Source organism: Streptomyces sp. NPDC048473 (genome assembly GCF_043200155.1).
Taxonomy (GTDB): Bacteria; Actinomycetota; Actinomycetes; order Streptomycetales; family Streptomycetaceae; genus Streptomyces.
Map to the genome: position 1 here is coordinate 1 of NZ_JBICXE010000003.1, position 57,671 is coordinate 57,671.

Here is a 57,671-nt window from a genome sequence, read left to right on the forward strand (position 1 = left end):
AGCAAGGCCTCTGATGAACCTGCCAGCCGGCGCCGATCGGCCGTCACCATCGCCCTGAACCACAGATGGCAGTAGCCCCAAAAGCAACGGCATTGGCCTGAAGGGCATGGGGGGGACCCCCTCGACGGGCTTGGTTTTCTGGCCCGTCCGGGGTGGGGGGCTCGTTGGGGTGCCCGGCAAACCGGCAACGGTTCCGTCCTCGAACGCCGGACGGGCTGGGGGTGTCCGGGGCGGGCTGATAGTGGCTGCGCGGTCTGGAAGTGGCCGGGCGAGCTGGGGGTGGCCGGGCGAGCTGGGGGTGGCCGGGCGAGCTGGAGTTGACCATTCGGGCGGGCAATCCCTGACGGGACGGTCCTTTTCGGTTGTCGAACGTGCGTACTTTAGGACAGCGTTGTCCTGAATTGTCGACGGGCTTGTAACAGGGGTTAGTGCCACGACCGCATGCGGGATACCCCGGAGCATGACCCAGAACACCCCGCTCTCCCCCTGTCACCTCCGCATCACCGGCGAGGTCCGTCAACGTGTGCTGTCCGCAGCACAGTTGAGGACGCACGGCGTGTCCGCCACGGAGGCCGCCGCGCAGTGCAGCACCGGTGGGCCGTGGCAGCAGCCGCTGCCCGGCGTGTATGTCCTGCACCCGGGACCGCCCACCGGCGAGGAACGGCTGCGTTCCGCCCTGCTGTACGCGGGCCGGCCACCGGCCTCCGGCCGCCGGGGCGTGCCCGCGCAGCCGGGGCCGGACACGGAGTCCGGGTACGGCGAGGCCATGGTCACCGGACTTGCCGCGCTCGCCCTGTACGGGTTCACGGCCGCGCCGCCGACCGCGTCGTCGGACAGGATCGATGTGCTGGTGCCACGCACCCGGCGAATGCGCTCGGTCCGGTACGTACATCTGGTGCGGGCCTCCGAGCCGCCCCGCCCCGAGCAGGTGCACGGCCTGCCCGTGGCCCCGGTGGAGCGGGCGCTCACGGACGCGGTCGCCGGGCTCGGGGACGCCTCGGCCGTACGCCGCCTGCTCACCGAGGCGGTCCGCGGCGGGCACTGCGAGCCGGCCGCCGTCGTACGCGAGTTGAGCCGGGCCAAGCTGCTGGGCCGCCCCCATGTGGTGAACGCCGTCGACTCGCTGCTCGCCGAGGGCCGGGCGCTGGCGGAGGGCCGGCTGTACGACCTGGTGCGGACGTACGGCCTGCCGGAGCCGCTGTGGAACGTGGACCTGCGGCTGCCCGGCGGCCCGCATCTCGGCGGGGTGGACGCCTACTGGCCCGAGGAGGCGGTCGCCGTGGTGCTCGACACCAGGGCGCCGCGGCACAGCAGGCTCGACGACGACCGGCGCCAGGAGGAGCACGACGCGCAGTGGTCCGCGTACGCCGCCAAGCGGGAGCATCTGGAGCGGCTCGGCGTCACCGTCGTCCATCTCTCGCCGAAGAAGCTCCGCGACGCGCGGGAGCAGCAGGCGGTCGTGGTGCGTACGGCGCTGATGGCGGCGGCTGACCGTGAACCGGCCGCGTATGTGATGATCCTGCCTCGTTGAAGACGGGCCACAGAGGCCACTTATTCACCGTTTCGCCCCTGATGGCGCATCAGCCCCATTGGCGGAAGTCCGCCATGTCCACATCTCGACCACCTCAACTCTCCACAAACCCCTGTCATTTACGAAAGGGTGAGCGGTCATCCGGTACCGAATTCCGGACTCTCTCTTTCACTTCAGGGATGCTGATGACCTCCGAGTCCCCCAGTTCCATACCCGGGGCGAGACGCGCGGCCCGAGTCGCGGCTGCCGCCGGTCTGGTGGCCGCGCTGGCCGCCACCGGCGCCGCCCCGGTCTTCGCCGCCGATGACCCCGCCCCCGCTCCCGTCAAGTCCGCCGCCAACGGCGCCACGGCCGACAAGCTCGGCGCGACCGATGCCGATGTTCTGGCCAAGGCCGAGGCCAAGGGCGAGAAGAACGTCACGATGATGGTCGCCACCGCTCCGGGTGCGACCGAGCAGGTCACCAAGCAGCTGGACGCCGTCAAGGGGTCCGTGCTGGGACGTGCGTACGACAAGCTCGGCTACGTACGGGCCACCGTGCCCACCGCGTCCGCCGAGGCGACCATCAAGGCGGCCTCCAAGCTGTCGTCCGTCCACGGCATCGATCTCAAGCAGGAGATCAAGCTGGACGACCCGACACCCACGGCCGACCGGGCCGCCGGGACCACGGCGAAGACGAAGTCCACGGGCACCTACCCGGCGCCCGGCAGGAAGACGCTGGCGAAGAACCCGTACAACCCGTCCTTCGAGACGGGCGCGGTCGACTTCGTCAAACAGCACCCGAAGGCCGACGGCCGGGGCGTGACCATCGGCATCCTGGACTCGGGTGTCGACCTCGGTCACCCGGCGCTCCAGAAGACCACCACCGGCGAGCGCAAGATCGTCGACTGGGTGACGGCCACCGACCCGGTCAGCGACGGCGACGGTACCTGGCTGCGGATGACGGCCTCGGTGACCGGCCCGACCTTCACCATCGGCGGCCGCACCTACTCGGCGCCGGCCGGCTCGTACAAGATCCAGCTCTTCTCCGAGGCCGTCACCAAGGGTGGCGACATGGCCGGAGACCTGAACCGGGACGGTGACACCACCGACGTCTGGGCCGTGCTCTACGACCCGGTCACCGGCACCACCCGCGTCGACCTGAACAACGACGCCAACTTCTCCAACGACGCCGTCATGAAGCCGTACAAGGAGAAGCACCAGGTCTCCTACTTCGGCACGGACGACCCGCGGACCGAGGTCGTCGAGCGCATCCCATTCGTCGTCGAGACGCGCAAGGACGTCGTGTACAACGCGGCCGGCGACAAGGCCGACTACGTGAACATCGGTGTCATCGAGAGCGAGCACGGCACCCACGTCGCCGGCATCACCTCCGCCAACGGGCTCTTCGGCGGCAAGATGAACGGCGCCGCGCCCGGCGCGAAGATCGTCTCCTCGCGCGCCTGCACCTGGTCCGGCGGCTGCACCAACATCGCGCTCACCGAGGGCATGACCGACCTCGTCGTGAACCGCGGTGTCGATGTCGTCAACATGTCGATCGGCGGTCTGCCGCCGCTCAACGACGGCAACAACGCCCGCGCGGAGATCTACAAGCGGCTCATCGACATCTACGGCGTCCAGCTGGTCATCTCGGCCGGCAACGACGGCCCGGGTGTGAACACCATCGGTGACCCCGGCCTCGCCGACCACGTCATCTCCGTCGGTGCGTCCATCTCCAAGGAGACGTGGGCCGCCAACTACGGCTCGAACGTCACCAAGAAGTACGACATGCTGCCCTTCTCCTCGCGCGGTCCGCGTGAGGACGGCGGCTTCGCGCCGATCCTGACGGCCCCGGGTGCGTCCATCAACACCACCCAGACCTGGCTGCCCGGCAGCCCGGTCAAGGAGGCGGGCTACAGCCTGCCCGCCGGTTACTCCATGCTGCAGGGCACCTCGATGGCCTCGCCGCAGGCCGCCGGTGCGACCGCGCTGCTGCTGTCGGCCGCGAAGCAGAAGCACATCGAGCTGCCGCCGGCCGATCTGCGTACCGTGCTGACCAGCACCGCCACCCACATCAAGGGGGTGCCCGCGCACGCCCAGGGCTCCGGTCTGATCAACATCGTCGGTGCCTGGAAGCAGATCGAGAAGCAGGGCGCCCCGGCGCACGAGTACTCGGTGAAGGCCCCGGTCGACACCGCGATCGACTCCGCGCTGAAGACCCCCGGCTTCGGTACCGGTCTGTACGACCGCGAGGGCGGCCTGAAGGCCGGCCAGAAGAAGTCGTACGACGTCACGATCACCCGCACCACGGGTCCGGACAAGGCCGTCAAGCACCGGCTGTCGTGGAAGAACAACGACGGCACGTTCAAGCTGACCGGTCCGAGCACGGTCTCCCTGCCGCTCGGCGAGCCGGTCACCGTCAAGGTCCAGGCGAAGCCGGGCAGCGCGGGCGTGCACAGCGCGATCCTGCAGGTGAACGACAGCAAGACCGTCGGCGTGGACCAGCAGATCCTCTCCACGGTCGTCGTCTCCGCGCCGCTCGTGAAGCCCGCCTACGCGTTCAAGGCGTCCGGCTCGGTGCAGCGCAACGGCACCACGTCGTACTTCGTGACCGTGCCGGAGGGCGCCAAGACCCTTGAGGTCGCGATGAGCGCGCTGCGCTCGGGCAGCCAGACCCGCTTCATCTCCATCCACCCGTACGGTGTGGCGGTGGAGGACAGCGGGACGCCGTTCTGCTACCCGAACTACGAGAACCCGGCCAACACCTGCCGCCCGGACGTGCGCTCCTACAAGGACCCGCAGGCGGGTGTCTGGGAGATCGAGGTCGAGGCACGGCGTACGTCGCCGCTGCTGGACAACCCGTACAAGTTGGATGTCTCGCTGCTCGGTGCGACCTTCGACCCGGCGGTGCAGACCATCGCCGAGGCGAAGGTCGGCACGCCGGCCGCGGTGAACTGGACGGCCACCAACAACGCCGGCGACCTGGAGGGCACGCTCAAGGGCGGCTCGCTGGGCTCGGCCAAGGTCGCCACACCGTCGATCAAGACGGGTGACGAGCAGGAGTACACGGTCACCATCGGTGAGGGCGTCGAGAAGCTGGACGTCGCCATCGGCGGTACGTCGGACGCCAACGCCGACCTCGACCTGTACGTCTACCAGGGCACCACCGAGGTCGGCACCTCCACCACGGCCGGGTCCGAGGAGTCGGTCAGCCTGGTGAAGCCCGCCGCCGGTACGTACACCGTCGTGATCGACGGCTACGACGTCCCGTCCGGCACGACCACGTACAACTACCGCGATGTGTACTACGCACCGTCGCTCGGCACGATCAAGGTCGACGAGTCGAAGGCCGTGAACCTGGCCAACGGCGCCTCGGCCCAGATCGGTGCCGAGGTCTCGGTCGCCGGGGCGGCCCCCGAGGGCCGGCAGTTCTTCGGCGAGGTCCACCTGGTGAACAGCCGCGGGACCGCGGCGGGCACCGGCAGCGTCGTGATCGAGAAGGTCACGCCGTAGCGGTGACCGCGGTCGCCGTGTGATCCGTACGACAGTGGGGCGGGCGCTCTGTGGAGCTCCCGCCCCACTGCTCTGTGCCCGGCCGGGCGGGCGCTGTCCGCAGCGCGGACAATGGATTGGACAAGGAAGCCGTGGACATACGCATCATGGAGCGGCAACCGTGCCAGTTCGTACGTTTGAAGGAGTCCCTGTGAAGGTCGGAATCGTCGGCGCCACCGGTCAGGTCGGCACAGTCATGCGCAGGATCCTGGCCGAGCGGAAGTTCCCGGCCGACGAGCTGCGGCTGTTCGCCTCCGCGCGCTCCGCGGGCTCCACCATCGAGTGGGAAGGCCGGGAGATCACCGTCGAGGACGCCTCGACGGCCGATTACTCCGGGCTGGACATCGTGCTGTTCTCGGCCGGTGGCGCGACGTCGAAGGCGCTCGCCGAGAAGGTCGCCTCGCAGGGCGCCGTCGTGATCGACAACTCCTCCGCCTGGCGCAAGGACCCCGAGGTCCCGCTGGTCGTCTCCGAGGTCAACGCGCACGCGATCGCGAACCGGCCCAAGGGCATCATCGCCAACCCGAACTGCACCACGATGGCCGCCATGCCCGTGCTGCGCCCGCTGCACGACGAGGCCGGCCTCCGGACGCTGACCGTCGCCACCTACCAGGCGGTGTCCGGCTCCGGCGTGGCCGGTGTCGCCGAGCTGCACGGCCAGGCGTCCAAGGTCGTCGCCGATGCCGACAAGCTCACCCACGACGGCGAGGCCGTCGACTTCCCGGAACCGGGCGTCTACAAGCGTCCGATCGCCTTCAATGTGCTGCCGCTGGCCGGCTCGATCGTCGATGACGGCTCCTTCGAGACCGACGAGGAGCAGAAGCTCCGCAACGAGTCCCGCAAGATCCTGGAGATCCCGGAGCTGAAGGTGTCCGGCACCTGCGTCCGGGTGCCGGTCTTCTCCGGCCACTCGCTCCAGGTCAACGCACGCTTCGCCCGTCCGATCAGCGTCGAGCGCGCATACGAGCTGCTGAAGGACGCCCCGGGCGTCGAGATCTCCGAGATCCCCACCCCGCTGCAGGCGGCCGGCAAGGACGCCTCGTTCGTCGGCCGGATCCGGGTCGACGAGACCGCGGACAACGGCCTCGCGCTCTTCGTCTCCAACGACAACCTGCGCAAGGGCGCGGCGCTGAACGCGGTACAGATCGCGGAGCTGGTGGCGGCGGAGCTGAACGGCTGACCTCTGTCCGACGGATACGAAAGGGCGGCCACCGGTGCTCGGTGGCCGCCCTTTCGCGTCCGTTCGTATCCATTCGTATCCGTTCGTCTCCGTCAGAGGGCGAGGTGCCGTCGCAGGGCGGCGTCGATCTCGGCCATGCGCTGGCGGGGGACGGTACCGATCCGCTTCAGGACGCGGTCCGGTGCGACCGCCCGGACCTGCTCGCACTGGACCTTGGAGTCCCTCGGCAGGCGGCTCTCGTCAGCCCTGAGAAGGACCTGGAACGTGAGAACACGGGCAGTGTTCGACGTCAGAGGCACCACGGTGATCACACCTCTGCCGCTGAGCTCGACCGACTGGTTGGCGGCATTGTTGGAGACGATCACGGCCGGCCTGACCTTGTTGGCCTCGCTGCCCCTGGCCGGCTCCAGATCGATCAGATGGATGTCGCCTCTACGCATCGGCGATTCCGTCCCCGACCGTACGGTCCCAGAACGTGGCGTCCTCGCTCGCGTCCCACTCCTCGAACGCCTCCGTGTACTCCGCCTCCAGACCGGCGACACGCAGCAGCTCAATGGCGGCATGTATCACCGCGGACCGGGAATCGGCCTCCGTCTTCATGGCGTACTCGTCGACGAAGGCGACATCCTCCTGCGGCAAGCTGACACTGATCTTCATACCATCGATGCTACCGCAGTGGCACACCCATAGCCACTCCATTCGGGCATGCGACATGGAAGGATGACCGGAAACATCACATACCAAGGAGATGACCGCGTGCCTGGCACCAATCTGACCCGCGAAGAGGCACAGGAGCGGGCGCGCCTGCTGACCGTGGACGCGTACGAGATCGATCTCGACCTCTCCGGAGCGCAGGAGGGCGGCACCTACCGGTCCGTGACCACCGTGCGCTTCGACTCCGCCGAGGCCGGTGCGGAGACCTTCATCGACCTGGTCGCCCCGGCCGTGCACGAGGTCGAGCTGAACGGCAAGGCGCTGGATGTCGCGGCCGTGTTCCGCGACTCGCGCATCACGCTTCCGCACCTGGTCGCGGGCTCCAACGAGCTGAAGGTCGTCGCCGACTGCTCGTACACCAACACGGGCGAGGGCCTGCACCGCTTCGTCGACCCGGTCGACCAGCAGGCGTACCTCTACACCCAGTTCGAGGTTCCGGACGCACGCCGCGTCTTCGCGAGCTTCGAACAGCCCGACCTGAAGGCGACGTTCCAGTTCACGGTGAAGGCGCCCCAGGGCTGGACGGTCGTCTCCAACTCGCCGACGCCCGAGCCGCAGGACGACGTCTGGTCCTTCGAGCCGACGCCGCGCATCTCGACGTACATCACGGCCCTGATCGTCGGCCCGTACCACTCGGTGCACAGCAGCTACGAGAAGGACGGCCAGTCCGTTCCGCTCGGCATCTACTGCCGCCCGTCGCTGGCCGAGTTCCTCGACGCGGACGCGATCTTCGACGTGACGCGGCAGGGCTTCGACTGGTTCCAGGAGAAGTTCGACTACGACTACCCGTTCGCCAAGTACGACCAGCTGTTCGTCCCGGAGTTCAACGCGGGCGCGATGGAGAACGCGGGCGCGGTCACCATCCGCGACCAGTACGTGTTCCGTTCGAAGGTGACGGACGCGGCGTACGAGACGCGGGCCGAGACGATCCTGCACGAGCTGGCCCACATGTGGTTCGGCGACCTCGTCACCATGGAGTGGTGGAACGACCTGTGGCTGAACGAGTCGTTCGCCACGTACACGTCGATCGCCTGCCTGGCGTACGCGGAGGGCTCGCAGTGGCCGCACTCCTGGACCACGTTCGCCAACTCCATGAAGACATGGGCGTACCGCCAGGACCAGCTGCCCTCCACGCACCCGATCATGGCGGACATCCGTGACCTGGACGATGTGCTGGTCAACTTCGACGGGATCACGTACGCCAAGGGCGCCTCGGTCCTGAAGCAGCTGGTGGCGTACGTCGGCATGGACGAGTTCTTCAAGGGCGTCCAGGCCTACTTCAAGGCGCACGCGTTCGGCAACACCCGTCTGTCCGACCTGCTGGGTGCGCTGGAGGAGACCTCCGGCCGCGACCTGAAGACCTGGTCGAAGGCGTGGCTGGAGACGGCGGGCATCAACATCCTGCGCCCCGAGGTCGCCACGGACGAGAACGGCCACGTCACGTCCTTCACGGTCCTCCAGGAGGCCCCGGCCCTCCCCGCCGGCGCGAAGGGCGAGCCGACGCTGCGGCCGCACCGCATCGCGATCGGCTGCTACGACCTCGACGACTCCGGCAAGCTGGTCCGTACGAACCGGATCGAGCTGGACGTCGACGGCGCGCGCACGACCGTGCCGTTCCCGGCCGGTACCGCCCGCCCCGCCGTGATCCTGCTGAACGACGACGACCTCTCGTACGCGAAGGTCCGTCTCGACGAGGAGTCGCTGCGCGTCGTCACCGAACACCTCGGCGACTTCTCCGAGTCCCTCCCCCGCGCCCTGTGCTGGGCCTCCGCCTGGGACATGACGCGCGACGGCGAGCTGGCGACCCGTGACTACCTCTCCCTGGTGCTCTCGGGCATCGGCAAGGAGTCGGACATCGGCGTCGTCCAGTCGCTGCACCGCCAGGTGAAGCTGGCGCTGGACCTGTACGCGGCGCCGGAGTGGCGCGAGGCCGGGCTGACGCAGTGGACCGAGGCCACGCTGGCGCACCTGCGCGCGGCGGAGCCGAGCAGCGACCACCAGCTGGCCTGGGCCCGCGCCTTCGCGGCGACGGCCCGCAACCCGCAGCAGCTGGACCTGCTGCAGTCGCTGCTCGACGGCAAGGAGACGGTCGAGGGCCTGGCCGTCGACACGGAGCTGCGCTGGGCGTTCGTCGAGCGGCTCGCCGCGACCGGTCTGCTCGAAGAGGACGAGATCGCCGGCGAGTACGAGCGCGACAAGACGGCGGCGGGCGAGCGCCACGCGGCGACCGCCCGTGCGGCACGCCCCACCGAGGAGGCGAAGGCGGAGGCGTGGGCCTCGGTCGTCGAGTCCGACAAGCTGCCGAACTCCCTCCAGGAGGCGGTCATCGCCGGCTTCGTCCAGACCGACCAGCGCGAACTGCTGGCCCCGTACACGGAGAAGTTCTTCGCAGCGGTCAAGGACGTCTGGGAGTCGCGCAGCCACGAGATGGCGCAGCAGATCGCCGTCGGCCTGTACCCGGCCCTCCAGGTCTCGCAGGCCACCCTGGACACCACGGACGCCTGGCTGTCCTCGGCGGAGCCGAACGCGGCCCTGCGCCGTCTGATGTCGGAGTCGCGTTCGGGCGTGGAGCGCGCACTGAAGGCCCAGGCCGCGGACGCGGCGACTTCCGCGTAGGGCGGTTCCGGGTTGCCGGGGCGGGTACGGTGCATGGTCCTGCGGGACTGCGCACCGTGCCCGCCCTTTCGGCGTTGTGCGGTCTGCTTTCGACCAGGCAACGGCGAGGAGTGCTGTGGGCCGGGTGCCGGGACGAGCCCGCCTTGACTACGAGGTGACTGCGGGCGGGCGCGTCCGTTACCTCGTGGACGAGGCAAGCCGCACCGTGCACCTCGCGTATGCCTCCGCTCGGCACCCCAAGGACACGGACATCCAGGCCCTGCACGCACATGGAAACCGCCCGTCGGGCGGGCGCCATCGCGCAGCCGTCCGACGGGCGGGAGCAGGGGGTCACAGGGACAAGGGGGTGGTTACGCGCCCGACTCCTCGTAGCGCCGGGCCAGTTCGGTCGCGCCCGACTCCGTCAGGCTGCCGTGCAGGCGCATGCGGGCGACTCCGCCGTCGGGGAAGGCGTCGAGGCGTACGTGGGTGACGATCGCCCGGGCGCGGAGGGGGAAGCGGTGGAGGGTGTCGGGCTGGAGCCTGGTGCGGGGGATGATCTCGAACCATTCGCCCGTCTCGCCGTTGCGGCCCTGGAGGGCGATCCAGCCGGCCGCGTTGCCCTTGAGGTAGGCCGTGTCGATCTCGACCGCGCGGACCGCCCCCTGGGCGGGGAGACGGAAGCGGACCCAGTCGTTCGTGTCGCGGACCCGGCGGCGACGGTTCTCCCAGCCGTCGTCCATCTTGCGGGAGGTGCCGGGCAGGATGATCTGGGTCGGTGAGGAGTAGAAGCGGTCGGAGGCCTCCTCGTAACTGCCGCCATTCAGGACCGAGATCAGGTCGAACGTACCGAGCGTGGCGAGCCAGGACGGGTCGGGGAGGACCTCGCCGTGGACGCGGAGGCGGGCGATGCCGCCGTCGGGGTGCTGGCACAGGCGGACGTGGGTGTAGCGGCGGCCTCCGGTGATCTCGAAGCCGTTGGCGGCGTGGCCGCGTACGGGGGTCGGCGGGACGATCTCCTCCCACTTCACGTCGTCGGCGAGTAGTTCGGCGGGGCCGGGCGAGCCCTCGACCGCCGTCGCCTGGACCGAGACGCGCTGCGGGTAGTTGCCGCGGAAGTGGGCCGTGTCGACGACGATGCCGCGGATGATGCCGGGTGCGCCGAGGCGGATCAGTGCCCAGTCGTGCTCCTCGGGGGCCGGGAACGGGTGGGCCGCGTCCGCGCCGCGTCGGCGGCGGGTCTCCCAGCCGTCCATGATCTTGCCCTTGTGGCCGAAGTGCTCGGGGTCGAAGGCCGCGCGCTCCCGGACCAGGAGGTTCTCGCGCTGGGCGAAGAACTCGTCGTTGGCGGCGATCACGCCCGCGCCGAGGCGGCGGTCGGCGAGGTCGACGAGTTCGGTGAAGGGGAGGTCGGTGGTGCGGTAGTCGGCGTACGGGTCGCCACCGCCGTACGGGGCCGCATCGTTGGCGTGGGGGTCCTCGTGCCGGTTCTCATTCTGTTCGAAGGTCATGCACCTACTATCGCGGCAGACAACCCATTAGGTCCATCGAAAGTTTTTGCATCATTTATTCAGTTGAAGTGAACGATGCAGCTGTTTCGGTGAGCGCCGCGAGGACCCGGGCCACCGCCGGACCCCGTTCGGCCCCCTGCCGTACCGCCGCCACCACATGGCGTCGCGGCTGGTCGGCTTCGAGTGCGCGCATCACCACGCCGCCCCGGCTGTGCCGTTCCGCCGACGCCATGCGCGGGATCAGGGCAACCCCCATGCCCGCCTCGACCATGGCCAGGATCGCCGTCCAGCCGGAGGCACTGTGTGCCTGCTCGGGCACGAATCCGGCGGCCTCGCACGCGGCCGTCGTGATCTGCGACCAGGGGCCCGAGCCGCCGAAGATCCAGGGGTCGCCGGAGAGATCCGCCAGGCGGAGGGCGGGCACCGCGGCGAGCCGGTGGTCCGCGGGCAGGGCCACGTCCAGCGGGTCCACCAGCAGGGGCAGCACCGCGAACCGGGGATCGCGGGCCGTCGGGGCGTGCGCGGCGAGGGACAGGGCGAGGTCCGCGTCACCGGCGACCAGGAGTTCGTACGCCTGCGCGGCCTCCGCCTCCCGTACCCGTACGTCCGGTCCCGGACGGTCCTCGGCGCGCAGTCGCCGGATCGCCGGTACGACGAGGGCGGGCACCGCCGTGGAGAACGCCGCGATCCGCACCTCGCCGGCCTCGCCGCGCAGATAGCCGGTCAGTTCGGCGTCGGCGCGCTCCAGTTGGGCGAAGACGGCCTCGGCGTGGCGCAGCACGAGGTGCGCGGCGTCGGTGAGGCGAACGCGTCGGCCCTGGGCCTCCAGGAGCGGTACGCCGAGCTGTCCGGACAGATTGGACAGCTGCTGCGAGACCGCGGACGGGGTCATCAGCAGGGCCTGTGCGGTCGCAGTGACCGTGCCCCGGTCGCGCAGGGTGCGGAGGATGCGGAGCTTCTTGACGTCCCACTCGATCATGGCCGCAACCTACCCGGGGATCCGGTCCGGGCCCCCGGGTCCGGACATGCGTGTGCGCCGCACGGTACGGGGTACCTGCGGCGCACTCGGGAAGAGCGTGGGTGCTAGGCCTGCTTCTTGGACTTGTCGAGGATCATGACAAGGCCCGCGATGACCACGAACAGGGCGATGGGAGCCACGACGTACAGACCGATGGTCTCCACCACGCTCAGGCCCGGACCGGGGTCGTCACCGTCGTCGCGGGTGAGCGCGAGCGCGGGGGACGACATGAGCAGCATCATCAGCGTCGTTCCGGCCGCGACGGCGCCGGCGCGCATAGCGTTCTTCTTGTCCACGGTGCAAACGTAGCGAACGCCCAGGACGGGCGCGCGCCCGGGGGTGCCGTACGGGGTCGGGGCCGGATTACGGGTGGGGTCCGCGGTGCGGCTCCGGGCGGGATTCCGCGCGGTCCGCGCGGGGTTCGAGGACCTCCATCAGCCGGTGCAGGCGGGGTGCGGCGGCCAGCTCCTCCAGGGTGACCGGGTGGCCTTCCGCGTCGGCCACGGGCAGTCGCCAGTTGGGGTACTGGTCCCAGGTGCCGGGGAGGTTCTGCGGGCGGCGGTCGCCGAGCGTGTCGGGCAGCCAGACTCCGACCATGCGGGCGGGGGTGCGCAGCAGGAAGCGGTGTACGGCGCGGACGGCGCCCTCCTCGTCGCCCTCGCCCTCCGGGAGCAGGCCGAGCCGGGCGAGGTACCCGAGCCACTCGGCGGTGTCGGTCGCGTCCTCGGTCAACTCCTCCGCCAGGCCGCGGGTGAGCAGGCCGAGGCGGTGGCGCAGCGTCACATGGTCGCCGGTCAGCCGGGCGGCGGTGGACGGCAGATCGTGCGTGGTGACGGTGGCCAGGCAGCCCTCGCGCCACTCCTCGGGGGGCAGCGGGCGGCCGGTGCCCGCCCAGTCCCGTTCGAACCAGAGCACGGACGTGCCGAGCACGCCGCGCCGGGCCAGCGCCTCGCGTACCCCCGGTTCGACGGTGCCGAGGTCCTCCCCCATGACGACCGCGCCGGCCCGGTGCGCCTCCAGGACGAGGACGGCGAGCATCGCCTCGGCGTCGTGGCTGACGTAGGTGCCCTCGGTGGGCGGGCGCCCCTCGGGCACCCACCAGAGCCGGAACAGGCCCATGACGTGATCGATGCGCAGGGCGCCCGCGTGGGCGAGGAGTCCGCGCAGCAGTCCTCGGTACGGGGCGTAGCCGGACGCGGCGAGGGCGTCGGGGCGCCAGGGCGGCAGGCCCCAGTCCTGGCCGCGGGCGTTGAAGGCGTCCGGGGGTGCGCCGACGGACATGCCGTGCGCGAAGGCGTCCTGCTGGGCCCAGGCGTCGGCGCCGCCGGGGTGCACGCCGACGGCGAGGTCGTGGACGATGCCTACGGCCATTCCGGCATCCAGGGCGGAGCGCTGGGCGGCGGCGAGCTGGCTGTCGGTCAGCCAGGCGAGCCGGCAGTGGAAGTCGACCCGGTCCAGCAGTTCGCGGCGGGCGCGGGCGGTCTCCTTGGAGCGGGGGTCGCGGAGCGCGGCCGGCCAGGTGTGCCAGTCGGAGCCGTGCACCTCGGCGAGGGCGCACCACAGGGCGTGGTCCTCCAGGGCCTGTCCCTGCTCGGCCAGGAAGTCGCAGTAGGCGGCGCGGCGGCCCGGAGTGAGGGGCACCTTCGTCACGAGTTCGAGGGCCTGGCGCTTGAGTTCCCAGACGGCGTCCCGGTCGATCAGGGCGCCCTTGTTCAGGACGGTGTCGCTGAGCGTCGCCGCGTCCTGCCGCAGATCGTCGAGGGCGCCCCGGTCCGGCACGTGCCCGTACTCGGGGATGGACTCGATGTGCAGATGGACGGGGTCGGGGAAGCGCCGCGACGACGGGCGGTACGGGGACGGGTCGGTGGGGTTGCCGAGCACGGCGGCATGGAGCGGGTTCACCTGGACGAATCCGGCGCCGAGGGTCCGCCCGGACCAGGCGGCGAGGTCGGCGAGGTCCCCGAGGTCGCCCATGCCCCAGGAGCGGGCGGAGAGCAGGGAGTAGAGCTGGACGAGGAAGCCGTGGCTGCGTGCGGGCGGCTGCGGCACCCGGGGCGGGGCGACGACGAGCGTGCCGGTCGCACTCCGGCCGCCCGGAGCACGTACGGCCAACCGGTGCACCCCGAGCGGCGGTTCGACCCACCAGGCGGGGGCCGGGGGCACACCCGTCGCGGTGCCACCTCCCGCACCTGTGGCCGCGCCCGTTCCGCTCCCCCCGTCCGCATCCGTGCCCGCGTCGGCGGCGCCCCGTACCGAAACGGCCGGATCCGGTCGGTCGGCCGGAATGCGCATCCGCGGGGGCGGGGGCGAACCGGCGTCCTCGAGCCCGATGTCCAGCGTGGTGCCGGGCGGCAGGGCGGTCAGGGCCCGGGGCAGCGGCTCCCCGGTCCACACCACCAGCGTCGGCGGGAGCAGCCGGGACCGGGCCGAGGACTCGGCGGCGGCGAGCGATTCCCGTACCGCTTCGGGCATGGCGGCGTCCACACCGAGCGCGGCGAGCACGGCGATGACCGTGTCGTCGGGGACGGACACCGTGACGTCGGCGGACGGGGAGTAGGAGGTGGCGACGCCGTGCAGTGCGGCGAGCCGGGACAAGCCCATTCAGACTCCTGGGGACTCCATGCCCCACGCGCCGCCGGAGGCGGCCGGCTCGCTGGTCAGCGGGGCGTTGACGGCGAGTGGGGCTTCGCTGGTCAGTGGCGTGGCGTCGGCGAGCGGCGGCTCACTGGTGAGAGGTATCGCATCGGCGAGCGGCGGCTCGCTCGTCAGCGGGCCGGGGCCGGGCGTGGCGGCCGGGACCGCAACAGGCAGCGGGCCGGGACCGGGGGCCTGTTCGGAGAGAGCGGAGAGCAGAAGCTGCGCGGCAGCGGGCATGGCGGCCTCCCGGCCGTGAAGGAACAGGACACAGCAGACCTACCCAGCGGGCTCGACCGCAGACGTAGGCGTTATCACAACGAGTTCAACGTGCCCTGGGTCACATTCCGTTCCCCGGAGGCCGGTTCTCCGTAAGTTGTCCGCTGTTTTCGGCCATTCGGCGTCATCCTTGGCGTCGCCCGTCTGCGGCCGACCACCCCTCACCCCACCTGCCGCATCGGGCATTTACGGCACAACAACCACCCGCATTGACACCTTCGCGCGCGGGTGGTGGGCTCGGAACCCACCGGTGGGAGCGAGGGAGAAGAGCGATGCGGCTCAGGCGCAGAAAGCAGGCAACGGCCGTCGCGGTCGCCGTGCTCGGCGGGCTGCTCTCCGCGGGGGCCCCGGCCGCCGTCGCGGCCCCTTCGGCACCCGGCTTCCCCGCCGTCACCACCCCCGACCGCACGGACGACGGCACCCTGCCCGCCGTGTGGCCGCGACCCCAGTCCATCAGGGCGTCCGGGCCCTCCGTACCGCTCTCCGCCGAAGTAACCCTCGTGACCGGCGTGCACGCGGATCCGTACGCCGTCGACGCACTCCGGCAGATCCTGCGGGACGCGGGCGTGCGGACCGTCCACGAGGCGCTGCCGGGCCGCGGACCCGTCATCCGGCTCGGCGGCGACGGCGCCCAGGACGCCCTGCGCACGCTGCACGCCCCCGACCGCGGCGATCTGCCGTCCGGCGGCTACCGGATCGCGGTGGGCCGGGTCGTGGGCCGGGAGACCGTCGCCGTGGACGGCGTCGGCGAGGACGGCCTCTTCCACGGTGTGCAGACACTGCGTCAGCTGATCCGGGACAGGAGCGTCGCCGGGGTCACCGTCAGGGACTGGCCGGGCACCGCCGTACGCGGGATGACCGAGGGCTTCTACGGGCAGCCGTGGACCCGCGCGGAGCGGCTGGCGCAGATCGGCTTCATGGGGCGTACGAAGCAGAACAGGTATCTGTACGCGGCGGGCGACGACCCGTACCGGCAGGCCCGTTGGCGCGATCCGTACCCCGCCGACCGGCGCGCCGACTTCCGGGCGCTGGCCGAGCGGGCCCGCGCCGAGCATGTGACGCTCGGCTGGGCCGTCGCCCCCGGCCAGGCCATGTGCATGTCGTCGGACAACGATGTGAAGGCGCTGACGAAGAAGCTCGACGCGATGTGGGCGCTCGGCGTGCGGGTCTTCCAGCTGCAGTTCCAGGACGTCAGCTACAGCGAGTGGCACTGCGACAGCGACGCCGACACCTTCGGCAGCGGCCCCGAGGCGGCGGCCAGGGCGCAGGCGCGGGTGGCGAGCAAGGTGGCGCAGCATCTCGCGGACCGCCATCCGGGGGCCGAGCCGCTGTCGGTGATGCCGACGGAGTTCTACCAGGACGGGTCGACCGACTACCGCAGGGCGCTCGCCAGGGAGCTGGACGACCGGGTCCAGATCGCCTGGACCGGTGTCGGGGTCGTACCGAGGACCATCACCGGCGGGGAACTGGCCGGTGCCCGCGCCACGTTCCGGCATCCGCTGGTCACGATGGACAACTACCCGGTCAACGACTACGCGCAGGACCGCATCTTCCTCGGCCCGTACACCGGCCGGGATCCGGCGGTGGCGATGGGTTCCGCGGCGCTGCTCGCCAATGCGATGGAGCAGCCGTCCGCGTCCCGCATTCCGCTGTTCACCGCCGCCGACTTCGCCTGGAACCCGAAGGGGTACCGGCCGCAGGAGTCCTGGCAGGCGGCGATCGACGATCTGGCGGGCGGCGACGCCCGCACCAGGGACGCGCTGCGCGCGCTGGCCGGGAACAGCGCGACGTCCGTGCTGGGCGGTGACGAGTCGGCGTATCTGCAGCCGCTGCTGGCCGCGTTCTGGCAGTCCCGCACGACGACCGACGCCACGGCGCAGGCCGATGCGGCGCGCAGGCTGCGGGCGGCGTTCACCGTGATGCGGGAGACCCCGCAGCGGCTGAAGGGCCTGGCCGACGGGCGCCTGGACGGCGAAGTGCGGCCGTGGACGGAGCAGTTGTCCCGGTACGGCCGGGCGGGCGAGCTGGCCGTCGATCTGCTGCAGGCCCAGTCGCGTGGTGACGGCGCTGCCGCGTGGCGGGCCTCGCTGGCGCTGGAACCGGTGCGCAAGGCCGCGAAGGCGAGCGGTGCGACGGTCGGCAAGGGCGTCCTCGGCCCGTTCCTGGACCGGGTACGCCGGGAGGCGGATGCCTGGACGGGCGCGGACCGCGAGGCCGGTACGGTGACCGAGGCCCCGGACAGCTATACGGTCCGGCTGAACCGCTCCCGCCCGGTGGAGACCGTGACGGCGATGACCGAACCCGGCGACGGCGCGGTGACCGGTGCGGCGCTGGAGGCCCATGTGCCCGGTGAGGGCTGGCGCAGCCTCGGCCCGGTGTCGGCCACCGGCTGGACCCAGACGCCGGCCAGGGGGCTGCGGGCCGACGCGATCCGGATCAGCTGGCCCACGGGCGGTCCGTCGACGCCGTCGGTCATCACGGGCACGATGCCGCCGATCGTCCCGGGAAGCCGGATGGGAAGCAGCATGGGGAACAGCATGGGAACCGGCGCCTCCGCCTCCGGGAACACCTCGCCCCGGGCTCCGCAGGTGCGCGCGCTCGTGCCGTGGTTCGGCGACGAGCCCGCCGCCCGGCTGGATCTCGTACGCGGCGAGACGGACGCCGAGATCGGCGGCGGGCCGCAGCGGGTCGAGGCACGCCTCGCCGCCGTGCGCCCCGCCGAGGTGAGGGGCGCACTCACCGCGAAGGCGCCCAAGGGCATCAAGGTGAGCGTCCCGAAGCAGACGAGGGTGCCGCGCGGTTCCCGTACCGACGTCCCCGTCGAGATCACCGTCCCGGCGGGCACCCCGGCCGGCGAGTACGAGGTGCCGATCGGCTTCGGCGAAGAGCGCAGCACGCTGACCGTCCGGGCGTACCCGCGCACCGCGGGCCCCGACCTGGTACGTACCGCCACCGCCTCCTCGTCCGGCGACGAGACCCCGGACTTCCCGGCAACGGCCGCCTCCGACGGCGACCCTGAGACCCGCTGGTCCTCACCGGTCGAGGACGGCGCCTGGTGGCAGGCGGAACTGCCGCAGTCGGCCCGGATCGGCCGGGTGGTGCTGCACTGGCAGGACGCGTACGCCTCCCGCTACCGCATCCAGGTCTCCGCGGACGGCCGCAGCTGGCGCACGGCGGCGACCATGCGGGAGGGCAAGGGCGGGCGCGAGTCGGTCCGGATGGACGCGAAAGACACCCGCTACCTCAGGGTGCAGGGCGATGCCCGGGGCACCGAGTTCGGCTACTCGCTCTGGTCGGTTCAGGCGTACGCCGTCGCCGCAACGGAGTAACGCCCCGGTCGCGCGTCTGTCGTCCCCGAAAGCCCCCGTCCGGCCCCGTCCGGCCCCGGGAACGACAAAGGCCCGGATCTCTCAGGCTGAAATGCCGTCGATCCGGGCCATCGCGTCGTCCGCGCCGAACGGTTGCAAGTACGGCAGCCAGCGCGGGTCGCGGTGTCCCGTCCCGATGATGCGCCAGGCGAGACCCGTCGGCGGGGCGGGCTGCTGGTGCAGCCGCCAGCCGAGCTCCGGCAGGTGCCGGTCCGCCTTGACGTGGTTGCAGCGGCGGCAGGCCGCCACCACGTTGTCCCAGGCATGCTGTCCGCCTCGACTGCGCGGAATGACATGGTCGACGCTGGTCGCGGCGGCGCCGCAGTACATGCAGCGGCCCCCGTCCCGGGCGAAGAGGGCCCTGCGGGTCAGCGGTACGGGCCCCCGGTACGGAACCCGTACGAACCGCTTCAGGCGGACGACGCTGGGAGCCGGGACGGCCTGGGTGGCACTGTGCATGAAGGCGCCGGACTCCTCAAGACAGATGGCCTTGTTTTCGAGCACGAGGACGAGCGCGCGGCGGAGCGGTACGACGCCGAGCGGCTCGTACGACGCGTTGAGAACCAGGACATGCGGCACGGTGGATGCCTCCTTGTACGCCGGCGGCGCGTGGCTCGCGCCGGGACGATCCGATCTCAGTCTCTACTCACGCCTGGTCAAAGCGCCACCACGTACGGGTAACGGGCCGGGAGGATTTTTCGCCGCTCCCTGCTTCCCGCACCGTCGCCGCACGCCGGAACAGGCGCTTCGGGGCCGCTGCCGCAGTGGCCGTGCCCCGATGTGCGATCGGCCACACGGCGCCGCTGCGACCCTCGTGAGACGTGTCTCTCCCCTCGATCGCGACAACGGAACACTCCCGATACCCCGTTAGTGTGGTTGGTCTGCCGTCGCCCACCTGGAGGTTCCACCGTGTTCCCGTCCGCCCTGTTGGCCGCAGCTTCGACGCCCGGGTCCGGTGGCTCGTTGGACGAAGCCGCCGAGCAGGCCGGCAACGCCGCGGGCTGGGTGGAGGAGAACTGGTCCACCTGGCTGAACACCGGTCTGCGCATCGTGCTCATCGCCGCGATCGCGATCGTGTTGCGCATCGCGATCCGCCGTGCTCTCACCAAGCTCATAGACCGGATGAACCGCAGCGCCCAGGCGGTGGAGGGCACCGCGCTGGGCGGGCTGCTGGTCAATGCGGAACGTCGCCGTCAGCGCTCCGAGGCGATCGGTTCCGTACTCCGCTCGGTCGCGTCGTTCCTGATCCTCGGTACGGCCGCCCTGATGATCCTGGGCGCGTTCCAGATCAATCTGGCCCCGCTGCTGGCCTCCGCCGGTGTGGCCGGTGTGGCCCTCGGCTTCGGTGCGCGCAATCTGGTCACCGACTTCCTCTCCGGTGTCTTCATGATCCTGGAGGACCAGTACGGCGTCGGCGACACCATCGACGCGGGCGTCGCCTCCGGCGAGGTCATCGAGGTCGGCCTGCGGGTCACCAAGCTGCGCGGCGACAACGGTGAGATCTGGTACGTCCGCAACGGCGAGGTGAAGCGGATCGGCAACCTCAGCCAGGGCTGGTCGACGGCCGGCGTCGATGTGACGGTGCGCCCCACGGAGGACCTGGACAAGGTCCGTACGGTGATCTCCGAGGCCGCCGCGGCGATGGCCAAGGAAGACCCGTGGAACGAGCGGCTGTGGGGCCCGGTGGAGATCCTGGGCCTGGACTCCGTGCTCCTGGACTCGATGACGGTCCGGGTGACCGCGAAGACGATGCCGGGCAAGGCGCTGGGCGTCGAGCGCGAGCTGCGCTGGCGGATCAAGCGGTCCTTCGACGAGTCGGGCATCCGCATGGTCGGCGGCGTCCCGGCCCAGGCGGACGAACCCTCGCCGGCCGACCCGACGGCCGCCGTGGCCGCCCCCTCGGCGTACGCGTCGGCCACCTCGCCGCAGTCCCTGGCCACGACGCCGATCACGCCGCCGCCGAACCTGTCGAAGTAGGTCCCCGCCGTGTGACTTCGACCGCGCGCGTTCAGCCGTACGAGTGAGGGGCGCCCCGCAGAGCCTGCGGGGCGCCCCTCACTCAAGAGTGAGCCGACGCGACCTCAACTCGATTCGTCAATGGCCTGGTTGGGAATGCACCGCCAAGGACCCCCGCGTTCCGTACATGCCCCAGGTAACGCTTTGGTAGCCACCGGGGCACTGCCCATTGACGACCCGGTGACGTACGCATACCGTCCTGTCACCGAATAGGAAACTTTCCTAACAGAGGGCAGGTGCAGTGCTCATGGCCGGAACCACACCGGGTACCCCCCGCGTTCTGCGGGCCATGAACGACCGGGCCGCCCTCGATCTGCTGCTGGAGCACGGACCCCTCTCCCGGACCAGGATCGGGAACCTGACAGGGCTCTCCAAGCCCACCGCGTCGCAGCTGCTGGCGCGGCTGGAGGCGGCCGGGCTGGTCGTCGCGACGGGGACCGTGGCCGGGCGGCCGGGGCCCAATGCCCAGCTGTACGCGGTGAACGCGCGGGCCGCCCATGTCGCGGGGCTGGATGTGAACGCCCGCCGGATCGTCGCCGCCGTTGCCGATGTGACCGGTGAGACGGTCGGGGAGTTCGAGCTGCGCACCCCGGGGCGGCGCGCCGACTGCGTGGTGCGGCAGGTGGCGGATGCGCTGGACGGGGCGGTCAAGGACGCCGGGCTCACCCGCTCCGATGTGCACCGTGTCGTCATCGGCACCCCGGGCGCCTTCGACCCCGGCACCGGGCGGCTGCGGTACGCCTCGCACCTGCCGGGCTGGCACTCTCCCACCCTGCTGGAGGAGCTGGCCGCGTTTCTGCCGATGCCGGTGGAGTACGAGAACGACGTGAACCTGGTCGCGGTGGCCGAGCAGCGGCTGGGCGCGGCGCGTGGGCACGACGACTTCGTCCTGCTGTGGAACGAGGAGGGGCTCGGTGCCGCCCTCGTCATCAACGGGCGGCTGCACCGCGGCTTCACCGGTGGTGCCGGTGAGGTCGGCTTCCTGCCGGTGCCCGGCGTCCCGCTGGTCCGTCAGGTCACCAAGGTGAACGCGGGCGGCTTCCAGGAGCTGGCGGGCGCGCAGGTGCTGTCCCGGCTGGGCCGGAAGCTCGGCATCGACGACGAGCTGATCCGCGCCCCCGGTACCCACCACGAGGTCGCCGCCCGGCTGCTCGCCCGCGCCGCAGAGGCCGCGGAGGCGGGCGAGGACGGCCCGTACCCCCGGCTCCTCGATCTCTTCGCCACCGGCCTCGCGACCGGCCTCGCCTCCATGATCGCCGTGCTCGACCCGGAAGTCGTCGTGCTGTCCGGCGAGGTGATCGCGGCCGGCGGGGAGCCGCTGCGCTGCCGGGTGGCGTCCGAGCTCACCGAACTGGCGGCCTCCCGGCCCCGGCTGATCGCCGGGGAAGTGAAGCACCGCCCCGTACTGCGCGGCGCGCTGGAGAGCGCCCTCGCCACCACCCGTGACGAGGTCTTCGACACGTCCCGCTGATCCTTCTCGGCCCGCCCTCTTCCCTCCGTACCCCCGCCCCCATCCTTCACCGGGAGACCGCCATGTCCGGAAACCGCCGGAAGACGGCCGCCGCGTTCGCCGCGACCGCCGCCATATCTCTGCTCGCCTCGGCCTGTACGGGCCAGAGCAACTCCGGTGCCAGTGATGACCCGTCCAAGGAGACGACCATCACGTTCTGGCACGGCTGGAACGCCCCGACCGAGGTCGCGGGCATCCAGGCGACGGTGGACGCCTTCCAGAAGGCGCACCCCAACATCCATGTGAAGGTCGTCGGCAACATGACCGACGACAAGGTCAACCAGGCACTGCGGGCGGGCGGTTCGAACGCCCCGGACGTCGTCTCGTCGTTCACCACGAACAATGTCGGCAAGTTCTGTTCGTCGAAGGCGTTCATCGACCTCAACCCCTTCCTGAAGAAGGACGGGATCGCCCCGGACAAGACCTTCCCGAAGGCGATGAACGAGTACACCCAATTCGACGGGGTGCGCTGCACCGTGCCGCTGCTCGGTGACGCGTACGGCCTCTACTACAACAAGGACGCCTTCGAGAAGGCCGGGATCACGAGGCCGCCGAGGACCTGGTCGGAGCTGGCCGAGGACGCCAAGAAGCTGACGAAGACCAAGGGCGACTCGTACGAGCGGCTCGGTTTCATGCCGAACTACCACGGCTACGAGACGACGACCGAGCACTACCTCGGCGCCTGGGACCCGAAGTACTTCGACGCGGACGGCAAGTCGAACATCGCCAAGGACCCGTCGTTCGCCGCCATGCTCACGACCCAGAAGAAGCTGGTCGACGACCTGGGCGGCTACGAGAAGCTGGAGAAGTACCGCACGTCTTTCGGTGACGAGTGGGGTGCCAAGCACCCGTTCCACACCGGCCAGGTGGCGATGCAGCTGGACGGCGAGTGGCGGCTCGGGATGGCCGAGGAGACCAAGCCGAAGTTCGAGATCGGCGTCGCCCCGATGCCCGTCGCCGACGACCAGGCCGACACCTGGGGCAAGGGCTATCTGACCGGCACCATCGCCGGGATCGCCGCCACCTCGAAGAAGCAGAACGCGGCCTGGGAGCTGGTGAAGTTCATGACGACCGACACCGACGCCGTGGTGAACTTCGCCAACGCCATCCACAACGTGCCGTCCACCCTGGCGGCGCTGAAGTCGCCCAAGCTGAAGTACGACCCGCGGTTCAAGACCTTCCTGGACATCGCCGCGAACCCGAACAGCACCACCACCCCGCCCTCGGTGAACGGCGGCGCGTACCTGGTGTCCCTGCAGAACCTCGGATTCGACATCGAGAAGGGCAGGAAGAAGGACGTCAAGGCGGGCCTGGAGAACACCGCCAAGGAAATCGACGCGGCGATCGCACAGGCGAAGTAGAACCGCGATGACCACCTACACACTCCGTTCGAAGCGCCGCCGGTCGGCGCTGCGGACCGCGGCCTTCATGTCGCCGTGGCTGATCGGGTTCTGCGTCTTCTTCGCCTATCCGCTGATCTCCACCGTCTACTTCTCCTTCACCGACTACGACGGGTTCTCCGCCCCCGAGTTCAGCGGGCTGAAGAACTGGTCCTTCGTCTTCAACGACTACCCGCTGTTCTGGCCGGCGCTGCGCAACACGCTCTGGCTGGTCGTGGTCATGGTCACCTGCCGGGTGGTGTTCGGCCTCGGCATCGGGTTGCTGATCACCAGGATCAAGACGGGGGCCGGGGTCTTCCGCACCCTGTTCTACCTGCCGTACCTGGCCCCGCCGGTCGCGGCGACCCTCGGCTTCGTCTTCCTGCTCAACCCGGGTACCGGGCCGGTCAATTCGATCCTCGGCGAGCTGGGGCTCCCCACGCCCGGCTGGTTCACCGATGCCACCTGGTCCAAGCCGGCCCTGACCGCGCTCGCGGTGTGGGGGGTGGGCGACCTGATGGTGATCTTCATGGCCGCCCTGCTGGACGTACCGAAGGAACAGTACGAGGCGGCGGAGCTGGACGGGGCGACCTCGTTCCAGCGGTTCCGCTTCGTCACCCTGCCGAACATCTCGCCGATCATCATGTTCGCGGTGGTCACCGGGATCATCCAGACGATGCAGTACTACACCCAGCCATTCGTGGCCGGGAAGGTCGCCTCGGGTGTGATGGGCGGCTCCGGGCAGCAGTTCGAACCGGGCTATCCCGACAAGTCGACACTGACGCTTCCGCAGGTCGTCTACAACCTCGGTTTCCAGCGCTTCGACTACGGCTCCGCCTGCGTGGTCGCGCTCGTTCTCTTCGTACTCGCCATGGCGTTCACCACACTGCTGATGCGGCGCCGCAGCGGGCTGATCCAGGCAGGTGAGTGACGTGGCGCAGGTACTCGACGCCGTCAAGGAAGCCGACCCCGCGACCGGCCCGGTCACCCCGGCCGAACGCAGGGCGCGCCGCAAGTCGCTGCTGAACTGGATCGCCGTGCACTCGCTCGGGGTCGCCGCCGCGCTCTTCTTCGTGCTGCCGTTCGTCTTCCTGGTGCTCACCTCGCTGATGAACGGCCAGCAGGCGCTGACCCGCGATCTGTGGCCGCACCCCTTCGAATGGAGCAACTACCAGCGGGTGTTCGACACCGACGGCTTTCTGACCTGGTGGAAGAACACCCTGCTGTACGCGGGGCTCGGCACCGTCCTCACGGTCGTCTCCTCGCTGCCCGTGGCATACGCGCTCGCCAAGTTCCGCTTCCGCGGCCGGCATCTGTCGCTGATGCTGGTCATCTCGATGATGATGCTGCCGCCGCAGGTCGTCGTCATCCCGATGTACCTGTTCTGGGCGAAGCAGCTGGACCTGTCCGGCACGCTCTGGCCGCTGATCATCCCGATGGCCTTCGGCGACGCGTTCTCCATCTTCCTGCTGCGGCAGTTCCTGCTGACCATCCCGAACGAGTACCTCGACGCGGCGAAGGTCGACGGCTGCGGCGAGCTGCGCACCCTGCTCAAGGTCGTCGTGCCGATGGCCAAGCCGGGCATCGCCGCCGTGGCCCTCTTCCAGTTCTTCTACGCCTGGAACGACTACTTCGGCCCGCAGATCTACGCCTCGGAGAACCCGGCCGCCTGGACGCTCAGCTACGGCCTGGAGTCCTTCAAGAGCGCACACCACACCGACTGGAACCTGACCATGGCCGCGACCGTACTGGTCATGGCCCCCGTGATCCTCGTCTTCTTCTTCGCCCAGAAGGCGTTCGTCGAGGGCGTCACACTGACCGGAGTAAAGGGCTGACCTATGAAGCTGGCAGTAGTTGGTGGCGGGTCCACCTACACACCTGAACTGATCGACGGCTTCGCCCGGCTGCGGGACACGCTGCCCATCGAGGAGCTCGTGCTCGTCGACCCGGCGGCCGACCGTCTGGAACTCGTCGGCGGCCTCGCCCGGCGGATCTTCGCCAAGCAGGGCCACCCGGGGCGGATCGTCACCACCTCGGACCTCGACGCGGGCGTCGCCGACGCCGACGCGGTCCTGCTCCAGCTGCGCGTCGGCGGCCAGGCCGCCCGCAACCAGGACGAGACCTGGCCGCTGGAGTGCGGCTGCGTCGGCCAGGAGACCACCGGCGCCGGCGGCCTCGCCAAGGCGATGCGCACCGTGCCGGTCGTCCTGGACATCGCCGAGCGGGTCCGCCGCACCAACCCCGATGCCTGGATCATCGACTTCACCAACCCGGTCGGCATCGTCACCCGGGCGCTGCTCCAGGCCGGCCACAAGGCCGTCGGACTGTGCAACGTGGCGATCGGCTTCCAGCGGAAGTTCGCCCGGCTGCTCGACGTCACCCCGGCCGAGGTCCACCTCGACCATGTCGGGCTCAACCACCTGACCTGGGAGCTCGGGGTGCGCCTCGGCGGCCCCGAGGGCGAGAACGTCCTGCCGAAGCTGCTCGCCGAGCACGGCGACACGATCGCGGACGATCTCCGCATGCCCCGGGCGATCACCGACCGGCTGGGCGTCGTCCCCTCGTACTACCTGCGTTACTTCTACGCGCACGACGAGGTCGTACGGGAGCTCGGCACCAAGCCGTCCCGCGCGGCCGAGGTCGCCGCGATGGAGAAGGAGCTCCTCGCCATGTACGGCGACCCGGCGCTGGACGAGAAGCCCGCGCTGCTCGCCAAGCGCGGCGGCGCCTTCTACTCGGAGGCGGCCGTGGACCTGGCGTCCTCGCTGCTCGGCTCGGGCGGCAGCCCGGTGCAGGTGGTCAACACGTACAACAAGGGGACGCTGCCGTTCCTGCCGGACGACGCGGTGATCGAGGTGCAGGCGAGGGTCGACGGGACGGGTGCCACCCCGCTCGCCGTACCGGAGCTGGACCCGCTGTACGCCGGTCTGATCGCCCATGTGACGGCGTACGAGGACCTCGCCCTGGAAGCCGCGCTGTGCGGAGGCCGGGCCACCGGGCGGGCGGGTGGGAGAAATGCAGTCTTCAAGGCGCTGCTCGCACACCCGTTGATCGGTCAGTTCGAGTACGCCGAGGCGCTCACCGACAAGCTGATTGCGCACAACCGGGAGCACCTGGCGTGGGCGTGAACGCTTCGGTCCTCGCGATCGATGCGGGGAACAGCAAGACCGATGTGGCACTGATCGGTGAGGACGGGACCGTGCTGTCGGCGGCCCGCGGCGGTGGCTTCCAGCCGCCGGTCGTGGGGATCGAGGCGGCCATGGACGTTCTCGGTGCGGCCGTCGGCCGGGCGCTGGAGCTGTCCGGCGAACCGGTCGGCTCCGTCGCACATGTGTCGGCCTGTCTCGCCAACGCCGATCTTCCGGTGGAGGAGGAGCAGTTGGCGGCGGCGCTGCGTGCCCGTGGCTGGGGCGCGACCGTCGAGGTGCGCAACGACACCTTCGCGATTTTGCGTGCGGGGGTGGACGAGCCACGGGGTGTGGCCGTCGTCTGCGGTGCGGGGATCAACTGTGTCGGCATGGTGCCGGACGGGCGGACCGCGCGCTTCCCCGCCATAGGCCGGATATCCGGTGACTGGGGCGGCGGTTCGGGGCTGGCCGAGGAGGCGATGTGGTTCGCCTCGCGGGCCGAGGACGGCCGCGGTGAGCCGACCGAGCTGGCCCGTGCGCTGCCCGGGCACTTCGGGCTGGACTCGATGTACGCGCTGATCGAGGCGCTGCATCTGGGCCGGGTCGAGTTCGAGCGCCGGCACGAGCTGACTCCGGTGCTCTTCGCGACCGCGGCGGCCGGGGACCCGGTGGCGGGTGCGCTGGTGGACCGGCTGGCGGAGGAGGTCGTCGCGATGGCGTCGGTCGCACTGACCCGGCTGGGTCTGCTGGACGAGGAGGCGCCGGTGGTGCTGGGCGGCGGCGTACTGGCAGCCCGCCACCCGCAGCTGGACGACAGGATCGCCGAGCTCCTCGCGGTACGTGCCCCGAAGGCGGTGGTCCGGGTGGTGACGGAGCCTCCGGTTCTGGGGGCGGCGCTGCTCGGCCTGGATCACACGGGGGCGGCTGCCGGGGTGCACGAGAGGCTGCGTGCGCAGTACAGCTGAGACGGTGTGCTGACGCAAGGGGCGTACCGCGGCGTTTTGCGCTGCGTTACGCCCCTTGCGTACGGGAACCGTTCAGCTGTCCCGGACGTGTTCATGAGTGGGGAGATCGGTCCGCTTCGGGGATTGGTCCGCCGATCGTCTTGATCGGCGGCGCAGGCCTTGATCGAATGCGTGTGACTGCCATCCGCGGACCGATGCAGGATCCAGGCGTTCCTGGTGTGGATGTCAGTCCCTGCGGCCATACTTCTGGCCGGGTACCAGTTCCCCGATCGGCCGGGGGGCCGGGCCACCGTCAGTGACCGAGGGGGAGGTCAAGTGACATACCCGCCGAATGTACGCACGGCGCCGGAACACGCGCGGGCGCAGCCGCCCGTGCCCGCGACCGTACCCGCTCCGCCGCAGCGCGGTGCCTGGTCCGCGACGGCGGAACGGCTGCGCGCCGCGGCGACGACCGAACCGGGCAGGCTCCAGATCATCGGGGCCGTACTGGCCCTGCTGGTCGTCGCGTTCGGGGCCGTGACGGCGTTCGAGATCGCCGACCGGGCCGCCGCAGCCGACGACGTGGTGAGCCGCAGCCAGCCGCTGAGCGCCGACGCGGCGGACATCTACCGTTCGCTGGCCGATGCCGACACCGCGGCGGCGAGCGGCTTCCTGGCCGGGGCGCAGGAGCCGCGCGATGTCCACGACCGGTACGACAAGGACATCAAGGAGGCATCCCGGCTGCTGGTGAAGGCCGCGGCCAACACGGATGCGTCGACGAGCTCCGGGCACGAGATCACCACGCTCAACGAGGAACTCCCCCGGTACGCGGGTCTGATCGAGCGGGCCCGTGCCAACAACCGGCAGGGCCTGCCGCTGGGCGGTGCCTATCTCCGGTACGCGAACCAGAAGATGACCAATGTGCTGCTGCCGGCCGCCGAGCGGCTGTACGCGGCGGAGACCGGGCGGCTCGACCGGGACAACGACTCGGCCAGGGCCTGGCCGTTCCTCTCGCTCGGGCTCGGTGTCGTGGCACTGGCCGCACTGTTCTGGGCGCAGCGGCGCAACTACCGTAGAACGAACAGGGTCTTCAACCACGGGCTGCTCGTCGCGACCGCCGCATCCACCGTGGTGCTGCTGTGGCTGGCCGTGGGGCACACGGTGGCGCGGTCCGAACTGCTGGACGCCGATGTGCACGGGCAGCAGTCCCTCGATGTTCTCAACCATGCGCGGATCGACTCGCTGAAGGCGCGCGCCAATGAGAACCTCACTCTTGTCGCCCGCGGCGCGGTACTCACCCCGGACGGCAAGAACGACAAGTACGAGACCGACTACAGCACGGGCATGAAGGCTCTCGGTGAAGAGCTGGGGAAAGCCAGGAAGCTTGCCGACGACTCCCAGGGGAGCGGGCCGGTGGCGAACGCCATCAACGGTGTCTCCGAGTGGCAGGGCCGCCACCGGACCGCCCGCACGACCGACGACAGCGGCGACTACGAGGGCGCGCTGAAGCAGATCATCGGGCCGGAGAACTCGACGGGTGAGTCCTTCAACCGGGTGGACGAGGCGCTGAAGCAGGCGCTCGCCCATGAGCAGGGCGAATTCACCCGGGCCGCGAAGGACGGGCGCGGGGCGCTGGGCGGGCTGCCGATCGGGGCCGCCGCGCTCGCCGCTCTGGGTGCCCTCGCCGCGATCGTCGGGGTCAACCGCAGGCTCTCGGAGTACCGGTGAGAGGGGGAGCGATGACCAGGATGCGCACGGGCGTGAGGTCCACCCGCGGCAGGCTGCGCGGCTGGGGCGGAGTGACGGGCATGGCCGTGGCCTGCGCGGTGACGGCCTCGCTCACCCTGCTGCCGCTCTCCCACGGCGGCGCCGGCACCTTCGCCGGGGACGCTTCGGGGCCTGGTACGGCGCATGCCGTGCAGGCCCGGGCCAACGACTGCACGGACCCGGAGGCGAGCCTGCCGCCGTCGAGCGCCGACGGCCCGGGCATCGCGAAGATCAAAGCGCGCGGAAAGCTGATAGCGGGCGTCGACCAGAACAGCTTCAGCTGGGGATACCGCAATCCGGAGACCGGCAAGCTCGAAGGCTTCGACATCGATCTGGTGCGGGCCATCGCCAAGAACATCCTGGGCGATCCCGACGCGGTGATCTTCCGGGCCATCCCCACCAACCAGCGGATCGCCGCCCTGGAGAACGACAAGGTCGATGTCGTCGTCCGGACGATGACGATCAACTGCGGCCGGCTGGACCAGGTCTCGTTCTCCACGGCCTACTTCCAGGCCGGGCAGCAGGTCCTCGCGCCGAAGGACTCGCCGATCACCGGGTTCGACAAGTCCCTGGACGGCAAGCGGATCTGCACCGCCGAGGGCTCCACCGCGTACGAGGCGCTGGAGAAGCAGTCGTTCGGCTCGGTCTTCAAGGACGAGCACGACGGCACCGAGGCGGACGAGGACCGGCTCACCGTCCCCAACCAGCTGGACTGCCTGGTACGGCTGCAGCTGGGCGAGGTCGACGCGGTGGTCACGGACAACGCGCTGGCGGCCGGCCAGGCCGCCCAGGACCCGGCGGTCGAGCTCAAGGGCGACAAGCCGTTCACCACCGAGTACTACGGCGTGGCGACGAAGCGCGGTGCGAACGATCTGGTGGCCCGGGTCAACCAGGTGCTGGTCGACTACCGCAGGGGTGGTGCGGACAGCCCCTGGATGGTGTCGTACCGGAAGTGGCTGGAGGCCGGTCTGCCGGGGATATCGGCGCCGCCGGCCCCCAAGTACCGGAGCAACTAGCGCCGGGCCGGCCGGGTGTGCGCAACCGCGCGGACCGGACCGGCGAGGCAGTGGCACTGATCCTGCCGGGCCCGTCCCGGCAGGAAGAGCGGAGAGGTGATCGATGGGCGTCGCGGGCCCCTTCCCCGGCTACGCGGGGAGGCCCCCCGGCCCGGTCATGGACCGGGACGAGGCGGACCGTGCGCTGGCCCGGCTGGGCGCGGAGCACGAGGCGATCGAGACCTCGCTCCTCGCCCTGCAGGACCACGCGGGCCGCCGGCTCCTGGAGGGCGCCGATCTGACCGGTGTCACCAAGGAACGCTGGGCCTCCACCGAGCAGTCGATCACGCTGCTCTGGGGGTATTTCGACGCCTACGCGGGGGCGCTGGCCGAGGCCCGCGCGGTGCGGGCCCGCAGGCGCCACCCCAACCGGGACGACATGGTGGTCCTCACCGAACTGCTGCGCGGCCAGGGCGTCACCGTGGCCCATGCGGCCGGCCTCCCCGATCCGTCGGTCACGGGCCCGGCCAAGCTCTCCGAGCGGTTCACGCTGGAGGAGCTGGTCGCCCGGATGAACGACCTGTACGCCCGCTCGCTGGACATGGTCGTCGCCTCCGACTCCGTGTGGTCCGCGCTGCCCGCCCGGATAGACCTCCTCGCCGCCGAACTGCACCGCACCCGCTCGCTGGCGCACTCCGTCGGCGTACGGCCCGGTGAGCACCCGGCGGGCGACGACCTGGAGGCGATCACCCATGAACTGACCACGCTGCGGGTCCAGGTGATCTCCGATCCGCTCGCGTTCTGGCTGTCGGGCCCCGGCAGTTCGGCGCCCGGCGGCGGACGCCCCGACACGACGCGCTACGACCGGGCGGCCCGCGCCCTGGACGACGTACGCCGCGAGATCGAGGCGGTGCTCGCGGTCCGGCAGGACGCCGAGCAGCGTCTGGTCCATCTGCGTGATGTCCTCTCCCGCGCGGACCGCACCCTGACCGAGGCCCGGTCGGCGCGCGGCGAGGTGCTGGCGAAGATCGCCGCCACCGAGGTGCCCGCGGTCAGCGGCCCGGCGACCGCACTCCAGGAGCGGCTGGCCGCCGCTTCGGAGTACCGCAGGCATGCCCAGTGGCACCGGCTCTCCCCGCTCCTGGAGACGCTGGAACGGGAGGCCGAGGAGGAATTGCTGCGGGCCCGTGAATCGCTGACCGCGGTCACGGCCCCGCTGGCCGTACGGGCGGAGCTGCGCGGCAGGCTCGACGCGTACAAGGCGAAGGTCGCCCGGCACCGGATGGCCGAGGACCCGCTGCTGATCGAGCGGTACGACGCGGCGCGCCGGATGCTGTGGAGCGCACCGTGCGATCTGCGGGTCGCCACGCAGGCGGTACTGCGCTACCAGGAGGCGGCGGCCGAACTGCTGTCGCAACGCCGGACCTCGGGACCGGAGGACCGGCGATGAGTACAGGTATGTGCAAGGTGGAAGGGCCGCTGCGGCGGCGGGGCGAACAGGGGGACGGACCATGAGTACGCAATGCCAGCGCCCCGCGTGCGAGGGCAATTACGAAGACATGGGCGGCGGTGAGCTGTACTGCGACACCTGCGGTCTGGCTCCGGTCGTCTCGCCGAACGGGATGGTGAGCTCGCCGCCGACCGGGATCACGGGCGGCGGCGCGAGCAGCAGGGGAAGCCGGGGCAGCAACAGCAGTTCGCGGGCCTCGTCCCGGGCGTCCTCGCGTTCCTCGTCCCGCTCGTCGACCTCGCGGCGTTCCGTTTCGGGACGGCTCTCACGCTCGCTGTCCCATGGCTCCACGTCCCGTTCGGTGTCGGTGCGTTCCTCCGGTTCGTCCACGGGCGCGTCCGGCCGGGGCAGGCTGGGCGCGGGCCTGGTGCAGGTACCGGACGTGCCGCGTCCCGACCCCCGCACCGCGGTGATGGAGAACCCGGAGGTGCCGGAACGGAAGCGTTTCTGTTCGCGTTCGGACTGCGGGGCCCCGGTTGGCCGGGCCCGCGGCGAACGGGCGGGGCGCACGGAGGGATTCTGCACCAAGTGCGGCCACCCCTACTCCTTCATGCCCAAGCTCCACGGGGGCGACATCGTGCACGGCCAGTACGAGGTCGTGGGCTGTCTGGCGCACGGCGGGCTCGGCTGGGTCTATCTCGCGGTGGACCGTGCGGTCTCCGACCGCTGGGTGGTCCTCAAGGGCCTGCTCGACACCGGTGACCAGGACGCCATGGCGGCCGCCATCTCGGAGCGCCGCTTCCTCGCCGAGATCGAGCACTCCAACATCGTCCGGATCTACAACTTCGTCGAGCATCTCGACCAGCGCACCGGCTCGCTCGACGGCTACATCGTGATGGAGTACGTCGGCGGCAAGGCGCTCAAGGAGATCGCGAACGAGCGTCGTACCCCGGCCGGGAAGCGCGATCCGCTGCCGGTCGAGCAGGCGTGCGCGTACGGCATCGAGGCGCTGGAGGCGCTCGGTCATCTGCACAGCCGCAACCTGCTGTACTGCGACTTCAAGGTCGACAACGCGATCCAGACCGAGGACCAGCTGAAGCTGATCGACATGGGCGCGGTGCGAAGAATGGACGACGACGAGTCGGCCATCTACGGCACGGTGGGGTATCAGGCGCCGGAGGTCGCGGAGGCCGGCCCTTCGGTCGCATCCGATCTGTACACGGTCGCGCGGACGCTCGCGGTGCTCACCTTCGACTTCCAGGGCTACACCAACGTCTTCGTGGACTCGCTGCCGGACCCGGACAACATCGAGGTGTTCCGGACCTATGAGTCGTTCTACCGGCTGCTGGTACGCGCCACCGACCCGGATCCGGCGCGGCGGTTCGCCTCGGCGGCGGAGATGGCGGAGCAGCTGACGGGTGTGCTGCGCGAGGTGGTGTCGCTGCAGACGGGGCGGCCGCGGCCGGCGCTGTCGACACTGTTCGGCACGGAAGTGCGGGTCACGGACACGGGGTTGTTCGCCGAGCTGACGGACGATGTGTCGCGGCTGGGGGCACGGGCTGCCGCTCCGGCGTCGTCAGGGCGCTTCGGGCGGCGGCGGAACGGGGCGGTGGCCGGCGTTGCCGCGTCGTCTCCCGCTGTGCCACCCGCGGGGCCGGGGCAGGGCGCGCTGCCCGCGGGTGCGCCGCCCGTGCCCGGTGGCGGTCCGCTGACCGCGCCGCCCACCCACGTGCAGGCGGGCGACGGGACGGGCCGGGCGGCGCTCCAGAGCGGCGCGGCCTTCTCGTACGCGCAGGCCCAGGCCGCGATTCCGGCACCCCGTGTCCCGGCCGCCGATCCCGGTGCGCCGTCGGGGCCGTTCGTCCCGGACGGCCCCCGGCTGGCCTGGTTCGACGCACGGTCCACCTCGCTCGCGCTGCCCGTGCCCCGGGTCGATGCGAGCGACCCCAACGCGGGCTTCCTCGCGGGACTGATGACCACCGCACCCTCCGAACTGATCTCCGCGCTGCAGGCCGTGCCCGCGGCCTCGCTGGAGACCAGGCTGCGTGAGCTGCGCGCCCGCCTGGAGATGAACGAACCGGGCGCCGCGGGGCAGACCCTGACGGCCCTGGAGGGGCAGTTCCCGGACGACTGGCGGGTCGTCTGGTACCGCGGCATCACCTCGCTGGTGACCGGTGACAACGAGAACGCGGCGCTCTCCTTCGACGCGGTGTACGACGCGTTCCCCGGTGAGCCGGCGCCCAAGCTGGCGCTGGGGATCTGTGCGGAGGTCCTGGGCCAGCTGGACAACGCCGCCGAGTACTACCGCCTGGTGTGGACGACCGACCCGAGCTTCGTCAGCGCCGCCTTCGGTCTGGCCCGGGTGCAGATCGCGGCCGGGGACCGGGCCGGGTCCGTCAGGACACTGGAGTCCGTGCCGGAGGCGTCGATCCACTACACGGCCGCCCGGGTCGCCGCGGTGCGCGCCCGGCTGCGTGGACGGGCCCCGGACGAGCCTCTGATCGTCGATCTGATGGCCGCCTCGGCCCAGGTCTCGGGGCTGGCCGGTTTCGGTCTGGACGCGGTGCGCCGGGAGCAGTTGTCGACAGAGGTGCTGGGGACGGCGCTCGACTGGGTACTCTCCGGTAGTCCCACGGCCCGGTCCTCGGCCCCGCAGCCGCACGCGCCTGCCGGGTCGCCCGGGGCGAGGACGCTGCTCGGCAGTGAGTTGGACGAGCGCGGCCTGCGTTTCGGGCTGGAGCGTTCGTACCGGATGCTCGCCCGGCTTGCAGAGCCCGGCGACGAGAGGATCGAACTGGTGGAGCGGGCCAACCGTTTCCGCCCCCGGACGTGGGTGTGAAAATGTCGCAGAAGCCCCAGGAGACGGCCTTGTCGAAGTGCCCCGGCTGCGAGGAGCCGCTGGAGCCGGGGGACCTGTTCTGCGGTGCGTGCGGGTACGACCTGTCGGCCGTGCCCGAACCGCCGCAGGACCACCCGACGATCGCCATGGCCGTACCGGCGGAGAACGGCGCGGCGCCCGCCGCCCGCACTCCGGCGGGTCGCCCGGCAGGGGTCCGGTTCGACGTGCCGGACGGATCGGACGACTTCGAGCTGGCCGCGCCTGGGGCCGAATCCGGGCACGCACCTGGGGCCGCGCCCGCATCCGCGCCGTCCGCCGAGGCGTCTGCGCCCGCACCCGACCCCCGTACGCCTGCCGCGGAGCTGCCCTCCACGCCACCGGCCGGCACCAAACTGTGTGTGGCCTGCCGCGCCGGCCATGTCGACACCGACGGCTACTGCGAGAACTGCGGCCACGCCCAGCCGCGCGAGCGCGACCACATGGAGCAGGAGCTCGGTTCGGTGGCCGCCGTCAGCGACCGGGGCCTGCGCCACCACCGCAACGAGGACTCGTTCGCGGTGTCGACCACGGCCCTGCCCGACGGTTCGCCTGCCGTCGTCGCGATCGTCTGCGACGGCGTCTCATCGGCGAGCCGCCCCGACGAGGCGTCGGCGGCCGCCGCGAGCGCCGCCAACGAAGCGCTTCTGGAGTCGCTGCCGCGCGGCACCCATCCGCAGCAGGCGATGCACGAGGCGATCGTCGCGGCCTCCGAGTCGGTCAACTCCCTTGCCGAGGAGCCCGGCCAGGCCATGGAGCACGACCCGCACCGCCATCAGAACGCCCCGGCGTGCACCCTGGTCGGCGCGATCATGGCGGGCGGTCTGCTGGTCGTCGGCTGGGTCGGCGACAGCCGCGTCTACTGGGTGCCGGACGACCGCACCAACCCGCCCGCCCGGCTGACCGAGGACGACTCCTGGGCCGCGCAGATGGTCGCGGCGGGCCTGATGAACGAGGCCGAGGCGTACGCGGACGAGCGCGCCCACGCCATCACGGGGTGGCTCGGCGCCGACGCGTACGAACTGGAGCCGCACACCGCGTCCTTCAAACCGGACCGGTCCGGTCTCGTGGTGGTGTGCACGGACGGCCTGTGGAACTACGCGGAGTCGGCGGCCGAGATGGCCGCGGCGGTGCCGGCCGATGCACAGCTTCGGCCGTTGCAGGGCGCCCAGGTGCTGGTGGGTCATGCACTCGACGGTGGGGGCCACGACAACGTAACAGTGGCTCTGCTGCCGTTCGTGGTACCGCCGCAGGGGGCAGGATCGGCCTGCGGCGACACATGAGTCCCGTTCCGTAACGCTTGATTCCGGTTCCGTCCGCCCACTCCACCCCCGCCGCCTTCGCCCGCGTTCGCCCGCCTTCACCCGTAGTTCTTCCCTCACAGCTGTCTTCATCTGACACCTGGAGTCCCAAGGAGCCGATCAGATGGCCAACTTCTCCAAGTCGAACGTGCCGCAGTTCTCCGTCGAGGTGTACCAGAACGAATATCTGCCGGAGGGCGGTCGCGAGGTCAACGCGATCGTCACGGTCACCTCGACCGGAGGCGGCACCACCGGTGGCAACCCGCTGTCCGGTGCGGCTGCCACGCCCACGCACGTACCGGGGCAGGCGCCGAAAGCCGCCGTGGTGATCATGGTCGACTGCTCCGGTTCGATGGACTATCCGCCGACGAAGATGCGCAACGCCCGCGATGCGACGGCCGCGGCCATCGACACCCTGCGCGACGGCACCTCGTTCGCCGTGGTCGGCGGTACGCACGTCGCCAAGGAGGTCTACCCGGGCAACGGGAGGCTCGCGGTAGCCGATGTGCGGACCAAGGCCCAGGCGAAGGAGGCCCTGCGTGCGCTCAGCGCCGGTGGCGGTACGGCGATCGGCACCTGGCTGCGGCTGACGGACCGGCTGCTCGGCGCCGCCGATGTGGAGATCCGGCACGGCATCCTCCTCACCGACGGGCGCAACGAGCACGAGGCGCCGGAGGATCTGCGGGCCGCGCTCGAATCCTGCGTGGGCCGCTTCACCTGTGACGCCCGGGGTGTCGGCACCGACTGGGAGGTGAAAGAGGTCACAGCCATAGCCTCCGCGCTGCTCGGCACGGCCGACATCGTCGCCGACCCGGCGGGGCTGGCCGCGGACTTCACGCAGATGATGGAGAACGCGATGGGCAAGGAGGTCGCGGATGTCGCGCTGCGGCTCTGGACGCCCGTCGGGGTCGAGATCAAGTTTGTGAAGCAGGTCGCACCGACGGTCGTCGATCTGACCGGCCGCCGCACCGAGGCGGGCCCCCGCGCCGGGGACTATCCCACGGGTTCCTGGGGCGACGAGTCCCGCGACTACCACGTGTGCGTACAGGTGCCGGAGGCCGGGATCGGGCAGGAGATGCTGGCGTCCCGGGTCTCGCTGATCCTCCCCGACCCATCGGGCGGGGCGCCGCAGACTCTTTCGCAGGGCCTGGTACGGGCGGTGTGGACGGAGGACATGGTGGCGTCCACCTCGATCAACCCGCAGGTCGCGCACTACACGGGCCAGGCCGAACTGGCACAAGTCATCCAGCAGGGGCTCGATGCCCGCAAGTCGGGAGACTTCGACGGCGCGACCGCGAAACTGGGCCGTGCGGTGCAGCTGGCATCGGCGTCCGGGAACGAGGACACTGCGAAACTGCTTTCGAAGGTGGTGGACGTCGTCGATGCGGCGACCGGTACTGTGCGACTGAAGGCGAAGGTCGCGGAAGCCGACTCGATGACACTCGAAACACGCTCGACCAAGACCGTTCGCGTCAAGAAATAACCACACAGCCGCGCAGTCGAGCCGCCCGGCCGGAGCGATCCGCCGGGTGGCGAAGAGCAACAGAAAATGACGGCCCCCCGGGGCCGGACGAGGAGAGGGGGAAGCGCCGACATGCCGACCTGCCCGAACGGACACCAGTCGGGTTCCGATGACTGGTGCGAGGTCTGCGGCCATCGCATGGCCGGGGCGGGCGCGCCTGCGGGTGCAGTCCCCCCGCCGCCTCCCCCGCCGCCCGCTCCCGGTTACGGCTACCCGCAGGGCCCCGGCCCCGATGCGACCCAGCAGGCCGAGCTCTGCCCGCAGTGCCGCACACCGCGTGAGGCGATGGCGCCGTTCTGCGAGGAGTGCCGCTGGAACTTCCTCACGAACACCGCGACGTCGTACACGCCGCTGGCGCCGTCCCACAGCGTTCCCGCCCCTCCGCCCGGTCTCAACCTGCCGCCCGGCTTCCAGGCGCAGCAGCCGCCGGGCCCTCAGCAGCAGCGCGATCCGTTCGAGTACCAGGGCTCGCGGCCCTCGCAGGTGAACCGCCCGGCCGAGCCGCTCTCCCCCGACCAGGGAAGCCGGCCCGGGCCCCCGGCGCCGGGTCCGCAGGCGCCGCAACCGTTCCAGCAGCAGGCGCCGCAGCCGCCGCAACCGTTCCAGCACCAGGCGCCGCAGCCGCCACAGCCGTTCCAGCAGCAGGGGCCGCCGCCTCCGCCGTCCTTCCAGCAGCAGACCGCGCCGCCCCCGCCGTTCCAGCAGCAGACCCCGCCGCCGCCGTTCCAGCAGGGGCCGCCGCCTCCGCCGTTCCAGCAGCAGTCGGCGCCACCCGCGTTCGAGCGGCCCGGTCCGCCCGCCCCGCAGTCCGGCGATGACGACGACTGGATGCTGTCGCCGCCGTCCCTGGCCCAGGCCCCGCAGCCGCCGGCCCCGCCGCAGCAGCAGCAACCGCCGTTCCCGGGACCGAACCAGACCCAGAACCAGCCGCCCGCGAGCTGGACCGCGGTCATCGCCCCGGACCGCGAGTACTTCCTGGCGATGATGCAGCGCAGCGGCCCCGAAGCGACCGGGCTCAACCTGCCCGCGTACTCCCCGGAGCAGCAGCTTCCGCTGACCGGCAACCAGATCACCATCGGTCGCCGCAGGCACAGCACCGGCGAGTCCCCCGACATCGATCTGTCCGTGCCGCCGGAAGACCCGGGCGTCTCGCACCAGCACGCGGTGCTGGTGCAGCAGCCCGACGGCAGCTGGGCCGTGGTCGACCAGAACTCCACCAACGGCACCACGCTCAACGGCGCCGAGGACCCGATCCAGCCCTATGTCCCCGTCCCGCTCCAGGACGGCGACCAGGTGCATGTCGGGGCGTGGACGACGATCACGATCCGCCGGGGCTGACCCGCACTACCCGTTGGGCAGTGGCCAGGCGTACGGCCCCTCGGGGTCGTCCAGCCAGGCCCACTGCCGCCCGTCCCGGACCGTGATGCCGAACCTCTCCCGCTCGGGGCGCCGCTCGCGCTGCCAGAGGGAGAGGGCCTCGCGCGGGTCGAGGGTGGCCTCGGTCAGCGTCAGCAGGAACCGGAAGAGCTCGTTCTCGCTGACGCGCCTCGGCAGTGCGCCGGTGTGCGGTCGCCGCGCGGGCGGCGGCGGGGTGCCGCGCAGCGGTACGAAGTACGCGGGCGTGTGCAGAAACCGGCCCTCGGCGTACTTCCCGTGCACCCCTTCCCGTACCCGCAGCGCGATCAGTCCGGTGGCGAACGGCGCCAGTATCCGTGCGCCCGGCGCGCACTGGGCCAGCCATGCCTGCGGTACGCACGGCAGGGTGCAGGTCGCGATGATCCGGTCGTACGGGCCGCGCGGGGGCCAGCCCCGTGTCCCGTCCCCGGTGATCACCGCCGGGCGGTATCCGGCCGCCGCCAGATGCCGGCGGGCCGACTCGGTGATCTCCGGGTCGAGGTCGACGGTAGTCACGGCGTCGTCACCGAGCCGGTGCGCGAGCAGCGCCGCGTTGTAGCCGCTGCCCGCGCCGATCTCCAGAACCCGCTGCCCTTCCCGTACGTCCAGCTCTTCGAGCATCCGGGCCATCAGCGACGGCTGGCTGCTCGACGAGATCAGCTCGCCGTCCCGGATCCGGGTGGCCAGCGCCCCGTCCGCGTACACCCCGTGCAGCCACTGGGCCCGCCTGTCCGGGTCGGGGTCCTCGCACCACAGGCGGTCGAATCCACCGCCCACGAAGTAGTACGGCACGAACAGATGCCGGGGCACCTCCTCGAACGCGGCCAGCCATTGCGGGTCACCCAGCGCCCCACCGGCCACGATCCCGCGCACCATCGCCCACCGCTCCTCGGCGGCGGCCGCGGCGAACCGATCCGGGTACGCGTCGTCCATACCTCCACCTTCCTGCGCCGGGGGCCCCGGGGCCAGGAACCGGGCCGGGCTCCGAGGACCGGAGTCCTAGGACCCCGGTCCTCGGCCGGTGCGTCTGCGACGATGGACGGGTGACAGAGATTCCGCGCGACACGCTGCAGGAGCAGACCTTCTACGAGCAGGTCGGCGGCGAGGAGACCTTCCGGCGCCTGGTGCACCGTTTCTACCAGGGGGTCGCCGAGGACCCGCTGCTCCGGCCGATGTATCCGGAGGAGGATCTGGGTCCGGCCGAGGAGCGCTTCAGGCTGTTCCTGATGCAGTACTGGGGTGGGCCCCGGACCTACAGTGAGCAGCGTGGACATCCCCGGCTGCGGATGCGGCACGTTCCGTTCCGGGTGGACCGGGCGGCGCACGATGCGTGGCTGAGCCATATGCGGGTCGCCCTCGACGAGCTCGGCCTGACGCCGGAGCACGAGCGGCAGCTGTGGGACTACCTCACCTATGCCGCCGCCTCGATGGTGAACACCGAGGGCTGAGTTCCCGCCGCAGGTGCGAAATGCGTTCCTCCGCCTCCGATTAACGGTCACGATCCCATCAAGTTGTACACACAAGCGGTTTCCAACAGGACGTACGCCCTGCGTTCGTCGACACCCCCATGCAGCGGGGCGCCGAGGGGATCTACACGGCGGCGATCGCGGCCGGCGCGGGCTACGCCCTGCTCGCCGTCCTGCTGTCGCTGCTGCAGACCGCACCGGAACGCACCGCCCTGCTGGCCCGGCTGCGGACCATGGGCCTCACCTCCCGGCAGGGCGGACGGCTCCTCGGCCTCGAAGCGATGCCGCAGGCGCTGCTGGCCGCCGTCGGCGGGCTGCTCGTGGGATGGGCGACGACCGCCCTGCCGGCGCCGGGCGTCGACCTGGTGAGCCTCGCGCTCTCCGCCGGGCCCGGCTCCGGCGCACTCGGCACCGCTCCGCTGCGGGCCGACCCGTGGTCGCTGACGCTCCCGGCGCTCGGCGTGGTCGTCCTCACCGGCCCGCGACCGTTGCTCAGCCCGCGCCCACGGTCACCGCGAGCGCGCCGAGCCCGCTGCCCGGGCCGCGCAGGGCGATCGAGCCGAAGGGGGTACGCAGCCGCAGCCAGGACCCGGCCGCGAGCAGGGCGACCGGGAAGTCCGGCGCCGGGCGGAGGAAGCCGAGGGACTGGGCGGCGTGGACGGCCCGCAGCGGAAGTTCGGTGGAGCCGACCGGGCGCGACCAGATCTCGCGGCCGATCAGGTCCCGCTCCGCCCGGGTGCGGCGGTCCTCGGGCAGGGCCTCGTCGCGGGAGCGGAACTCCGCAACCCCGGCGGTGACTGCTGTGCGCAGGGAGACCGGGTCGGGCAGGCCCGGCAGTTCGTGCCAGCCGCCGCGGGGCGGGAGGACACCCGTCCACGGCGGCCCGGTGACGGGTGCGGGCAGGGCGCCCGAACCGGCTGCCGTGCCCTCGACGTCGAGGGATTCGAGGAGTTCACCGGCGGACACCGTGACGTCGAAGTCGTGCGGGCCGGCCAGCCGCGCCGCCCGGATCGCCAGGACCTCGAACGACGGCGGCCTGCCGAACACGGCCAGCGCACTGCCGCCCGCCTGCATCCGCACCGCGGCTGCCCGGTCGTAGTGGAGCAGCCGGCCGAGGAAGGCCGCGAGATCCGCGGCCTCCCTCGCGTCGGCGAACTCCAGCGACCGCACGGGCACCGTCATGCTGCGGCAGGCTCCTCGGCCAGGTACTGCTGGAGGAAGAGCTTCTCCTCGGCGGAGATCCGCCGAGGCCGCTCCTCGGCCAGGTCGTACGGCACGACGACCGTCGAGGCCCGCACGTACACCTGGTCCGGGTCCTTGATCTCGTACGCGATCGTCAGCGACGCGGCGCCGATCTTCGTGACCCACGACTCGACGGTCACCGGCTCGTGCCGGTGGACCAGCGGCCGTACGTAGTCGATCTCGTGCCGGGCCACGACGGACCCGCCCGAGAAGGACGGCGAACCGTCCCCCGGCGCCAGCCGGAACATGAAGTCGATGCGCGCCTCCTCCAGGTAGCGGAGGAAGACCACGTTGTTCACGTGGCCGAAGGCATCCATGTCCGACCAGCGCAGCGGGCAGTTGTAGATGTGACGTGCCAAGTCGATCAGCCTCGCGTGAGCTTCTTGTACGTGGCACGGTGCGGGCGGGCCGCGTCCGCGCCGAGACGCTCGACCTTGTTCTTCTCGTACGACTCGAAGTTGCCCTCGAACCAGTACCACTTGGAGTCGCCCTCGTACGCCAGGATGTGCGTGGCGACGCGGTCCAGGAACCAGCGGTCGTGGGAGATGACCACAGCGGCGCCCGGGAACTCCAGCAGGGCGTTCTCCAGCGAGGACAGGGTCTCGACGTCGAGGTCGTTGGTGGGCTCGTCGAGGAGCAGCAGGTTGCCGCCCTCCTTGAGCGTCAGCGCCAGGTTGAGGCGGTTGCGCTCACCACCGGACAGGACGCCGGCCGGCTTCTGCTGGTCCGGGCCCTTGAAGCCGAACGCGGAGACATATGCCCGGGAGGGCATCTCGACCTGGCCGACGTTGATGTAGTCCAGCTCGTCCGAGACTACGGCCCAGAGGGTCTTCTTCGGGTCGATGTTGGCGCGGGACTGGTCGACGTAGGAGATCTTGACCGTGTCACCGGTCTTGATGGAGCCGGTGTCCGGGGTCTCCAGGCCCTGGATCATCTTGAACAGCGTGGTCTTGCCCGCGCCGTTCGGACCGATGATGCCGACGATGCCGTTGCGCGGCAGCGTGAACGACAGGTCGTCGATGAGGACCTTGTCGCCGAAGGCCTTCGAGAGGTTCTCGACCTCGACGACGACGGAACCGAGCCGCGGGCCCGGCGGAATCTGGATCTCCTCGAAGTCCAGCTTCCGCATCTTGTCCGCCTCGGCCGCCATCTCCTCGTAACGGGCGAGACGCGCCTTGGACTTGGTCTGCCGGCCCTTGGCGTTGGAGCGGACCCACTCCAGCTCTTCCTTGAGCCGCTTGGCGCGCTTCTCGTCCTTGCGGCCCTCGACCTTGAGGCGGGCCTGCTTCTTCTCCAGGTACGTGGAGTAGTTGCCCTCGTAGGCGATGGCGCGGCCGCGGTCGAGTTCGAGGATCCACTCGGCGACGTTGTTCAGGAAGTACCGGTCGTGCGTGACGGCGATGACGCAGCCCGCGTACTTCGAGAGGTGCTGCTCCAGCCAGTTCACCGACTCGGCGTCGAGGTGGTTGGTGGGCTCGTCGAGGAGCAGCAGGTCGGGGGCCTCGATCAGCAGCTTGCAGAGCGCGACGCGGCGCTTCTCGCCACCGGAGAGGTTGACGACCGGCCAGTCGCCGGGCGGGCAGCCCAGGGCGTCCATGGCCTGCTCCAGCTGGGCGTCCAGGTCCCACGCGTTGGCGTGGTCCAGGTCCTCCTGAAGCTTGCCCATCTCGTCCATGAGCGCGTCGGAGTAGTCGGTCGCCATGAGCTCGGCGACCTCGTTGAAGCGCTTGAGCTTGCCCATGATCTCGGCGGCGCCGTCCTGGACGTTCTCCAGAACCGTCTTCGCCTCGTCGAGGTGCGGCTCCTGCATGAGGATGCCGACGCTGAAACCGGGCGACAGGAACGCGTCACCGTTGGACGGCTGCTCCAGGCCCGCCATGATCTTCAGCACCGTGGACTTACCGGCGCCGTTGGGGCCCACCACACCGATCTTCGCCCCGGGCAGGAAGCTCAGCGTGACGTCGTCAAGGATCACCTTGTCGCCGTGCGCCTTGCGCGTCTTGCGCATCGTGTAGATGTACTCAGCCAAGAGAAACCGTCCGGCAATCGATGTGTGGGCAGATACACCCCATCTTGCCTGACGTCCATCCCGGGACGGAAACCAGTCCGGTCCGCGGTACACCCCGTCCTGTCTCCCGGCACACACCGCCCCCCGTCTTCCGGCATGCGACGGCCCCGGCACGCATCCGCGTACCGGGGCCGTCATCAGGCAAACGTGACAGATTGCCTGCCGTTCGTCACTCCGTGACTACTGCCGTGATTACTGTGTGATCACTGGGCGGAGGACTGCGTCTTGCGCTTGCGGAGGAAGAAGACCGCGCCGCCGCCGACGACGACGAGGGCGATCGCGACGCCCGCGATGACCGGGGTGGCGCTGGAGCCACCGGTCTCGGCGAGGTCGCCCCCGGTCGAGCTGCCGCCGGCCGTGGCCGGGGCGGGCTGGTCCTGGGTCTGGGTGTCGAGGCCGCCGTTGCCGCTGCCGCTGGTCTTGCAGTCCAGGACGCCCTTGAACGTCTTCGTGAAGCCACCGGGTCCGGTGATCGTGAAGTCGTACGCCTGGTCCTCGGCGACCGGGACGGTCACCGTCTCGGACTTGCCCGCCTCGATGGTGTGCTTCACTCCGGCCAGCTCGAAGGTGAACGCCTCGTCGCCCTTGTTGCTCGCGGTGACATCCACGCCGCCCTTGGCGCAGTTCTTCTTGGCCGAGACCGCCGGGATCGCACCCTGCTTGGCCCAGGTCGCGGTGGCGGCCGCGGAGACCGTGGACTCGCTGGAGCCGGCCAGGATCATGGTCTGGCTCTTGGTCACCCCGGCGAAGGCCCGGCCGACCGGCACCGACGTGGTGGCCTGGACGGTCAGCGAGGCGGAACCGTCGGCGGTACCCGTCGGTACGTCGAAGTAGAGCTCGGCACCGTTGGCCGCGGTGGTCACGGGCTTGCCGCTCTTGTCGGTGACCTTGACACCGCTGGCGGCGTCGGCGGGCGGGGTCACGGAGACCTGGCCCGCGTTGGTACGGACGGTGACCGGTCCGAGCCGCTCACCGGACTTGCCGGAGACCGCGGCCGGGTCCAGGGCGAGGGACGCCTTGGGCTCGGCCTGGTCGACGGCGTTGTGCTCCAGCCAGTCGGCGAGCTTCTCGGCCTGGCCGTCGGTTGCGTCGACATCGGCGTTGTCCGAGTAGCGCCAGATGGCCACCTGGGTGCCCGCCGCCGCGGTCTTCTCGGTGAGCGGCCCGGTGCCGGCCTGCTTGGCGAGCGCTGCGAGGTCGTCGACCTGCGGGTAGGAGTGCTCCAGGATCCAGCGGATCTTGCCCGCGTTCTTGTTGCTGCCGAGCGAGGTCTGGTTCCAGGGGGTCTCCAGGTACTTCGCCTGGTCCTGGGTGGGGTTGTGAATGTCGATGCAGTACGTCTTGAGCTTGCCGCCGCCGTCGACGGTCATCTCGAAGAGCCCGGCGGGCAGCTCCTGATTCCGGCCGTCCGCGTGGAGCACGGCGCGGTCGTAGGTCTTCAACCCGTCCAGGACCGCGGCCGCGCCACCTTGATGCTGCGGCGCCTCGTCGGCGACCGCACTGCCCGCGCCGACGAGGGCGCCTGCCATGACCAGACCGGATGCCATCACCGAGGCGGCCAGCCGGGCTATGCCCCGCCGCCGTGGAGAATTGGTCGTCTCCGTGGATGACGAAACGGTCGCTGAAGAAGCAGAAAACACAGAATTCCCCTCCGGGCGAGACCCTCCGCGCCTGATGCGCGTGTGGGGATTGTCCCGCCAGTCGACTCAAGTGCCCCGTGAGTACTGGGGAATCCTAAGGACGAAGCGATGAACATTCCCCCGTCATACCGTCGTACAACCATTCCGACTCAGAATCGTTATCGCCGGTATCACGCACACGTCTCCGCACGCCTCGGTCCGCCCCGATCCGCCCCGGTCCGGTCAGGTCAGGTCAGGTCCGGTCACGGCACCGACGCAAGCTCCTGGTCGCCTTTCTGACGCCCCGTCGACCGCTTGCCCCGCTGCCGTCCGCCCCGTTCGCTCTGTTCGGCCAGTTCGCTCCGTTCGCCCCCTTCCTCCCGTCCACCCCGCTCGGCCCGCTCGTCTCGCTCGGCCGGTGACACGTCGTACGAACCACCCGGCCCACGCGCCCCCTCCGATTCACCCGACCGTCCCGGCCCACCGACCAGGTCACCCACCCTGTCCACGCTCCCCGCGCGCGCCATCAGACCCGGCTCACCCCTCATCACCCGCCGGAACGCGGCCGTCCCCCGGGTCAGGTCGTGTCCCACCGCGATCGCCTCGATGTCCACGAATGTCCTGCGCAGGCCCTCCCGTTCCTCCTCGCGCACCTTCAACCTGCCGTGCACGACGAGTGGTTCTCCGACGGAGACGGAACCGGACAGATTCGACGCCAGAGTCCGCCAGGCCCACACGGTGTAGAAGCTGGTGTGCCCGTCCGTCCAGGACTGTTTCTCGCGGTCCCAACGGCGCGGCGTCACCGCGAACCGGAATCGCGCCATTCCGCCGGTCACGGTCTCCCGGAACTCCACGCCCGTCGCCGCGTTGCCCACCAGTGTCACCAAGGTGTCATTCATGACTCCGCCTCCCCTTCGGCCTTCGGCTCCAGTCACCGCACCCGCGCGGTCACTGATCCCAGGTTGAAGGAGAGGCGGAATTCCTGCTGATGCCTGTGGACTACCGAGTAGTTGTGGAAAACTCCGTCACCGCCACGTACCGCTCCCGCACCTCGCGGTACCGCACGAGCTCCGCCGCCACCGGATCGAGCACCCGCGCCCGGCCACAGGCCGCCGCCGCCTCACGCAACTGCCGCTCGGCCTCCTGCCCGTAACGTCGCGCGGGCCCCCGTGCCGCGGCCGCGCACGACCACTCCACCAGCGGGCCGCCGATGACCCCGGCCAGCATCACCAGGGCGGGCGTGAGGAATCCCGGTTCGAGTACGCCGACGATCTGGCCGACCAGCCAGAGGCCGCCGAAGATCTGGAGCAATGTCATCGACGCCTGTGCCAGCACGGCGGCGGGCCACCACCTGGGCCGCGGCGGCTTCCCGCCCACGCGACCGCTGTGCGCCACACCGGAGGCCCCGGCCACCCCCGTCGCCACGACCGTCGAACCGCCAGGACCGACCGCACCGTGCGCGGCGCCCCCCGCGTCGCCCGGGGAACAGCTCACCGTCCGCCCCCGCCCGTCCGCAGCGCCGGACCGTTGCGCCAGCTCGTCGAGCGCCTCCGGCAGCCCTTCCGCACCGTTCACCGCGGCCTCGCGGACCGCCTGTGCCCAAGGGCCGGGCAGCCCGTCGGCGGCCTCGTCCGCCACCGTCCGTACCGCCTGCTCGACGCGTTGCCGGGCGGTGAGCTGCTCCTCGGGGGGTGCGGGCTGCGCCGGGCACTCCAGGCTTCCCGGCCGCCGGGTGGACTCGTACCAGCGCCACAGCCGCAGCCATGGTGTGCCGCACGCCCGTCCGGCGTTCCTTCGCCACTCGCGCTCGGCCGCCTGTCCCGCCGCGGCCGCTCCGACGGCTTCCGCGAGCCGGTCGGCGAACTCCTCGCGGGCCCCTTCGCCGAGACCCGGCCGCCCCTCGGCGACGTACACCGGACGGAGCCTGGCCGCGGCGGCGTCCACATCCGCGGACAGCCGGCGCGCCGCTGCCGTGCGCTCCTGGACGAACCGGCCGAGCATCTCGCGCAGTTCGCCCACGCCTTCACCGGTGAGTGCGGACAGGGACATGACGGTGGCGCCCGGTTCGCCGTGTTCGCCGAGCGCCATGCCGTCCTCGTCGAGCAGCCGGCGCAGATCGTCGAGGACCTGGTCGGCAGCGTCGCCGGGCAGCCGGTCGATCTGGTTGAGGACGACGAAGGTGACTTCGGCGTGCCCGGCGAGCGGCCGCAGGTAGCGCTCGTGCAGGGCCGCGTCCGCGTACTTCTCCGGGTCGACGACCCAGATCACCGCATCGACCAGCGCAAGCACCCGGTCGACCTGTTCGCGGTGCCCGGTCGCCGCCGAGTCGTGGTCGGGCAGGTCGACGAGGACGAGCCCCTGGAGCGCCTCGTCGGCGTCCGTAACGCCCTGCTGCGGCCTGCGCCTGAGCCGTCCCGGAATGGCGAGCCGGTCCAGCAGCCCGGCGGCCCCGTCGGTCCAGGAGCATGCGATGGGGGCGGCCGTGGTCGGCCTGCGCAGCCCCGTGTCGGAGATCGGGACGCCCGCGAGGGAGTTGAAGAGGGTCGATTTGCCGCTGCCGGTCGCTCCGGCGATGGCCACGACGGTGTGCCGGGAGGAGAGCCGCTGGCGGGCTGCCGCTTCGTCGAGCACGCGCCCCGCCTCGGCGAGGGTGGCCCGGTCGAGCCTGGCCCTGGACAGCCCGACGAGTTCGCGCAGCGCGTCGAGCCGGGGCCGGAGCGGACCGCCGGACGGTACGTACGCCTCGACCTGGGGCAGCCGTACGTCATCGTCCCGGGCGTTCCCGCGCTCGGAATCTGCCGCCTTGGCAGCCGCGCGCCGGGCGATGAGCCCGTCGTTCCAGTCCCCGCCCGCCTCCGGCACAGCTGCGCGCCCGCCGTCGGGTGACCGGCGCCGGCTCCGGTGCTCCTGGTTCCGGTCCTCGTGAGAAGCGGGAATCTCGCCCCGGCCGGGCCCCTCGTCAACGACGGCAGTCATCGCTGCCACCTCTCCTTCTGCAGTACGGACAGCGCGGCGATCAGTTCGGCCTGCGGCTCCGGGGCCACATCGAGTGCGTCGAGCGGTGCGAGCCGCCGGTCGCGCTCGCCGTCCAGCACCCGGTCGAGACAGTCGGTGAGCAGTGCGCCGCCCCTGTCGCGCAGCCGCAGCGCACCTTGGGCGCCGATCCGTTCGGCGAGTTGTTCCCCGGCGGCGCGGGTACGGCGACCGCCGAGCAGCGCGGCGGCCAGCAACGCCGCCACCGTCTCGGCATCGGGTGCGGCGTTGCGTTCGAGCCGGCGCACCTCTTCCTCGGCCAGCTCCTCCAGCACCCGCCACCACCGCCGTACGGCCATGGCGATCCGGCCCCGGATGTCCTCGGCGGGCCCCCATCCCCCGGCCTCCCGGCCGACACCCTCGAAGCCGAACACCCCGGCCGCGGGCTCGCGCTGCCAGGTCGTGCGGATCTGTTCGTCGGCGGCGGCCACGGCGCACTGCAGCAGCGCGGCAAGACTCTCCACCAGCGCTTCGAGAAGTTCCTCGGAGGTGCTGTACATCGGGTATCCGCGCCACCGGGTGCGGGCATCCCCGGCAAGCACACCGCCGTTGCGCAGCCGCCGCCGGACCCGGGCGCCTTCGGTGCGGTACGCGTCCTCGACCACACCGGTCAGCCGCACGGCCGCCGCGTACTGCGCCGCGACCGCCCCGGCCAGCGCGGGCATCCGTACGTCCAGCGAGTCGATGACCCCGGCCGCCGTACGCCCTACCGCCTGCTGACGGGCCGCCGGGTCCTGGGCGCGGTGGCTGAGCCAGGCCCGCAACGGGGCGACCGCGGTGGTGGGCAGCAGCCCGCTGCCGCCGCCGGCCGATTCGGGCAGCTCGGGAATGGTGAAGCGCGGCACCTCACCGAGGCCCGCCTTGGTGAGCAGCGCCCCGTACTGCCGGGACACCTCGGCGATCACCTGGTGCGGCACCCGGTCGAGGACGGTGACGAGCGAGGCGTCGTACTCCTTGGCGGTACGCAGCAGATGCCACGGCACGGCGTCCGCGTACCGGGAAGCCGTGGTCACCATCACCCACACATCCGCGGCGCAGATCAGCTCGGCGGCCAGGACCCGGTTCCGTACCACGAGCGAGTCGAAATCGGGCGCGTCGAGCAGCGCGAGCCCGCGCGGCAGCCCGGTGGCGGTCTCGACGCGGAGCATGGTCCCGTCCTCCTCTCTCCCGTCGAGCCCGTCGCACTGACCGGGATCCCCGTTCTCCTCCGGCGGCAGCCAGACCCTGGTCAGCTGCGGCAGTACGCGGACCCCCGCGAACCAGTGATGATCATCCGGATGGCAGACGAGCACGGGCGTCCGCGTGGTCGGCCGCAGCACCCCGGCCTCGCTGACCAGCCGCCCCACCAGCGAATTGACCAGCGTCGACTTCCCGGCCCCGGTGGACCCGCCGATGACCGCGAGCAGGGGCGCTTCAGGATCCCTGAGTCGGGGAAGCAGGTAATCGTCGAGCTGGGCGAGCAGCTCGCTCCGGGTCTGGCGGGCGCGTGCGGCCCCCGGCAGTGGAAGTGGAAGACGCACGGCAGCGACACGGTCGCGCAGGGCGGAAAGTGCGTCGATGAGCTGAGGCCGTACGTCCAAGGTCACCACATGCGAAGAATGCCCAATTTTGGCGCCTTTTTGAAGCGTATAGCCACCTCTGCGCGCCGGTTCTCTCCTCGGGACGGAGTCGGGACAGAGGGGACGAGTGGGGCGCAGGCATAACGAGTGCACAACACCCGGGGCGCGAGGCGTCAAAAGCGGTGCATGAATCCCACCCACCTGCGATTATCGGTTCGCTTCACCGAACCTCCACATCGTGCCACGCAGGTGAAGCAACCGGGACGAGGCGATTGGAGCCCTATCCTTGTCCCGGCAGGTCACCGACCGGCCCGGCCCCAGGGCTCCAGGCCGCCGAGGCCACCACCCGGCCCCCGTAGCTCAGTGGATAGAGCAGGCGCCTTCTAAGCGCTTGGCCGCAGGTTCGAGTCCTGCCGGGGGCACTTCAGCCGTACGACGTCAGGCCCTCCCGTCGGGAGGGCCTTTTTCGCAGGTCAGAGGCACGCTAGCGAGCGCGGCGTAGTGTCGGCGTAAGACCCGAGGGGCTCCCTGGCCTCTCGATGCGCTGCTGGAGCTCGGTGCGCCGGCCGGTGATACAGCGGGTGTACGTGGCGAGGAGAACGGAGACGCTGCTGCCGGCCGACTCGGCGACCCGGGCAGGCGGGACACCGTTGTTGAGCCAGGTCGTCAGACAGGTGTGACGCCGGTCGTGCACGCGATAGCCGGTCAGCGACTCGTACACGTGCTCGGGCGGAGCCGCCCGGCTCCTGTCGGGGACTTGTCGGTGCATCAGCGGGGCCACCACGCAGGATGCCCGCAGGTGGGGCGGAAAGCTCACCTACGTACCCGACGGATGCCACCACCGGCACCCGCGCCCCCTCCGCGCTCTCACGGTCCCCCTGCTACTCCTGGAGTGGCTCGGCAGAGGACCAGAATGCCGATTGCTCTCGCGGTCTCAACTCCTGCGCCTTCGGTCCCCCGGGCCGGCCGGGTGTCCCCGCCGGATAGGTCACCGCGGAGTTCTCGGCACAGCTGAGGCCCGCACTGAGGGAGACGTTGCCGATGCTGCCGACTTCCAGGGACACGGTCAACCCGTCGGGGCCTTTGGCCCGGATCCCGGGCATGTCCTTGTCGGAGTTGACGCTGACGATCCTGAAGCCCTGCTGCTCCCAGTATCGCTGGACGACTCCCGACAGGCTGCCGCGCCCTCCGAGACCACGGTGAGGATGTTCCTGCTGCGGGTGACGGTCGTGGTGCCGGTCGGCTCGTTGAGACCGGTGCTGCAGGCCGCCTCCGCAGGGGCGCCGTAGGCCCATTTCACCGGCGGACGAATGGCCGCCAGCGTGCCGTCGAGGATCGCTTCCGAGCGCTGCCCCGCCTGCTGCAGGTCGATCGTGGCTGCCTTCTGTTGCTTCTTGCCCTGCTCCTTCGTGCCGTCCCGTCCACCGCCGGTCCCGCAGGCAGCGAGCACCGCCACCAGCAGCGCGCAACCCAGCAGCCTTTGGCTGCCCGCAGCGGAGCGATCGGTTCCCCGGCCGTGGTCGTGACGCGCGGCAGGGGGCCCGGTTCAGCGGTTGAACGACGAACCCAGTTTTGCGGCCGTCGCCACCGTGCCCAGCGTCCCGTGGCCGAACGTGAACGAGCCCTTGGCCGTCACACCGGAGGCCGTGGCCGGGAAGACCCACAGGGAGCCCGCGTTCGTGTTCTCGCCGGGGGCGCCGACGACCAGTTCGGTGCGGCCGTCGCGGTTGGCGTCGACCAGCTTGGCGGCGGCGCCGAACTCGTCGTTCGTCTCGGCCACCCCGGGGACGTTCGCCGCGTCCTGGTTGAAGCCCACGGTGCCGGTGCCGGTGGGGCCGGATGCGGTGCCGGGGAGGACCAGGACCGAGCCCGCGTTCTTCGTCGTGCCGAGGTCCTCGTAGGGGACGCCGACGGCGATGTCGCCGTAGCCGTCACCGTTCATGTCACCGATCGACACGGACGCACCGAATCCGTCCGACGATTCGGCAGCGCCCGGGACACCGGCGCTGTCCTGGTTGAAAACCTTGGCCCGGTCGCCCCGCGGGCCGGTGGCGCTGCCCGGGACGTAGGTGATCATGCCGCCCTTGGCGAGCGGTGTGTCCAGGTCGCTGTCGTAGCCGTCGACCGGGCGGCCCACGACGAGGTCGGCGTACTTGTCACCGTTGACCTGGCCGGCCGTGATGGTTTCGCCGGCCTGGAGGCGGAAGCCGTTCGACCTGTTGACGATGGTGTAGTTCTCGCTGAGGCCGGTGTCGCTGCCGTTACGGATGAGGATGCGCCGGGCGTCGTACTCGTCGCCGTCGTGGACGACACCGGCCAGATCGTCGCGGCCGTCGCCGTTGAGATCGCCCGCGGTGACATCCATGTAGCGCAGATCGTCCATGTCGCGGATCTCCCTGACGGGAGCGGCCGCGCCGCCGTCGCGCTTGAACGGGCCGGACAGGACGTGGGTGTTGCTCATCCCGAAGGTGACGATGTCCATCGCGCCGTCGCCGTTGAAGTCGCCGACGGTGGTCTTGCCGCCGATCCCGTCGTACAGCTCCTTGCCCGTCAGGAGGGTCGCGCCACCGGACAGTCCGTGCGCGCCGCCCCAGATGACGGTGAGCGAACCGGCGAATTCGAACGAGCCGATCTTCTCGCTCCCCGCGCCGACCACGAGGTCGCTGTACCCGTCCTTGTCGAGGTCGGCGGAGACCGTCGAGCTGCCGAACGCGTCACCGGCCTCGGCGGTGTCCGGGATTCCGGGCGAGTCCTGGGTGAAGACCTGCTTGGTGGAGGTCTGCAGACCGCTCTCGGAGCCGTACACCACACCCACGTACCCGGCCTTGGCCTTGCCGTCGACGGTGGCACCGGGTGCGGTGAACGCCAGGTCCGGGTAGCCGTCCCCGTTGAAGTCGTCGCGTCGCGGGGTCGGGGCGGGCACGGCCCCCGTGGGGGATGTTGGGGCCGTGGCGAGGGCCGGGGCGGGCGTCGATGCCTGGGCGGTGGGGAAGGTGATCACGGCGGTCGCCACGGTGATGGCGAGGACCACGGTGGTTCCGAGGGCGCGGGTTGCCACGTGGACTCCTTCGTTCAGGAAATGGTGGGGGTGTCAGGGGCGTTCCAGAAAGCGCGCGGGACACCAGCACTGCACTGGCACTGCACCGACACTGTGCAGACTCAGACCGGCCTCTGCACGTGAGGGTTGCGTCCCCGGCCTGGACCGTCACAGCTCCTCCACACGCAACTGGGCGACTGGGCGATAGTCGGTTCCGTGAATGCCGACGAGGCGCAGCCCACCCGGCTCCTCCTGGACCGCTTCATCGCCGACGCCGGTCGCGGCCGTTCCCCTGGAAACGGTCTGGGCGCACGGATCCCTGGCGTTGGGGGACTATCGGCCCGGGCGCAGCGACCTCGACCTCGCGGCCCTCGTGGAGGCGCCGGTCACCGGCCCTCAGAGGCAACAACTCACGCTTCTGCACCGCGTGTTGATGGCAGAGGTGCCGATGGCCTCGAATCTGCACTGCTCCTGCGTCGAGCGGTTGCAGCTCCCGGAGGTGGGCCGTGATCATGTGACCTGGGCGCACGGCCGGTTGTTCGCGCGGCCGGTCACGCCGGTCAGTCGACGGGAGTTGAGTACGGGCGGGTTGTCGCTGTTCGGCCCGGGGCCCGCCGGGCTCGTCGCGGAGGTGTCCGATCAGGAGCCGGCGGAGTTCATCCGGGGCGACCTCAAGGGCTACTGGTATCCGGCGAGCGCCAAGCCCGTCCGCCGGCTCCGTGACATCTGGGTGGACCTCGGACTGCTGACCCTCGCGCGGGCGTCGGTCACCCTGCAGGACGGGCGGCTCATCGCCAAGGGGCAGGCGCTGGAGGTGCCGGCCGAGCTGGGTGCGCCCGCCGAGGTCGTCGCCGACATACGCGGCCGCCGGTACGGAAGCGATCCGCGCCGGGCCTCCCTGCCTTGGCGCATCAGGCGGGGACGCCTCGCGCGTACCTTCGTCCGGGCGGGCATCGAGCGGACGTTGTCGTAGCCGCCGGAATCCTGCTGATCGGTACCGATGAGCAGCACCGATCAGCGGCACCGATCAGCGGCATGAATCGTTTCATATTTGCCCCTCACCCAGGCCGTTCTCGTTCTTCGTTCGCGTGAAGTTCTCTTCACCGACCCATTGACTGTGCCCACAATCCCCGTCTAGCTTCCGAGCTACCTCATTGAAACCTTTCACGGCGTGGAGCGCATCCATGAACGAGCCCGCCCCGGTCCTGGCACTGAAGGATGTGAGCAAGTCCTTCGGTGCCGTACGTGCCCTGCAGGACGTGTCCCTGTCCCTGTACCCCGGCGAGGTGCACGCGCTCGCCGGAGAGAACGGTGCGGGCAAATCCACCCTCATCAAGGCGCTTGCCGGGGTGCATCGCCCGGACAGCGGGCAGGTGTTGCTCGACGGCGGGCCCGTCGTCTTCCACGGGCCCGCCGACGCCCGCGATGCCGGAATCGCGGTCATCTACCAGGAACCGACGCTCTTCCCCGACCTGTCGATCGCCGAGAACATCTTCATGGGCCGCCAGCCCCGGCGCACTCTCGGCCGGATCGACCGCCGGGCCGTGCACGAGACCACCGCGGGGCTGATGCGCCGGCTCGGCGTCGACCTGGCGCCCGACCGGCCTGCCCGTGGGCTCTCCATCGCCGACCAGCAGATCGTCGAGATCGCCAAGGCGCTCTCCTTCGACGCCCGGGTCCTGATCATGGACGAGCCGACGGCCGCGCTCACCGGCACCGAGACGGCCAGGCTCTTCTCCGTCGTGCGGACGCTGCGCGCCGAGGGTGCGGCCGTGCTGTTCATCTCGCACCGGCTCGACGAGATCTTCGAGCTGTGCGGGCGAGTCACGACGTTGCGCAACGGCCGCTGGATCTCCTCCGAGCCGCTGGCCGGACTCACCGAGGACGATCTGGTGCGCCGGATGGTCGGCCGCGATCTGGACGACCTCTATCCGAAGCAGGAGGCGGAAGTCGGTGAAGTCGCCCTGTCGGTCGGCAGGCTGACCCGCGAAGGCGTCTTCCGCGATGTGTCGTTCGAGGTCCGGCGCGGCGAGATCGTCGCACTCGCCGGGCTCGTCGGTGCCGGAAGGACCGAGGTCGCCCAGGCGGTCTTCGGCGTCGACCGTGCGGACGCCGGAGAGGTGCGGGTGGACGGCACCGTGCTGCGGCCGGGGTCGCCGACCGCCGCGATGGCCGCCGGGCTCGCGCTCGTACCCGAGGACCGCCGTCAGCGCGGGCTGGTCATGGAGATGTCCATCGAACGCAACATCGGCCTCACCGGCCTCGACGAGGTCCGCAGGGGCGGGCTCGTCCGCCGTGCTCTGGAGCACGAGAGGGCCGCCGACTGGGCGGTGCGCCTCCAGCTCAAGTACAACCGGCTGGCCGACGCCGTCGGCGTGCTGTCCGGCGGCAACCAGCAGAAGGTCGTGCTCGCCAAGTGGCTCGCGACCGAACCGTCCGTACTCATCGTCGACGAACCGACCCGCGGCATCGATGTCGGTACCAAGGCCGAAGTGCACCGACTGCTCTCCTCGTTGGCGGCGAAAGGGCTCGCGGTGCTGATGATCTCCTCCGATCTGCCCGAAGTGATCGGGATGGCCGACCGGGTGCTCGTCATGCGCGAGGGCCGGCTCGTCGCCGAGCTCCCGCGCGAGAGCGCCACCGAGGAGACGGTCATGGCCGCGGCGACCGGACTCGGCGAAAGGGCAGCGGCATGACCACCACCGTCGAAAGCCCTCCGGACACCCGCCCCAAGGCTCCGGCGCGCAGCGCGGCCTCGCTCGTGGACGCGGTCTTCCGGGCCCGTGAGATCTCCATCGCCGGGGCGCTCGTCCTGCTGATCCTCGGCACGTACATCGCCAACCCGCGTTTCCTGTCCGACCAGGGCATCAAGGATCTGCTGCTCAACGCCTCGATCCTGGTGCTGCTCGCGGTCGGCCAGTCGGCCGTCGTCATCACCCGCAACATCGACCTGTCGGTCGGCTCCGTCGTCGGTCTCTCCGCCTTCGCCTGCGGCAAGTTCGTCGCGGGGACGGACCACGGTGTGATCACCGTGATACTGCTCGGCGTTTCCATCGGTGTGGTCTGCGGGCTCGTCTCCGGCGCCCTGGTCAGCTTCGGCAAGGTCCCGGCGCTCGTCGTGACGCTGGGCATGCTCTACATCATTCAGGGCGTCGACTACTGGTGGGCTCAGGGCGACCAGATCGGCGCCTCCGATGTGCCGGACCAGATCCTGGGGCTCGGCAGCGGCAGCGTCCTCGGCATGCCGTATCTGCCGCTGATCGCCCTGATCCTGCTCGCCGCGACCGCGTACTTCCTGCGCAGCTACCGCTCCGGCCGGGAGCTGTACGCGATCGGTTCGAGCCCGGAGGCCGCCCTGCTCGCCGGGGTGCCGATCCGTCGCCGGATCCTTGCCGCGTACGCCTTCTCCGGGGCCGTCGCCGGCTTCGCGGGCGCTCTGTGGCTGGCGCGTTTCGGCACGGTCGTCGCGGACAACGCGCACGGCTGGGAACTGACCGTCGTCAGCGCCGTCGTCGTCGGTGGTGTCGCCATCACCGGCGGTACGGGGACGGTCTGGGGCGCGGCACTGGGCGCCCTGCTGCTCACCACCATCGGCAGCGTCCTGGTCGTCCTGAAGGTCGACTCCTTCTGGCAGGGCGCCATCACCGGTGCGCTGCTCCTGCTGGCCATCAGTGTCGACCGGATCGTGAACCTGCGGATGACCGCCGCCCTGAGGAAGAGGAGCGCCCGGCATGGGAATGGCGCCTGAGACGCAGAAGGCGGTGCCCGCCGCGCAGGGGGCCGCGGGGACGAAGAAGGCCGGGGGCAGTCCGTTGCGAAGTATGGCGCTGCGCTGGGACACCGCGGTCGGGGTGCTCCTGGTGGCGGTCTTCGTCATCGGACTCGGCTCCACGGACGGCTTCGGCTCCGGCGAGAACCTCGCCTTCGCCTTCAACGACATCGCCGAAGTCGCCATCATCGCCCTGCCGATGACGCTTCTCGTCGTCGCCGGGCAGGTCGATCTGTCGGTCGCCTCGATGCTGGGGCTGGGCAGCGCGCTGACCGGTGCGCTGTGGGACGCGGGCTGGGCGTTCGAGACGATCGTGCCGGTCGTGCTGCTGGTCGGCGTGGCGGGAGGGCTGCTCAACGGCTGGCTGGTCACCCGGGTGGGGCTGCCGTCGCTGGCCGTCACCATCGGCACCCTGGCTCTCTACCGCGGTCTGGCGTCGGTGGCGCTCGGCAGCGACGCGGTGACCGACTTCCCGCAGAAGTACGCGGACTGGGCCGTCGACACCACCACCGTGCCGGGCACTTTCCTCACGTACCCCGTCCTGCTGTTCATCGTCCTCGCGGTGATCACCGCGATCGTGCTGCACGCCACGGGCCTGGGGCGTTCGCTGTTCGCGATCGGCGCCCAGGAGGAGGCGGCGTACTTCGCGGGCATCCGGGTCAAGCGGATCAAGCTGCTGCTGTTCGTCGTGACCGGGCTGTTCGCCTCGTTCACCGGTGTCGTCTTCACACTCCGGTACGGCAGTGCCCGCGCCGACAACGGTCTCGGCTTCGAAATGCTCGTCATCGCCTCCGTGCTGCTCGGCGGCATCGACTTCGACGGCGGAAAGGGCACGCTCTTCGGCGCGGTCGCCGGGGTGCTGCTGATCGGGGTCCTGAAGAACCTGCTGACGCTCAATGACATAGCCAACGAGGTGCAGGTGATCGTGACCGGTCTGCTGCTCGTGGCGTCCGTCCTCACACCTCGGGTGATCGCCACCGTCGTCGAACGACGGCACCGGCGCGCCGCGAACGCCCGGTCCTGACCCGCCTTCTCTCCCTCGTACCTCCCCTCGTACCTCGTCGAAAGGCACATCGCCGCCATGATGCTCCGCAATGCCGCCGGGCGCCGCGCCGTCGCGACCGCCGCCACCGCCGTGTCGCTCGCTCTCGCCCTCTCCGCCTGTTCCGGCACCACGAAGGACAGCACCGAAAAGGGCCCCGCAAAAGCCGCAACCACGGCGAAGGCAGACCCGGA

At 70.8% G+C, this 57,671-nt stretch carries 43 protein-coding genes, 1 tRNA gene and 1 pseudogene (1 of these 45 running past the window's edge); 27 read left to right on the forward strand and 18 right to left on the reverse strand.

The window, feature by feature from the left end; genetic code table 11:
• The first annotated feature begins 460 nt into the window (after nucleotides 1-460).
• The 3 genes from ACGFU7_RS06410 (at nucleotide 461) to ACGFU7_RS06420 (ending at nucleotide 6,241) form a co-directional block, all read left to right on the forward strand.
• Nucleotides 461-1,531: a hypothetical protein gene (locus ACGFU7_RS06410; protein WP_393692912.1), complete on the forward strand. Its 1,071-nt coding sequence runs from the start codon at nucleotides 461-463 to the stop codon at nucleotides 1,529-1,531.
• Between the two features lie 179 nt (nucleotides 1,532-1,710).
• On the forward strand, nucleotides 1,711-5,022 hold the full coding sequence (locus tag ACGFU7_RS06415) for a S8 family serine peptidase (RefSeq protein WP_393692914.1): 3,312 nt from the start codon (nucleotides 1,711-1,713) through the stop codon (nucleotides 5,020-5,022).
• A 190-nt stretch (nucleotides 5,023-5,212) separates the two neighbouring features.
• A complete protein-coding gene (locus tag ACGFU7_RS06420; protein WP_393692916.1) occupies nucleotides 5,213-6,241 on the forward strand; it encodes an aspartate-semialdehyde dehydrogenase in 1,029 nt (342 codons plus the stop codon).
• 92 nt (nucleotides 6,242-6,333) lie between these two features.
• Here the strand turns inward: ACGFU7_RS06420 and ACGFU7_RS06425 are convergent, their stop codons facing one another.
• Together ACGFU7_RS06425 and ACGFU7_RS06430 are read right to left on the reverse strand one after the other, a co-directional pair.
• Nucleotides 6,334-6,681, reverse strand: coding sequence for a type II toxin-antitoxin system PemK/MazF family toxin (locus ACGFU7_RS06425; RefSeq protein WP_393692918.1), 348 nt, complete (start codon nucleotides 6,679-6,681; stop codon nucleotides 6,334-6,336).
• The gene (locus ACGFU7_RS06430; protein WP_393692920.1) at nucleotides 6,674-6,898 is read right to left on the reverse strand and encodes a ribbon-helix-helix domain-containing protein; all 225 of its coding nucleotides are present in this window, start codon (nucleotides 6,896-6,898) and stop codon (nucleotides 6,674-6,676) included. The genes ACGFU7_RS06425 and ACGFU7_RS06430 overlap by 8 nt, the downstream gene beginning before the upstream one ends.
• A gap of 99 nt (nucleotides 6,899-6,997) precedes the next feature.
• Between ACGFU7_RS06430 and pepN the strand changes: the two genes are divergently transcribed.
• On the forward strand, nucleotides 6,998-9,571 hold the full coding sequence (gene pepN / locus ACGFU7_RS06435; protein WP_393692922.1) for an aminopeptidase N: 2,574 nt from the start codon (nucleotides 6,998-7,000) through the stop codon (nucleotides 9,569-9,571).
• 350 nt (nucleotides 9,572-9,921) lie between these two features.
• Here the strand turns inward: pepN and alc are convergent, their stop codons facing one another.
• From alc to ACGFU7_RS06460, 5 genes are all read right to left on the reverse strand, one after another.
• Entirely contained in the window at nucleotides 9,922-11,061 is a 1,140-nt protein-coding gene (alc, locus tag ACGFU7_RS06440) for an allantoicase (RefSeq protein WP_393692924.1), read from the reverse strand.
• 55 nt (nucleotides 11,062-11,116) lie between these two features.
• Nucleotides 11,117-12,040, reverse strand: coding sequence for a LysR substrate-binding domain-containing protein (locus ACGFU7_RS06445; RefSeq protein WP_393692926.1), 924 nt, complete (start codon nucleotides 12,038-12,040; stop codon nucleotides 11,117-11,119).
• A 104-nt stretch (nucleotides 12,041-12,144) separates the two neighbouring features.
• Entirely contained in the window at nucleotides 12,145-12,375 is a 231-nt protein-coding gene (locus ACGFU7_RS06450; RefSeq protein ID WP_393692928.1) for a hypothetical protein, read from the reverse strand.
• 67 nt (nucleotides 12,376-12,442) lie between these two features.
• A complete protein-coding gene (malQ, locus tag ACGFU7_RS06455; protein ID WP_393692930.1) occupies nucleotides 12,443-14,680 on the reverse strand; it encodes a 4-alpha-glucanotransferase in 2,238 nt (745 codons plus the stop codon).
• The gene (locus tag ACGFU7_RS06460; protein WP_393692932.1) at nucleotides 14,681-14,953 is read right to left on the reverse strand and encodes a hypothetical protein; all 273 of its coding nucleotides are present in this window, start codon (nucleotides 14,951-14,953) and stop codon (nucleotides 14,681-14,683) included.
• A gap of 311 nt (nucleotides 14,954-15,264) precedes the next feature.
• Between ACGFU7_RS06460 and ACGFU7_RS06465 the strand changes: the two genes are divergently transcribed.
• Entirely contained in the window at nucleotides 15,265-18,321 is a 3,057-nt protein-coding gene (locus tag ACGFU7_RS06465; protein ID WP_393692934.1) for a beta-N-acetylglucosaminidase domain-containing protein, read from the forward strand.
• Nucleotides 18,322-18,402: 81 nt separating this feature from the next.
• Here the strand turns inward: ACGFU7_RS06465 and ACGFU7_RS06470 are convergent, their stop codons facing one another.
• Nucleotides 18,403-18,939, reverse strand: a complete 537-nt coding sequence (locus ACGFU7_RS06470) for an HNH endonuclease (RefSeq protein WP_393692935.1) — start codon at nucleotides 18,937-18,939, stop codon at nucleotides 18,403-18,405.
• A gap of 330 nt (nucleotides 18,940-19,269) precedes the next feature.
• On the opposite strand from ACGFU7_RS06470, the gene ACGFU7_RS06475 reads away from it, so the two are divergent.
• The 14 genes from ACGFU7_RS06475 to ACGFU7_RS06540 all read left to right on the forward strand — a co-directional run bounded on the left by ACGFU7_RS06475 (nucleotide 19,270) and on the right by ACGFU7_RS06540 (nucleotide 38,585).
• Nucleotides 19,270-20,337 carry a mechanosensitive ion channel family protein gene (locus ACGFU7_RS06475; protein ID WP_393692937.1) on the forward strand — a complete coding sequence of 356 codons (1,068 nt, stop codon included), beginning with the start codon at nucleotides 19,270-19,272 and terminating at the stop codon, nucleotides 20,335-20,337.
• Nucleotides 20,338-20,623: 286 nt separating this feature from the next.
• A complete protein-coding gene (locus ACGFU7_RS06480) occupies nucleotides 20,624-21,847 on the forward strand; it encodes an ROK family protein (RefSeq protein ID WP_393692939.1) in 1,224 nt (407 codons plus the stop codon).
• Between the two features lie 62 nt (nucleotides 21,848-21,909).
• Nucleotides 21,910-23,247, forward strand: a complete 1,338-nt coding sequence (locus tag ACGFU7_RS06485; protein WP_393692941.1) for an ABC transporter substrate-binding protein — start codon at nucleotides 21,910-21,912, stop codon at nucleotides 23,245-23,247.
• A 7-nt stretch (nucleotides 23,248-23,254) separates the two neighbouring features.
• Nucleotides 23,255-24,196: a carbohydrate ABC transporter permease gene (locus ACGFU7_RS06490; protein ID WP_393692943.1), complete on the forward strand. Its 942-nt coding sequence runs from the start codon at nucleotides 23,255-23,257 to the stop codon at nucleotides 24,194-24,196.
• Nucleotide 24,197: 1 nt separating this feature from the next.
• Nucleotides 24,198-25,100, forward strand: a complete 903-nt coding sequence (locus tag ACGFU7_RS06495) for a carbohydrate ABC transporter permease (RefSeq protein WP_329838480.1) — start codon at nucleotides 24,198-24,200, stop codon at nucleotides 25,098-25,100.
• A gap of 3 nt (nucleotides 25,101-25,103) precedes the next feature.
• On the forward strand, nucleotides 25,104-26,393 hold the full coding sequence (locus tag ACGFU7_RS06500) for a 6-phospho-beta-glucosidase (protein WP_393692945.1): 1,290 nt from the start codon (nucleotides 25,104-25,106) through the stop codon (nucleotides 26,391-26,393).
• Complete coding sequence (locus tag ACGFU7_RS06505) at nucleotides 26,384-27,358, forward strand: N-acetylglucosamine kinase (RefSeq protein WP_393692947.1); 975 nt, start codon at nucleotides 26,384-26,386, stop codon at nucleotides 27,356-27,358. The genes ACGFU7_RS06500 and ACGFU7_RS06505 overlap by 10 nt, the downstream gene beginning before the upstream one ends.
• A gap of 315 nt (nucleotides 27,359-27,673) precedes the next feature.
• Nucleotides 27,674-29,065, forward strand: coding sequence for a hypothetical protein (locus ACGFU7_RS06510; protein ID WP_393692949.1), 1,392 nt, complete (start codon nucleotides 27,674-27,676; stop codon nucleotides 29,063-29,065).
• A gap of 11 nt (nucleotides 29,066-29,076) precedes the next feature.
• Entirely contained in the window at nucleotides 29,077-30,120 is a 1,044-nt protein-coding gene (locus ACGFU7_RS06515; protein WP_393692951.1) for a glutamate ABC transporter substrate-binding protein, read from the forward strand.
• Nucleotides 30,121-30,223: 103 nt separating this feature from the next.
• The gene (locus ACGFU7_RS06520) at nucleotides 30,224-31,549 is read left to right on the forward strand and encodes a hypothetical protein (protein ID WP_393692953.1); all 1,326 of its coding nucleotides are present in this window, start codon (nucleotides 30,224-30,226) and stop codon (nucleotides 31,547-31,549) included.
• Nucleotides 31,550-31,610: 61 nt separating this feature from the next.
• Complete coding sequence (locus ACGFU7_RS06525; protein ID WP_393692954.1) at nucleotides 31,611-34,388, forward strand: tetratricopeptide repeat protein; 2,778 nt, start codon at nucleotides 31,611-31,613, stop codon at nucleotides 34,386-34,388.
• Nucleotides 34,385-35,707 (forward strand): protein phosphatase 2C domain-containing protein, encoded by a 1,323-nt coding sequence (locus ACGFU7_RS06530; RefSeq protein WP_393692956.1) that lies wholly within the window; start codon nucleotides 34,385-34,387, stop codon nucleotides 35,705-35,707. Before ACGFU7_RS06525 ends, ACGFU7_RS06530 begins: the two co-directional genes overlap by 4 nt.
• 142 nt (nucleotides 35,708-35,849) lie before the next feature.
• The gene (locus ACGFU7_RS06535) at nucleotides 35,850-37,208 is read left to right on the forward strand and encodes a VWA domain-containing protein (RefSeq protein WP_393692958.1); all 1,359 of its coding nucleotides are present in this window, start codon (nucleotides 35,850-35,852) and stop codon (nucleotides 37,206-37,208) included.
• A gap of 111 nt (nucleotides 37,209-37,319) precedes the next feature.
• Nucleotides 37,320-38,585, forward strand: coding sequence for an FHA domain-containing protein (locus ACGFU7_RS06540; protein WP_393692960.1), 1,266 nt, complete (start codon nucleotides 37,320-37,322; stop codon nucleotides 38,583-38,585).
• Between the two features lie 6 nt (nucleotides 38,586-38,591).
• Here the strand turns inward: ACGFU7_RS06540 and ACGFU7_RS06545 are convergent, their stop codons facing one another.
• Nucleotides 38,592-39,575 carry a methyltransferase domain-containing protein gene (locus ACGFU7_RS06545; protein ID WP_393692962.1) on the reverse strand — a complete coding sequence of 328 codons (984 nt, stop codon included), beginning with the start codon at nucleotides 39,573-39,575 and terminating at the stop codon, nucleotides 38,592-38,594.
• Between the two features lie 110 nt (nucleotides 39,576-39,685).
• On the opposite strand from ACGFU7_RS06545, the gene ACGFU7_RS06550 reads away from it, so the two are divergent.
• Complete coding sequence (locus tag ACGFU7_RS06550; RefSeq protein WP_393692964.1) at nucleotides 39,686-40,090, forward strand: globin; 405 nt, start codon at nucleotides 39,686-39,688, stop codon at nucleotides 40,088-40,090.
• A 101-nt stretch (nucleotides 40,091-40,191) separates the two neighbouring features.
• A pseudogene (locus ACGFU7_RS06555) lies at nucleotides 40,192-40,581 on the forward strand (FtsX-like permease family protein); the annotation flags it as partial.
• A gap of 19 nt (nucleotides 40,582-40,600) precedes the next feature.
• Here ACGFU7_RS06555 and ACGFU7_RS06560 read toward each other — a convergent pair.
• From ACGFU7_RS06560 to ACGFU7_RS06590, 7 genes are all read right to left on the reverse strand, one after another.
• Entirely contained in the window at nucleotides 40,601-41,290 is a 690-nt protein-coding gene (locus ACGFU7_RS06560) for a hypothetical protein (RefSeq protein ID WP_393692966.1), read from the reverse strand.
• Nucleotides 41,287-41,709 (reverse strand): thioesterase family protein, encoded by a 423-nt coding sequence (locus ACGFU7_RS06565; RefSeq protein WP_114244550.1) that lies wholly within the window; start codon nucleotides 41,707-41,709, stop codon nucleotides 41,287-41,289. Before ACGFU7_RS06565 ends, ACGFU7_RS06560 begins: the two co-directional genes overlap by 4 nt.
• Before the next feature lie 5 nt (nucleotides 41,710-41,714).
• Nucleotides 41,715-43,379: an energy-dependent translational throttle protein EttA gene (gene ettA, locus ACGFU7_RS06570; protein ID WP_393692968.1), complete on the reverse strand. Its 1,665-nt coding sequence runs from the start codon at nucleotides 43,377-43,379 to the stop codon at nucleotides 41,715-41,717.
• A 242-nt stretch (nucleotides 43,380-43,621) separates the two neighbouring features.
• The gene (locus tag ACGFU7_RS06575) at nucleotides 43,622-45,058 is read right to left on the reverse strand and encodes an LAETG motif-containing sortase-dependent surface protein (protein WP_393692970.1); all 1,437 of its coding nucleotides are present in this window, start codon (nucleotides 45,056-45,058) and stop codon (nucleotides 43,622-43,624) included.
• A 242-nt stretch (nucleotides 45,059-45,300) separates the two neighbouring features.
• On the reverse strand, nucleotides 45,301-45,936 hold the full coding sequence (locus tag ACGFU7_RS06580; RefSeq protein WP_393692972.1) for a single-stranded DNA-binding protein: 636 nt from the start codon (nucleotides 45,934-45,936) through the stop codon (nucleotides 45,301-45,303).
• Between the two features lie 100 nt (nucleotides 45,937-46,036).
• Nucleotides 46,037-48,013 carry a GTP-binding protein gene (locus tag ACGFU7_RS06585; RefSeq protein ID WP_393692974.1) on the reverse strand — a complete coding sequence of 659 codons (1,977 nt, stop codon included), beginning with the start codon at nucleotides 48,011-48,013 and terminating at the stop codon, nucleotides 46,037-46,039.
• Nucleotides 48,010-49,650 (reverse strand): ATP-binding protein, encoded by a 1,641-nt coding sequence (locus ACGFU7_RS06590; RefSeq protein ID WP_393693552.1) that lies wholly within the window; start codon nucleotides 49,648-49,650, stop codon nucleotides 48,010-48,012. The genes ACGFU7_RS06585 and ACGFU7_RS06590 overlap by 4 nt, the downstream gene beginning before the upstream one ends.
• Before the next feature lie 328 nt (nucleotides 49,651-49,978).
• On the opposite strand from ACGFU7_RS06590, the gene ACGFU7_RS06595 reads away from it, so the two are divergent.
• A tRNA-Arg gene (locus ACGFU7_RS06595) sits at nucleotides 49,979-50,051 on the forward strand.
• Between the two features lie 62 nt (nucleotides 50,052-50,113).
• On the opposite strand, the gene ACGFU7_RS06600 is transcribed toward ACGFU7_RS06595, so the two are convergent.
• Nucleotides 50,114-50,398 (reverse strand): hypothetical protein, encoded by a 285-nt coding sequence (locus tag ACGFU7_RS06600; protein ID WP_393692976.1) that lies wholly within the window; start codon nucleotides 50,396-50,398, stop codon nucleotides 50,114-50,116.
• A 777-nt stretch (nucleotides 50,399-51,175) separates the two neighbouring features.
• Nucleotides 51,176-52,687 (reverse strand): FG-GAP and VCBS repeat-containing protein, encoded by a 1,512-nt coding sequence (locus tag ACGFU7_RS06605; protein ID WP_393692978.1) that lies wholly within the window; start codon nucleotides 52,685-52,687, stop codon nucleotides 51,176-51,178.
• A 199-nt stretch (nucleotides 52,688-52,886) separates the two neighbouring features.
• Here ACGFU7_RS06605 and ACGFU7_RS06610 point away from each other — a divergent pair, with 199 nt between their 5' ends.
• The 5 genes from ACGFU7_RS06610 to rhaS all read left to right on the forward strand — a co-directional run.
• Nucleotides 52,887-53,639 (forward strand): nucleotidyltransferase domain-containing protein, encoded by a 753-nt coding sequence (locus ACGFU7_RS06610; protein ID WP_393692980.1) that lies wholly within the window; start codon nucleotides 52,887-52,889, stop codon nucleotides 53,637-53,639.
• A 211-nt stretch (nucleotides 53,640-53,850) separates the two neighbouring features.
• Nucleotides 53,851-55,362 (forward strand): sugar ABC transporter ATP-binding protein, encoded by a 1,512-nt coding sequence (locus tag ACGFU7_RS06615; protein WP_393692981.1) that lies wholly within the window; start codon nucleotides 53,851-53,853, stop codon nucleotides 55,360-55,362.
• Nucleotides 55,359-56,414, forward strand: a complete 1,056-nt coding sequence (locus tag ACGFU7_RS06620) for an ABC transporter permease (protein WP_393692982.1) — start codon at nucleotides 55,359-55,361, stop codon at nucleotides 56,412-56,414. Before ACGFU7_RS06615 ends, ACGFU7_RS06620 begins: the two co-directional genes overlap by 4 nt.
• Entirely contained in the window at nucleotides 56,398-57,459 is a 1,062-nt protein-coding gene (locus tag ACGFU7_RS06625; RefSeq protein WP_393692983.1) for an ABC transporter permease, read from the forward strand. Before ACGFU7_RS06620 ends, ACGFU7_RS06625 begins: the two co-directional genes overlap by 17 nt.
• Nucleotides 57,460-57,516: 57 nt before the next feature.
• Nucleotides 57,517-57,671 carry the 5' portion of a rhamnose ABC transporter substrate-binding protein gene (rhaS, locus tag ACGFU7_RS06630; RefSeq protein ID WP_393692984.1) on the forward strand. Its footprint extends 931 nt past the window's final position, so the window shows 155 of its 1,086 coding nt (coding positions 1-155); its start codon is at nucleotides 57,517-57,519; its stop codon lies off the right edge, out of view.

Excerpts from the sequence above, each read along its gene's own strand:
- ACGFU7_RS06610 (WP_393692980.1), top strand. The coding sequence starts at position 52,887 with ATGCCGACGAGGCGCAGCCCACCCGGCTCCTCCTGGACCGCTTCATCG.
- ACGFU7_RS06620 (WP_393692982.1), top strand. The coding sequence starts at position 55,359 with ATGACCACCACCGTCGAAAGCCCTCCGGACACCCGCCCCAAGGCTCCG.
- ACGFU7_RS06545 (WP_393692962.1), bottom strand. The coding sequence starts at position 39,575 with ATGGACGACGCGTACCCGGATCGGTTCGCCGCGGCCGCCGCCGAGGAG.
- ACGFU7_RS06520 (WP_393692953.1), top strand. The coding sequence starts at position 30,224 with ATGGGCGTCGCGGGCCCCTTCCCCGGCTACGCGGGGAGGCCCCCCGGC.
- ACGFU7_RS06580 (WP_393692972.1), bottom strand. The coding sequence starts at position 45,936 with ATGAATGACACCTTGGTGACACTGGTGGGCAACGCGGCGACGGGCGTG.
- ACGFU7_RS06460 (WP_393692932.1), bottom strand. The coding sequence starts at position 14,953 with ATGCCCGCTGCCGCGCAGCTTCTGCTCTCCGCTCTCTCCGAACAGGCC.
- ACGFU7_RS06615 (WP_393692981.1), top strand. The coding sequence starts at position 53,851 with ATGAACGAGCCCGCCCCGGTCCTGGCACTGAAGGATGTGAGCAAGTCC.
- ACGFU7_RS06625 (WP_393692983.1), top strand. The coding sequence starts at position 56,398 with ATGGGAATGGCGCCTGAGACGCAGAAGGCGGTGCCCGCCGCGCAGGGG.
- ACGFU7_RS06500 (WP_393692945.1), top strand. The coding sequence starts at position 25,104 with ATGAAGCTGGCAGTAGTTGGTGGCGGGTCCACCTACACACCTGAACTG.
- ACGFU7_RS06430 (WP_393692920.1), bottom strand. The coding sequence starts at position 6,898 with ATGAAGATCAGTGTCAGCTTGCCGCAGGAGGATGTCGCCTTCGTCGAC.
- ACGFU7_RS06535 (WP_393692958.1), top strand. The coding sequence starts at position 35,850 with ATGGCCAACTTCTCCAAGTCGAACGTGCCGCAGTTCTCCGTCGAGGTG.
- ACGFU7_RS06560 (WP_393692966.1), bottom strand. The coding sequence starts at position 41,290 with ATGACGGTGCCCGTGCGGTCGCTGGAGTTCGCCGACGCGAGGGAGGCC.
- ACGFU7_RS06585 (WP_393692974.1), bottom strand. The coding sequence starts at position 48,013 with ATGACTGCCGTCGTTGACGAGGGGCCCGGCCGGGGCGAGATTCCCGCT.
- ACGFU7_RS06515 (WP_393692951.1), top strand. The coding sequence starts at position 29,077 with ATGACCAGGATGCGCACGGGCGTGAGGTCCACCCGCGGCAGGCTGCGC.
- ACGFU7_RS06540 (WP_393692960.1), top strand. The coding sequence starts at position 37,320 with ATGCCGACCTGCCCGAACGGACACCAGTCGGGTTCCGATGACTGGTGC.
- ACGFU7_RS06485 (WP_393692941.1), top strand. The coding sequence starts at position 21,910 with ATGTCCGGAAACCGCCGGAAGACGGCCGCCGCGTTCGCCGCGACCGCC.
- ACGFU7_RS06445 (WP_393692926.1), bottom strand. The coding sequence starts at position 12,040 with ATGATCGAGTGGGACGTCAAGAAGCTCCGCATCCTCCGCACCCTGCGC.
- ACGFU7_RS06525 (WP_393692954.1), top strand. The coding sequence starts at position 31,611 with ATGAGTACGCAATGCCAGCGCCCCGCGTGCGAGGGCAATTACGAAGAC.
- ACGFU7_RS06480 (WP_393692939.1), top strand. The coding sequence starts at position 20,624 with ATGGCCGGAACCACACCGGGTACCCCCCGCGTTCTGCGGGCCATGAAC.
- ACGFU7_RS06410 (WP_393692912.1), top strand. The coding sequence starts at position 461 with ATGACCCAGAACACCCCGCTCTCCCCCTGTCACCTCCGCATCACCGGC.
- ACGFU7_RS06415 (WP_393692914.1), top strand. The coding sequence starts at position 1,711 with ATGCTGATGACCTCCGAGTCCCCCAGTTCCATACCCGGGGCGAGACGC.
- ACGFU7_RS06490 (WP_393692943.1), top strand. The coding sequence starts at position 23,255 with ATGACCACCTACACACTCCGTTCGAAGCGCCGCCGGTCGGCGCTGCGG.
- ACGFU7_RS06425 (WP_393692918.1), bottom strand. The coding sequence starts at position 6,681 with ATGCGTAGAGGCGACATCCATCTGATCGATCTGGAGCCGGCCAGGGGC.
- ACGFU7_RS06600 (WP_393692976.1), bottom strand. The coding sequence starts at position 50,398 with ATGCACCGACAAGTCCCCGACAGGAGCCGGGCGGCTCCGCCCGAGCAC.
- ACGFU7_RS06465 (WP_393692934.1), top strand. The coding sequence starts at position 15,265 with ATGCGGCTCAGGCGCAGAAAGCAGGCAACGGCCGTCGCGGTCGCCGTG.
- alc (WP_393692924.1), bottom strand. The coding sequence starts at position 11,061 with ATGACCTTCGAACAGAATGAGAACCGGCACGAGGACCCCCACGCCAAC.
- malQ (WP_393692930.1), bottom strand. The coding sequence starts at position 14,680 with ATGGGCTTGTCCCGGCTCGCCGCACTGCACGGCGTCGCCACCTCCTAC.